At 71.4% G+C, this 56416-nt stretch carries 49 protein-coding genes and 2 pseudogenes (2 of these 51 cut by a window edge); 32 read left to right on the top strand and 19 right to left on the bottom strand.

The features are described from left to right. The 4 genes from ACIRB1_RS19395 to ACIRB1_RS19380 all read right to left on the bottom strand — a co-directional run. Positions 1 to 647: the 5' portion of a pseudouridine synthase gene (locus tag ACIRB1_RS19395; RefSeq protein WP_403466350.1), read on the bottom strand. It extends 349 nt beyond the left edge of the window; only the first 647 of its 996 coding nucleotides appear in the window; its start codon is at positions 645 to 647; its stop codon lies beyond the left edge, outside the window. Between the two features lie 24 nt (positions 648 to 671). Next, positions 672 to 2222: an amino acid permease gene (locus ACIRB1_RS19390; RefSeq protein WP_403466349.1), complete on the bottom strand. Its 1551-nt coding sequence runs from the start codon at positions 2220 to 2222 to the stop codon at positions 672 to 674. Positions 2223 to 2468: 246 nt separating this feature from the next. Beyond that, positions 2469 to 3314: a siderophore-interacting protein gene (locus ACIRB1_RS19385; protein WP_403466348.1), complete on the bottom strand. Its 846-nt coding sequence runs from the start codon at positions 3312 to 3314 to the stop codon at positions 2469 to 2471. Between the two features lie 89 nt (positions 3315 to 3403). Next, positions 3404 to 4333, bottom strand: coding sequence for a 5'-3' exonuclease H3TH domain-containing protein (locus ACIRB1_RS19380; RefSeq protein WP_403466499.1), 930 nt, complete (start codon positions 4331 to 4333; stop codon positions 3404 to 3406). A gap of 234 nt (positions 4334 to 4567) precedes the next feature. On the opposite strand from ACIRB1_RS19380, the gene ACIRB1_RS19375 reads away from it, so the two are divergent. From ACIRB1_RS19375 to ACIRB1_RS19360, 4 genes are all read left to right on the top strand, one after another. Further along, on the top strand, positions 4568 to 5617 hold the full coding sequence (locus tag ACIRB1_RS19375) for a glycine betaine/L-proline ABC transporter ATP-binding protein (RefSeq protein WP_352180309.1): 1050 nt from the start codon (positions 4568 to 4570) through the stop codon (positions 5615 to 5617). Next, on the top strand, positions 5610 to 7421 hold the full coding sequence (locus tag ACIRB1_RS19370) for an ABC transporter permease/substrate binding protein (RefSeq protein ID WP_403466347.1): 1812 nt from the start codon (positions 5610 to 5612) through the stop codon (positions 7419 to 7421). Before ACIRB1_RS19375 ends, ACIRB1_RS19370 begins: the two co-directional genes overlap by 8 nt. A gap of 411 nt (positions 7422 to 7832) precedes the next feature. Next, complete coding sequence (locus ACIRB1_RS19365) at positions 7833 to 8396, top strand: XRE family transcriptional regulator (protein WP_352180311.1); 564 nt, start codon at positions 7833 to 7835, stop codon at positions 8394 to 8396. Next, positions 8396 to 9115 (top strand): helical backbone metal receptor, encoded by a 720-nt coding sequence (locus tag ACIRB1_RS19360; RefSeq protein ID WP_403466346.1) that lies wholly within the window; start codon positions 8396 to 8398, stop codon positions 9113 to 9115. Before ACIRB1_RS19365 ends, ACIRB1_RS19360 begins: the two co-directional genes overlap by 1 nt. Here the strand turns inward: ACIRB1_RS19360 and ACIRB1_RS19355 are convergent. Continuing rightward, a complete protein-coding gene (locus tag ACIRB1_RS19355; protein WP_403466345.1) occupies positions 9042 to 10151 on the bottom strand; it encodes a TDT family transporter in 1110 nt (369 codons plus the stop codon). The genes ACIRB1_RS19360 and ACIRB1_RS19355 overlap by 74 nt on opposite strands. Before the next feature lie 70 nt (positions 10152 to 10221). Between ACIRB1_RS19355 and ACIRB1_RS19350 the strand changes: the two genes are divergently transcribed. After that, positions 10222 to 11145 carry a LysR family transcriptional regulator gene (locus ACIRB1_RS19350; RefSeq protein WP_403466344.1) on the top strand — a complete coding sequence of 308 codons (924 nt, stop codon included), beginning with the start codon at positions 10222 to 10224 and terminating at the stop codon, positions 11143 to 11145. On the opposite strand, the gene ACIRB1_RS19345 is transcribed toward ACIRB1_RS19350, so the two are convergent. Then, positions 11054 to 11845, bottom strand: coding sequence for a gamma-glutamyl-gamma-aminobutyrate hydrolase family protein (locus ACIRB1_RS19345; RefSeq protein WP_352180315.1), 792 nt, complete (start codon positions 11843 to 11845; stop codon positions 11054 to 11056). The genes ACIRB1_RS19350 and ACIRB1_RS19345 overlap by 92 nt on opposite strands. Positions 11846 to 11916: 71 nt before the next feature. Next, on the bottom strand, positions 11917 to 12651 hold the full coding sequence (locus ACIRB1_RS19340) for an FCD domain-containing protein (RefSeq protein WP_352180316.1): 735 nt from the start codon (positions 12649 to 12651) through the stop codon (positions 11917 to 11919). Between the two features lie 85 nt (positions 12652 to 12736). On the opposite strand from ACIRB1_RS19340, the gene ACIRB1_RS19335 reads away from it, so the two are divergent. The 4 genes from ACIRB1_RS19335 to ACIRB1_RS19320 are packed head-to-tail and all read left to right on the top strand — an operon-like array spanning position 12737 to position 17562. Beyond that, on the top strand, positions 12737 to 14101 hold the full coding sequence (locus ACIRB1_RS19335; RefSeq protein ID WP_352180317.1) for a glutamine synthetase family protein: 1365 nt from the start codon (positions 12737 to 12739) through the stop codon (positions 14099 to 14101). Between the two features lie 40 nt (positions 14102 to 14141). Further along, positions 14142 to 15521, top strand: a complete 1380-nt coding sequence (locus ACIRB1_RS19330; protein ID WP_403466343.1) for an aldehyde dehydrogenase family protein — start codon at positions 14142 to 14144, stop codon at positions 15519 to 15521. Then, complete coding sequence (locus tag ACIRB1_RS19325) at positions 15518 to 16303, top strand: 3-oxoacyl-ACP reductase (protein WP_266767065.1); 786 nt, start codon at positions 15518 to 15520, stop codon at positions 16301 to 16303. The genes ACIRB1_RS19330 and ACIRB1_RS19325 overlap by 4 nt, the downstream gene beginning before the upstream one ends. A gap of 26 nt (positions 16304 to 16329) precedes the next feature. After that, a complete protein-coding gene (locus ACIRB1_RS19320; RefSeq protein WP_403466342.1) occupies positions 16330 to 17562 on the top strand; it encodes a haloacid dehalogenase-like hydrolase in 1233 nt (410 codons plus the stop codon). Between the two features lie 31 nt (positions 17563 to 17593). Here the strand turns inward: ACIRB1_RS19320 and ACIRB1_RS19315 are convergent, their stop codons facing one another. Further along, a complete protein-coding gene (locus ACIRB1_RS19315; RefSeq protein WP_352180320.1) occupies positions 17594 to 18796 on the bottom strand; it encodes an amino acid deaminase/aldolase in 1203 nt (400 codons plus the stop codon). Between the two features lie 2995 nt (positions 18797 to 21791). Here ACIRB1_RS19315 and ACIRB1_RS19310 point away from each other — a divergent pair. Together ACIRB1_RS19310 and mycP are read left to right on the top strand one after the other, a co-directional pair. After that, the gene (locus ACIRB1_RS19310; RefSeq protein WP_352180321.1) at positions 21792 to 23204 is read left to right on the top strand and encodes a hypothetical protein; all 1413 of its coding nucleotides are present in this window, start codon (positions 21792 to 21794) and stop codon (positions 23202 to 23204) included. Continuing rightward, the gene (mycP, locus tag ACIRB1_RS19305; protein WP_403466341.1) at positions 23201 to 24373 is read left to right on the top strand and encodes a type VII secretion-associated serine protease mycosin; all 1173 of its coding nucleotides are present in this window, start codon (positions 23201 to 23203) and stop codon (positions 24371 to 24373) included. Before ACIRB1_RS19310 ends, mycP begins: the two co-directional genes overlap by 4 nt. A gap of 45 nt (positions 24374 to 24418) precedes the next feature. Here mycP and ACIRB1_RS19300 read toward each other — a convergent pair whose 3' ends face one another. After that, complete coding sequence (locus ACIRB1_RS19300) at positions 24419 to 25426, bottom strand: serine hydrolase (protein WP_403466340.1); 1008 nt, start codon at positions 25424 to 25426, stop codon at positions 24419 to 24421. A gap of 150 nt (positions 25427 to 25576) precedes the next feature. On the opposite strand from ACIRB1_RS19300, the gene ACIRB1_RS19295 reads away from it, so the two are divergent. Further along, entirely contained in the window at positions 25577 to 26311 is a 735-nt protein-coding gene (locus ACIRB1_RS19295; RefSeq protein WP_352180324.1) for an SseB family protein, read from the top strand. A gap of 50 nt (positions 26312 to 26361) precedes the next feature. Here ACIRB1_RS19295 and ACIRB1_RS19290 read toward each other — a convergent pair whose 3' ends face one another. After that, positions 26362 to 26733: a DUF1844 domain-containing protein gene (locus ACIRB1_RS19290; protein ID WP_352180325.1), complete on the bottom strand. Its 372-nt coding sequence runs from the start codon at positions 26731 to 26733 to the stop codon at positions 26362 to 26364. Between the two features lie 338 nt (positions 26734 to 27071). Between ACIRB1_RS19290 and infC the strand changes: the two are divergent. The 10 genes and pseudogenes from infC to ACIRB1_RS19240 form a co-directional block, all read left to right on the top strand. After that, positions 27072 to 27789, top strand: a pseudogene (gene infC, locus ACIRB1_RS19285) (translation initiation factor IF-3). 107 nt (positions 27790 to 27896) lie between these two features. Further along, positions 27897 to 28091 (top strand): 50S ribosomal protein L35, encoded by a 195-nt coding sequence (rpmI, locus tag ACIRB1_RS19280; RefSeq protein ID WP_019065473.1) that lies wholly within the window; start codon positions 27897 to 27899, stop codon positions 28089 to 28091. A gap of 102 nt (positions 28092 to 28193) precedes the next feature. After that, a complete protein-coding gene (gene rplT / locus ACIRB1_RS19275; RefSeq protein WP_019066261.1) occupies positions 28194 to 28577 on the top strand; it encodes a 50S ribosomal protein L20 in 384 nt (127 codons plus the stop codon). 175 nt (positions 28578 to 28752) lie between these two features. Further along, positions 28753 to 29601: an RNA methyltransferase gene (locus ACIRB1_RS19270; RefSeq protein ID WP_352180326.1), complete on the top strand. Its 849-nt coding sequence runs from the start codon at positions 28753 to 28755 to the stop codon at positions 29599 to 29601. A gap of 56 nt (positions 29602 to 29657) precedes the next feature. Next, entirely contained in the window at positions 29658 to 30785 is a 1128-nt protein-coding gene (locus ACIRB1_RS19265; RefSeq protein WP_352180327.1) for an ATP-binding protein, read from the top strand. Between the two features lie 166 nt (positions 30786 to 30951). Then, the gene (gene pheS / locus ACIRB1_RS19260) at positions 30952 to 32079 is read left to right on the top strand and encodes a phenylalanine--tRNA ligase subunit alpha (RefSeq protein WP_352180328.1); all 1128 of its coding nucleotides are present in this window, start codon (positions 30952 to 30954) and stop codon (positions 32077 to 32079) included. Beyond that, entirely contained in the window at positions 32079 to 34583 is a 2505-nt protein-coding gene (pheT, locus tag ACIRB1_RS19255; RefSeq protein ID WP_352180329.1) for a phenylalanine--tRNA ligase subunit beta, read from the top strand. Before pheS ends, pheT begins: the two co-directional genes overlap by 1 nt. A gap of 266 nt (positions 34584 to 34849) precedes the next feature. After that, on the top strand, positions 34850 to 36004 hold the full coding sequence (locus ACIRB1_RS19250) for a PP2C family protein-serine/threonine phosphatase (RefSeq protein ID WP_352180330.1): 1155 nt from the start codon (positions 34850 to 34852) through the stop codon (positions 36002 to 36004). A gap of 212 nt (positions 36005 to 36216) precedes the next feature. Continuing rightward, on the top strand, positions 36217 to 37557 hold the full coding sequence (locus ACIRB1_RS19245; RefSeq protein ID WP_352180331.1) for a transcriptional regulator: 1341 nt from the start codon (positions 36217 to 36219) through the stop codon (positions 37555 to 37557). A gap of 70 nt (positions 37558 to 37627) precedes the next feature. Beyond that, positions 37628 to 38170 (top strand): annotated as a pseudogene (locus ACIRB1_RS19240) (NUDIX hydrolase); the annotation flags it as partial. 83 nt (positions 38171 to 38253) lie between these two features. Here the strand turns inward: ACIRB1_RS19240 and ACIRB1_RS19235 are convergent. Beyond that, on the bottom strand, positions 38254 to 38511 hold the full coding sequence (locus ACIRB1_RS19235) for a hypothetical protein (protein ID WP_266767051.1): 258 nt from the start codon (positions 38509 to 38511) through the stop codon (positions 38254 to 38256). A 220-nt stretch (positions 38512 to 38731) separates the two neighbouring features. Then, a complete protein-coding gene (locus tag ACIRB1_RS19230; RefSeq protein ID WP_352180332.1) occupies positions 38732 to 39607 on the bottom strand; it encodes a 3-hydroxybutyryl-CoA dehydrogenase in 876 nt (291 codons plus the stop codon). Positions 39608 to 39804: 197 nt separating this feature from the next. Here ACIRB1_RS19230 and ACIRB1_RS19225 point away from each other — a divergent pair, with 197 nt between their 5' ends. Continuing rightward, positions 39805 to 41019, top strand: a complete 1215-nt coding sequence (locus tag ACIRB1_RS19225; protein WP_403466498.1) for a glycoside hydrolase family 10 protein — start codon at positions 39805 to 39807, stop codon at positions 41017 to 41019. A 43-nt stretch (positions 41020 to 41062) separates the two neighbouring features. On the opposite strand, the gene ACIRB1_RS19220 is transcribed toward ACIRB1_RS19225, so the two are convergent. Further along, a complete protein-coding gene (locus ACIRB1_RS19220) occupies positions 41063 to 41989 on the bottom strand; it encodes a DMT family transporter (RefSeq protein WP_403466339.1) in 927 nt (308 codons plus the stop codon). Between ACIRB1_RS19220 and ACIRB1_RS19215 the strand changes: the two genes are divergently transcribed. From ACIRB1_RS19215 to ACIRB1_RS19205, 3 genes are all read left to right on the top strand, one after another. Further along, on the top strand, positions 41988 to 43451 hold the full coding sequence (locus tag ACIRB1_RS19215) for a PLP-dependent aminotransferase family protein (protein WP_403466338.1): 1464 nt from the start codon (positions 41988 to 41990) through the stop codon (positions 43449 to 43451). The two genes, ACIRB1_RS19220 and ACIRB1_RS19215, sit on opposite strands and share 2 nt — an antisense overlap. 95 nt (positions 43452 to 43546) lie before the next feature. After that, positions 43547 to 43984, top strand: coding sequence for a GNAT family N-acetyltransferase (locus ACIRB1_RS19210; protein WP_403466337.1), 438 nt, complete (start codon positions 43547 to 43549; stop codon positions 43982 to 43984). Positions 43985 to 44087: 103 nt separating this feature from the next. Continuing rightward, positions 44088 to 44681, top strand: coding sequence for a histidine phosphatase family protein (locus ACIRB1_RS19205; protein WP_352180337.1), 594 nt, complete (start codon positions 44088 to 44090; stop codon positions 44679 to 44681). A 27-nt stretch (positions 44682 to 44708) separates the two neighbouring features. On the opposite strand, the gene ACIRB1_RS19200 is transcribed toward ACIRB1_RS19205, so the two are convergent. After that, positions 44709 to 45152, bottom strand: coding sequence for a DUF6314 family protein (locus ACIRB1_RS19200; RefSeq protein ID WP_403466336.1), 444 nt, complete (start codon positions 45150 to 45152; stop codon positions 44709 to 44711). 239 nt (positions 45153 to 45391) lie between these two features. On the opposite strand from ACIRB1_RS19200, the gene ACIRB1_RS19195 reads away from it, so the two are divergent. Next, positions 45392 to 47878: an alpha-L-arabinofuranosidase C-terminal domain-containing protein gene (locus ACIRB1_RS19195; RefSeq protein ID WP_403466335.1), complete on the top strand. Its 2487-nt coding sequence runs from the start codon at positions 45392 to 45394 to the stop codon at positions 47876 to 47878. Positions 47879 to 47892: 14 nt separating this feature from the next. On the opposite strand, the gene ACIRB1_RS19190 is transcribed toward ACIRB1_RS19195, so the two are convergent. After that, positions 47893 to 48339 carry a carboxymuconolactone decarboxylase family protein gene (locus tag ACIRB1_RS19190; RefSeq protein ID WP_352180340.1) on the bottom strand — a complete coding sequence of 149 codons (447 nt, stop codon included), beginning with the start codon at positions 48337 to 48339 and terminating at the stop codon, positions 47893 to 47895. Next, positions 48336 to 48836: a MerR family transcriptional regulator gene (locus tag ACIRB1_RS19185; protein WP_352180341.1), complete on the bottom strand. Its 501-nt coding sequence runs from the start codon at positions 48834 to 48836 to the stop codon at positions 48336 to 48338. Before ACIRB1_RS19185 ends, ACIRB1_RS19190 begins: the two co-directional genes overlap by 4 nt. 165 nt (positions 48837 to 49001) lie before the next feature. Between ACIRB1_RS19185 and argC the strand changes: the two genes are divergently transcribed. From argC to ACIRB1_RS19160, 5 genes are read left to right on the top strand one after another with little or no spacing between them, the layout of a single operon-like run. Then, the gene (argC, locus tag ACIRB1_RS19180) at positions 49002 to 50030 is read left to right on the top strand and encodes an N-acetyl-gamma-glutamyl-phosphate reductase (RefSeq protein WP_352180342.1); all 1029 of its coding nucleotides are present in this window, start codon (positions 49002 to 49004) and stop codon (positions 50028 to 50030) included. Next, on the top strand, positions 50027 to 51181 hold the full coding sequence (gene argJ, locus ACIRB1_RS19175) for a bifunctional glutamate N-acetyltransferase/amino-acid acetyltransferase ArgJ (RefSeq protein WP_403466334.1): 1155 nt from the start codon (positions 50027 to 50029) through the stop codon (positions 51179 to 51181). The genes argC and argJ overlap by 4 nt, the downstream gene beginning before the upstream one ends. Further along, positions 51178 to 52137, top strand: a complete 960-nt coding sequence (gene argB, locus ACIRB1_RS19170) for an acetylglutamate kinase (RefSeq protein ID WP_352180344.1) — start codon at positions 51178 to 51180, stop codon at positions 52135 to 52137. The genes argJ and argB overlap by 4 nt, the downstream gene beginning before the upstream one ends. Continuing rightward, positions 52134 to 53330, top strand: coding sequence for an acetylornithine transaminase (locus ACIRB1_RS19165; RefSeq protein ID WP_403466333.1), 1197 nt, complete (start codon positions 52134 to 52136; stop codon positions 53328 to 53330). Before argB ends, ACIRB1_RS19165 begins: the two co-directional genes overlap by 4 nt. A 19-nt stretch (positions 53331 to 53349) precedes the next feature. After that, on the top strand, positions 53350 to 53889 hold the full coding sequence (locus ACIRB1_RS19160) for an arginine repressor (protein ID WP_352180346.1): 540 nt from the start codon (positions 53350 to 53352) through the stop codon (positions 53887 to 53889). 196 nt (positions 53890 to 54085) lie between these two features. Here the strand turns inward: ACIRB1_RS19160 and ACIRB1_RS19155 are convergent, their stop codons facing one another. The 3 genes in view from ACIRB1_RS19155 to ACIRB1_RS19145 are tightly spaced (at most 55 nt apart) and all read right to left on the bottom strand, a layout consistent with a single transcriptional unit that may run on beyond the window. Beyond that, the gene (locus ACIRB1_RS19155; RefSeq protein WP_403466497.1) at positions 54086 to 54823 is read right to left on the bottom strand and encodes an FAD:protein FMN transferase; all 738 of its coding nucleotides are present in this window, start codon (positions 54821 to 54823) and stop codon (positions 54086 to 54088) included. Positions 54824 to 54878: 55 nt separating this feature from the next. Continuing rightward, positions 54879 to 55664, bottom strand: a complete 786-nt coding sequence (locus ACIRB1_RS19150) for an FMN-binding protein (protein ID WP_403466332.1) — start codon at positions 55662 to 55664, stop codon at positions 54879 to 54881. Positions 55665 to 55683: 19 nt separating this feature from the next. Further along, positions 55684 to 56416, bottom strand: partial view of a ferredoxin reductase family protein gene (locus ACIRB1_RS19145; protein ID WP_352180349.1) — the 3' portion only. Its footprint extends 650 nt past the window's final position; 733 of the gene's 1383 nt are visible here — the last part of the coding sequence; its start codon lies beyond the right edge, outside the window — the gene reads right to left on this strand; its stop codon occupies positions 55684 to 55686.

Below are 56416 nucleotides of genomic sequence, written 5' to 3'. Positions count from 1 at the left end.
ACGGCATTGACCTCACCGTCGACCTGCCGGGCGGCCATCACCCCGCGCTCCTTGAGGATGCGGCTGCGCACGGTCGTGGGAAGGGCGAGTCCGGGATCGTACGACGCGACCGCCTCGTACTCCTTCCGCACCCGCTTCTCCCTGAACAGCGCCTGATACGCGCCCCGTTCACCGGGCCGCACGGTGAACAGCACCAGCCCGGCGGTGAGCCGGTCGAGCCGGTGCGCGGCCCCGAGTTCCGGGATCTCCAGCTCCCGCCGCAGCCGCGCCAACGCCGTCTCGACGACATGACTCCCGCGCGGGGTGGTCGCCAGGAAGTGCGGCTTGTCGGCGACGACGATGTGCTCGTCCCGGTACACCACGTCCACGGGGAACGGCACCGGCACTTCCACCGGCAACTCGCGGTGGAACCAGACGAACATCCCGGGTTCGTAGGCCCGCCCGGCCACGCTCTCCCCGTCCACCCCGACGAACAGCCCGTCGTCCATCATCCGCTCGACGACCCCGTCACCCGCCCCGGAGAGCCGGTCCACCAGGTACTCGCGGACGGTGGCCCAGGAATCCTCCGGGGGCAGGCGGACCCGCACCGGGTCGACTCCGGCGCGTTGCGGGAGAGGGGAGGGCGGGATACGGCGTTTCCGGGTCATTGCGATCAAGGGTAGGCGGTCGGGTCAGGCGGGGACTCCCTCGGGAGCCCCGGCCGTCGCCGTACGGGTGCGGTAGACCCGGTACCCGAAGCCGGCCGCCAGCGTGACCACCAGGAACAGCACCGTGAACCACTGGAAGTACCAGTGCCCGCCCGCCGGGTCGTACACGGCGGCCCGCGGCCACGCCAGGTTGACCGTCATGACGAGGCCGTAGAGGAGAGCCAGGGCGTTGACCGGCACTCCCCATCGGCCCAGCGAGAACAGGCGTGCGCCCGTCTCGTCCGTGCCCTGCACCGAGAACTCGCCCCGCACGCGGCGGAGCAGCAGGGGGCCCGTCACCATCGCGTAGGCCAGGTAGAGCATCACGATGCAGGTGGTGCCGATGGCGAGGAAGGCGTCCGGGGAGGCGAAGTTGAGGAGGAGCAGGGCGGCGGCGAGGATGCCCACGACGAGGGCGGGGGCGGTGGGCATGCCGGTGCGGGGGTTGACCTTGGACAGGCGGGCGGAGAAGGGGAGTTGGGAGTCCCGGGCCATCGAGAAGAGCATGCGGCAGGCCGCTGTCTGGATGGCCAGCGTCGCCACCGCTATCGCGACCACCACGTCCGCCAGCAGGGCCTTGCCGACGCCGTCGCCGAGGCTGCTGGTAAGGACGTAGCTGAGGCCGTCCACGCCCAGGTGGCCGTCGGTCAGGCTCGGGGCGGCGAGGAGGCCGCCGAGGATGATCAGGCCGCCGAGCAGACCCGCGGCGGTGAGGGCGGTGAGGATCGTGCGGGGCGCGGTGCGGCGGGGGTTGTGGGTCTCCTCGCTCATCTCGCCCGCGCTGTCGAAGCCGATCATCACGTAGGCCGCCGTGAACGAGCCGACCAGCAGGGCGCCGAGGAGTCCGCCCTCCAGGCTGCCGGTCGTGTGGAAGGTGATGCCCGGTGTGCGGTTCGAGTGGGTCAGCAGGAGGACGACGATCAGGATCGCGCCGATGATCTCCGCCGTCACGCCGACCCGGTTGATCACCGACATCACGCGGTTGTCGAGGATGTTCACCAGGGTCGTCAGGACCAGCAGGATCACGCCCAGGACCGCCGCGTTGGCCGCGCCGTCCGGTGACGTGGGTGCCGGGTCGCCGCCCACCAGCTGGAAGCCCGACCAGATCGCCGGCAGGACCATCTGGAGGGCCAGAGCGGCCGCTGCCACCACCACTATCTGGCCTATCACCATGATCCAGCCCGCGAACCAGCCGAAGGCCGCGTTCGAGAGGCGCGACGACCACTGGTAGATCGCGCCCGAGATCGGGTACCGCGCGGCCAGTTCCGCGAAGCACGCCGCCACCAGCAGCTGTCCCGCCAGCACCACCGGCCAGGCCCAGAAGAAGACGGGGCCGCCGAACGCGTACCCGAAGGCGAAGAACTGGAAGACGGTCGTCAGTACGGAGATGAAGGAGAACCCGGCGGCGAAGGACGCGTACCGGCCGAGGCTGCGGTGCAGTTCCTGGCGGTAGCCGAACTCCGCGAGGGAGCCGTCCCCGGACGTGGGGGAGTGCGGCGGATCGGGGCGTAGGTCGGAGGGGGCGGTTGTGGTCACGGCGGCACCTGCCTTCGGCGCAGGAGAGCGGAATCCTGACGGCGACAGCTGAATTCCTGTCGGGTGACAGAAATTAGGGAGCCGCTGTTTCCGCCGCGTCACGCCGCCATGTCTGCGACGGGCCTAAGTCCTCACGCCGGCACACTGCACCCCGCACACCGCCCGGCGCGACCGGCGCCGCCCAGGGCGAAGGGGCGGCGCCCTGAAGCACCGCCCCTTCGCCGAAACCCGGAATCCGCCCAGGCGCTACGCAGCCGCCGAGGCACCCTCCTGCTCCGCCTCGATCTTCGCGTTCCACTCCCGCTTCGACGCCTGCCAGCCGTCCTCGTTGTGGCCGAGGCGCCAGTACCCGGAGATGGACAGATCCTCGCGCGGGATCGCCAGCTCGACCCGCAGCAGGGCGCGCAGGTCCTTCACGAAGGCGGCCTCGCCGTGCACGAAGGCGTGCATGCGGCCCTCGGGGAACTCCAGCGCGCGGACGGCCTCGGTGAGCGCCTCGCCGACGGGGCGGTCGCCGCGGTGCAGCCAGACGACCTCGACGGCGGAGTCGATCTTCTGCTCCTCCTCGGGGCCGGAGATCTCCACGAACGCGTGGGCCGTGGCGCCCTCGGGCAGCGACTCCAGGGCGCGGGCGATCGCGGGCAGCGCGCTCTCGTCACCGGCGAGCAGATGCCAGTCGGCGTCCGCGTCGGGGGCGTAGGCGCCACCGGGGCCCATGAAATGGACCGTCTCGCCCGGCTGGACCCGGGTCGCCCAGGGGCCGGCGAGGCCCTCGTCGCCGTGGATGACGAAGTCGAGGGTCATCTCGCGGTGCTCGGGGTCCCAGGCACGCACGGTGTAGGTGCGGGTCACCGGCCACTGCTCGCGCGGGAACTCGGCGCGGATGCGCTCCACGTCGAAGGGCTCGGGGTAGACCGCGCCCCCGGCCGGGAACAGCAGTTTCACGTAATGGTCGGTGCAGGTGTCCGCCGCGAAGTCGGCCAGACCTTCGCCACCGAGCACCACGCGCTGCATGTGGGGAGTCAGCCGTTCGGTGCGGACGACCTGCGCGGAGTGGGGCTTACGCGGCTTCCGTGCCGGACGTTCTGCCATGACGGCCTCCCAGATCTACATGCTTAGGCTTACCTAAGTTAGCACTACGTTCTCTGTGAAAGGCAAGAAAGAAAGGGCAATAACAATGCTTACGCGCCCAGCGTGGTGAGCAGCCGCTGCAATGATCCGCCCAGCCCCCAGCGCTCCGCCAGGGCGCCCACCAGCTCCGGATCGCGCGGCGCGTGCGGCAGCGCCGGGTCGACGTCCGGCAGCGGTACGTCGTCGGCGACCTTGACGACCTTGGGCGCGACCGCGACATACGGCCGCGACTCGTCGAGCCGCTTGCGCTGCGAGGGCGTGAGTCTGGACTTGGGGTCGTCGATCGCGGCCATGATCCCCGGCACGTCACCGAACTCGGCGAGCAGCTTCGCCGCCGTCTTCTCGCCGATCCCGGGCACGCCCGGCAGACCGTCGCTCGGGTCGCCGCGCAGCAGTGCCAGATCCGCGTACCCGCGGCCGTCGACACCGTACTTCTCGCGCAGCAGCGCCTCGTCGGTGAGCTGGAGCGAGCCGACGCCCTTGAGGGGATACAGGACGCGGATGCCGCGGGCGTCGTCGACGAGCTGGTACAGGTCGCGGTCGCCGGTGACGATGTCGACCGGGCCCTTCGCGTGCGCCGTGAACGTGCCGATCACGTCGTCGGCCTCGTACGGCTCGACGCCCACGCGCGCGATGCCGACCGCGTCGAGGACGGCCTCGATGATCGGCACCTGCGGGGAGAGCGTGTCCGGCACCTCCTCCGCGTCCGGGCCGCTCTCGCGGACCTCGGCGACGCGGTGCGCCTTGTAAGTGGGGATGAGGTCGACCCGCCACTGAGGGCGCCAGTCCGCGTCCATGCAGGCGACCAGCTGGTCGGGGCGGTGGTCCTTGACCAGGCGGTCGATGAACTCCAGCAGCCCGCGCACGGCGTTCACCGGCGTGCCGTCCGGGGCCTTCACGGACTCCGGGACGCCGAAGTAGGCGCGGAAGTAGAGCGAGGCGGTGTCGAGGAGCATCAGTCGTCCGGTCACGCCACGCATCATGCCGCACGACGGCGCGACGGCCACCCCTCGCCGTCACCCGGAGGGACCAGCGCCGCGTCACCCGGAGGGGCGGTCACCGGCTGTCCGTGACCTGGGCCACTCCTGTGTTTGCCCCTGGAAAGCCTGGGAAGGCGCGGCGTCGGAGCGATGCCGGTTGCACGTTCAACTGTCGAGGAGCCCGCGGGCCCCTCCTCGTCGCCTCCACGTCCTGCCCCCGACCGAGAGGTACGCGTGTCAGCCAGGCTAGAAGCCGAACACCTGCACAAGGTGTTCGGCAGACGACCCGACCAGGCAGTCGAACGGCTCCGTGAAGGAGCCGACCGGGAGGAGCTGCGCGCCGACGGCACCACCGCCGCCGTGATCGACGCCTCCTTCTCCGTCGCGCCAGGGGAGATCTTCGTCGTCATGGGCCTGTCCGGCTCCGGCAAGTCCACCCTCCTGCGCATGCTCAACGGACTCCTGGAGCCCACCGCGGGCCGCGTCCTCTTCGACGGCCAGGACCTCACCGCGCTCAGCGACCGCGAACTCCGCGAGGTCCGCGCCCGCAAGATCAGCATGGTCTTCCAGCACTTCGCGCTCTTCCCGCACCGCAGCGTCCGCGAGAACGCCGCCTACGGTCTCGAAGTGCAGGGCGTGCCCCGCGCCGAGCGCGAGCGCCGCGCCGGCGAGGCGCTCGCCCTGTGCGGCCTGGCCGGCTGGGAGGACTCGTGGCCCGACGAGCTGTCCGGCGGCATGCAGCAGCGCGTCGGCCTGGCCCGCGCGCTCGCCACCGACGCCGATCTGCTCCTCATGGACGAGTCGTTCAGCGCGCTCGACCCGCTGATCCGCCGTGACATGCAGGACCAACTCCTCGAACTCCAGAAGTCGTTGAAGAAGACCATCGTCTTCATCACCCACGACCTCAACGAGGCCATGCGCCTGGGCGACCGCATCGCCGTCATGCGCGACGGCCGCATCGTCCAGACCGGCACCGCCGAGGACATCCTGCTGCGCCCCGCCAACGACTACGTCGCCTCCTTCATCCAGGACGTCGACCGCTCCCGGGTGCTGACCGCGAACTCCGTCATGGACACCGGTGTCGACGGCCACGAGGCCGACTGCGACTGCGCGACCGCCACCCCGGACACCCCCTTCACCGACCTGTGCGCCATCAGCGCCCGCCTCACCCACCCGGTCGCGGTGGTCGACGCGGCGGACGAGGTCGTGGGAGTCGTACCGCAGGAACGTCTCGTCGCGTTCCTCGGCGGGGACGTCGCGGAAGAGGTGACCGCCGGTGCCTAGGCTCCCGCTCGGCGACTGGGTCGACTCCGGTGTCGACTGGCTCCTCGCCCACATGTCCTGGCTCTTCGACGCGATCAAGACGGTCGTCGAGGGCATGTACGACGGCATCAACGCGGTCCTCACCGCCCCCCAGCCCCTTCTCCTCGCGGGCATCCTGGCCGTGATCGCCTGGTGGCTGCGCGGACTGGTCGCGGGTGTCCTGGCCTTCGCCGGGTTCCTGCTCATCGACTCGCTCGACCTCTGGGACCGGGCCATGTCGACCCTGGCCCTGGTGCTCGTCGCGACCGTCATCGCGCTGGTGATCTCGATCCCGCTGGGCATCTGGGCGGCCCGCTCCAAGACGGTCAGCGCGATCGTACGGCCCGCTCTCGACCTGCTCCAGACGATGCCGTCGATGGTCCTGCTGATCCCGGCGATCCTCTTCTTCGGCCTCGGCACCTCCGCCGGCGTGATCGCCACGCTGATCTTCGCGCTCGCCCCCGGCGTCCGCATGACCGAGCTGGGCATCCGCCAGGTCGACGCCGAACTCGTCGAGGCGGCCGAGGCGTTCGGCACCTCACCGCGCGACACCCTGCTCCGGGTCCAGCTGCCGCTGGCGCTCCCGACGATCATGGCGGGCATCAACCAGGTCATCATGCTGGGCCTGTCGATGGTCGTCATCGCCGGCATGGTCGGCACCGGCGGCCTCGGTGGCGCCGTGAACGAGGCCATCGGCCAGCTCGACATCGGCTTCGGCTTCGAGGCGGGCGTCGGCATCGTCGTCCTCGCCATCTACCTCGACCGCATGACCAGCGCGCTCGGCACCCAGATCTCCCCGCTCGGCCGCAGGGCCGCCGCCAAGGCCCGCGCGTCCGACGGCGCCAAGCTCTGGAACTACCGCCCGCGCCCCGCGTTCGCCGTGATCGGCGTGGTGGTCCTCGCCCTGGTGGCGAGCGGCATCGGCGTCTTCGGCTCGTCCTCCGACTCGACGGCGACCGCCGCCGACGACATCGGCAAGGGCAAGAACATCACCATCGGCTACATCCCCTGGGACGAGGGCATCGCCTCCACCTTCCTCTGGAAGGAGATCCTGGAGGAGCGCGGCTACAAGGTGACCACCACCCAGTACGCGGCGGGCCCGCTCTACACCGGCCTCGCCACCGGCCAGGTCGACTTCCAGACCGACTCCTGGCTGCCCACCACGCACGCCGAGTACTGGAAGAAGTACGGCAAGCAGCTCGACGACCTCGGCAGCTGGTACGGCTCGACGTCCCTGGAGCTGACCGTCCCGTCGTACGTGAAGGACGTCAACACCCTCGCGGACCTCAAGACCCACGCCTCCGAGTTCGGCGGCAAGATCACCGGCATCGAACCGAGCGCCGGAATGATGGGCCTCCTGAAGGACAAGGTCCTCAAGGAGTACGGCCTCCAGGGCTCCTACGACGTCGTCGACGGCTCCACCCCGGCGATGCTGGCCGAACTGAAGCGGGCGTACGCCAAGCAGCAGCCGATCCTCGTCACGCTCTGGTCGCCGCACTGGGCGTACAGCGACTTCAAGCTGAAGAAGCTCAAGGACCCGAAGGGCGCCTGGGGCAAGGGCGACGGCGTGCACACGCTGACGCGCAAGGGCTTCGCCGACGACAACCCCGACGTCGGCACGTGGCTGAAGGACTTCAGGATGTCCGAGGCCCAGCTCACCGGGCTGGAGGCGCAGATCCAGAAGTCCGGCAAGGGCGGGGAGCAGGACGCCGTCCGCACCTGGCTGAAGGGGCAGCCGGGTCTCGTCGACCGGTTGGCCCCGGTCGCGGAGAACCAGAAGAGCTGACAGAGCCAGGCGGCCGGGTGACCTGACGGCACCGGCCGCCGTCCAGAGGTGGGCCCCACCGCACGTTCCCCCCTTCGTGCGGCGGGGCCCACCTTTTCGTGCCGTCCCGGTACGAAAAGGATCCGGCCAACCACACAGCGCTACGAAGCCCCCTCGTTCAGGCCCTGAGTGGGGGCGGGAACACCGGCGGCGGCGCGCGCATTGAACACTAGAGACGAACTCCCGCGCGGATCGGGGGTCACCGGACCCCCGCGCACTGGCCAGAACTGTGAGGTCCGATCGCACGCTGTGTGACACGGATGTGACAGGCGCATGAAACGGTTTGCCGAACATGCGTAGGGTGCAGAGAACTCATCGGAGCACGCTTCAGAAACCGCATCGGAGCGACGAGCCAAGGAGGGAGCCGGAGCGATGGGCGACCACAAAGAACAGCCCCTTCGGGTAGGCGCGGCCGTACGGCGGCGCCGCCGCGCGCTGTCCCTGACCCTCGCCGCCGTGGCCGAACGCAGCGGTCTCTCGGTGCCTTTTCTGAGCCAGGTGGAGAACGAACGGGCCCGCCCGAGCCGCAGCTCCCTGGAGAAGGTGGCCGACGCCCTGCGCACCACCGCCGTCGAACTCCTCGCCGCCGCCGACCCCGCGTGCAGTGTCGACGTCGTCCGCGCGGAGGAGCCGGAGCCGGCCGAACCCCGGATGCGTTCCCTGGTACGGGGTCACCACCAGCTGCACGCCTCGGAGTTCACCGGCGACCATGACGCGGGGCGTGAATTCCAGCACCGCAACGACGAGTTGATGTACGTCGCGGACGGCGCCGTCGAGATCGAGGCGGAGGGCCGCGCGTACCGCCTCGTACGCGGCGACACCATGTACCTCACCGGAGGCGTCCGCCACCGCTGGCGCGCGACCGTGCCGGACACCCGGGTGGTCGTCGTCGCGGTGGCCGAACACATCGAGGCGGTCCAGGACCGCCAGCGCTGATGCGCGTCGTCTCCCTCGTCCCGTCGCTCACCGAGGCGATCGCCGTGTCCCTGCCGGGAGTCGTGGTCGGCGCGACGGACTGGTGCAGCCATCCGCCGGACCTCGACGTCACCCGCGTCGGCGGCACCAAGAACCCGAAACTCGACCCGATCCTCGCGCTGGCACCCGATGTGGTGATCGCCAACGAGGAGGAGAACCGCGCACCGGACCTGACCGCCCTGCGCGAGGCGGGAGTTGAGGTCCTCGTCACCGAGGTGCGGGACGTCCCGCAGGCCTTCGCGGAACTCGCCCGGGTCCTCGACGCCTGCGGAGCGCCGTCCCGCCCGCGCTGGCTGGACCGGGCGGAGCAGGCGTGGGTCCACCTGCCGGAGCCGGAACGCCGTACCACCGCCGTCGTCCCGGTCTGGCGCCGTCCCTGGATGGTCCTGGGCCGGGACACCTTCGCGGGCGACGTGCTCTCCCGGCTGGGCGTGGACCACGCGTACGCGACCCACGCCGAGCGCTATCCGCGCGCCACGCTCGACGAACTGCGCTCCACGGCACCGGACGTGGTGGTCCTCCCGGACGAGCCCTACCGCTTCACGGCGGACGACGGGCCGGAGGCCTTCACCGGCCTGCCCTGCGCGCTCGTCAGCGGCAGGCACCTCACGTGGTACGGGCCGTCGCTGGGCGAAGCGCCACGGGTGCTGGGCGCGGCCCTGCGAGCAGCGCGCCGCTGAGCAGGCCCCGGGCCGTCTGTACGGCGGCGGTGGCCCAGGCGGCGACCAGGACGCCGTAGAGGACCAGTGCGAGCCCGTCGTAGACGGCCAGGCCGGTGTGGCGGGCCAGGGACTCGGCGCCGGTGACGCAGGTGCCGACCGGGAAGGTGAACGCCCACCAGGTCATCGTGAAGCGCATGCCGTGGCGGCGGGCGCGGACGACGTGGGCGGTGGCGAGGCCGAGCCAGAGCAGGGCGAAGCCCATGACGGGGACGCCGTAGAGGACGGCGAGGAGGCTGAAGCCCTGGGCGACGGCGGGTGGTACGACACCGGGGGCGAAGTCCGCGAACTTGCCCACGGCGGTGGTGGATTGGCCCAGCGGGCCCAGGACCAGGAACAGCGTCGGGGTGAGCGCGAGGGGCAGCGGGCCGCCGGTGACGAGCCGGGCGAAGACCAGCGGCAGCATCAGCAGGGTCGCCAGCAGGCTCAGCCCGAACATCGCGAAGCACGCCAGCAGCAGGGTCTCCCGTGTCTGCCCGGCCGGGAGGTGCGGCACCAGCAGCGGGCCGAGGGCCGCGGACACCATGGGCGCGACGACGGGCAGCAGCCACACCGGGGTCGCCTGCGCCGGGTGCACGTGATGCCGGGCGGCCATCAGGTACGGGACGGCGACGGCCGCCGTGAGCCCGATGAGCGTCCCGGCGCCGAAGAGCACGGCGTCGAGCGCGACCGCCGCCCCGACCCCGATCCAGTCCTGGCCGACGACCAGGGTGCCGCCGCCCACCGCCAGCAGGGCCATCGCGAGGCAGCCGTAGAAGGGGGCCATCGTCGGGTCGAGGAGGTGGGCGCGGGCCTGGTCGCGGTGGCGGGTCCAGTGCAGGGTCCGGGCGGCGAGCAGGGCCGCCAGCATTGCGAGGGAGAGGGCCCAGACGGCGGTGCAGGCCGTGCGCAGTCCCGGGAGGTGTCCGGGGAGCCCGGCACCGGCCGTGGCGACGATGGCGGTGCCCATGACGGAGGCGTACCAGTTGGGTCCGAGATGACGTACGGCGGTGACCATGCGTCCACCGTCTCGCCGATGGGGAGGTGCGACCAGGGAGTATCTGTCTATGGGGACATAAACTGGATTTATGAGCAGCAGTGAGGCGGATGAGCAGCGGGAGGGGTCCATAGCGCACCGGGTGCCGGATCTGGGGGCGCTGGAGCTGTTGCTCGCGGTGGCCCGGCTCGGGAGCCTCGGCGGCGCGGCCCGCGAACTGGGGATCACCCAGCCGGCCGCCAGCAGCCGCATCCGCTCCATGGAACGGCAGCTGGGCGTCGCCCTGGTCGACCGTTCACCGCGCGGCTCCCGACTGACGGACGCCGGTGCCCTGGTCACGGACTGGGCCCGCCGGGTCGTGGAGGCCGCCGCCGCCTTCGACGCGGGCGCCCAGGCGCTACGGCACCGCCGCGACTCCCGGCTCCGGGTCGCCGCCAGCATGACCATCGCCGAGTACCTGCTCCCCGGCTGGCTCCTCGCCCTGCACACCCAACGCCCGGACACCGCGGTCTCGTTGCTGGCCGGGAACTCGACGACGGTCGCGGAACGGCTTTTGTCGGACGAGGCGGACCTCGGCTTCGTGGAGGGGCTGTCCGTGCCCCCGGGACTGGACTCCACGGTGATCGCCCATGACCGGCTGATCGTCGTGACGGCCCCGACCCATCCGTGGGCCCGGCGTCAACGCCCGGTACCGGCCGAGGAGTTGGCATCGACGCCGTTGATCCTGCGGGAGAAGGGATCGGGGACACGGCAGGTGCTGGACGCGGCCCTGGGCGGTCTGGCCCGTCCGCTCATCGAGCTGTCGTCCACCACGGCGGTCAAGGCGTCGGCGGTGAGCGGGGCGGGGCCGGCGGTGCTGAGTGAACTGGCCGTGGGGGAGGAGCTGTCGATGCGGAGGCTGGTGCGCATCCCGGTCGAAGGGGTCACTCTCGCCCGGGACTTGAGAGCGGTGTGGCCCACGGGGCATCGGCCGACGGGCCCGGCGCGGGAACTGCTGTCGCTGACGCGGGGCTAGGACCTGTCCGACGGGCTTGCGCGGCCGCTTCCACGAGCGCCCGCATCACCCGCAGGTCCGTCCCCATCTCGGGATGCCACTGCACCCCCAGCACCCAGTCGGCGGAGGGGAGTTCGACGGCCTCCGGGGTGCCGTCCCCGGCCAAGGCCGACACCGTCAGGCCCGCGCCCAGGCGGTCCACGCACTGGTGGTGGAACGTCGGGACCGAGGTCTCCTCCGGCACCGCCGCCGCGTACAGGGTGCCCGGGACCGGCTTGACCGGGTGGTGGCCGAAGACGCCCGGGGTCTCCGCGTGGCCGTCGATGTGCTGGACGAGGGTGCCGCCCACGGCGACGTTCAGCAGCTGCATCCCCCGGCAGATGCCCAGCAGCGGCACCCCCGCCGTCAACGCGGCCTCGATCAGGGCGAGTTCCCAGGCGTCACGGGCGGCGGCGGGCGGGCCGGTGCGGGGGTCGCGCTCCGCGCCGTAGCGGATCGGTTCGACGTCCGGGCCGCCGGCGATCACCAGGCCGTCGAGGCGGGCGACGGTCGCGGCGGCCTGTTCGGGGGAGTCGGGGGGCAGCATCACGGCGAGGCCGCCCGCGCGCTGGACGAGACGCGGGTAGCCGGCCGGCAGCAGGGCCGCCTCCAGCTCCCAGGTGCCCCATCGTGCCCCGGCCTCCAGATACGTGCTGATGCCGATCAGCGGTCTGCCCGCCATGCACCCCTCCGACGTGACGCGAATTGAATGGACTCCGTGGAAACCATTGAACTACCCCGCTGGTCAGGGGGTCATGCGAGGAACCCCCGCAGCAGCGCCGCCGTCCCCGCGCAGTGCTCCCGCATCATCTCCCGCGCCCCGTCCGCGTCCCCGTCGAGGACCGCCTCGACCAGCGCGATGTGCTGGCGCTGCGAGTGCTCCAGGTTGCGCACGAGGAGGGGGATGCAGTCGAGGAGGTCGTTCACCGTGGCCCGGACCGCCGCGTACTGCGCGGTCAGGGTCGGCGAACCGCACAGCTCGGCCAGGGTCAGGTGCAGCAGGGTGTCCAGGCGGCGGTAGTCGGCGAGCGGGGCGTCGTGCGTGCGGGCCAGGGCGTCGCGCAGCCGTCCCGCCTGGTCGCCGTCCAGGCCGTGGGTCGCGCACAGGCCGGTCGCGCCGACCTCCAGCACCTCGCGGAAGCGCAGCACGTCCTCGATGTCGACGGCGCTGATCCGCCGCCGCAGTTCGTCCTCGCCGCCCGCGTCCGACTTCGGCAGCACGAACGTTCCGCCGTAGCGTCCGCGCCGCGACTCCACGAGCCCCTGGTCCTGAAGTACCTTCAGAACCTCGCGCAGCGTCACCCGACTGATCCCGAGCCGCTCGGCCAGTTCCCGCTCGGCCGGCAGCCGCTCGCCCCCCGGCACCAGCCCGAGCCGCACCACCTGGAGGATCTGTTCCAGCGCCTCCTCGAATCCGTTGCCCGCCCGCACCGGCCGCAGTACCGGGGTCAACCGGTCCTCAAGGCCGTCCTCCGCTTCCAGCGACATAGGGCGGCACCCCCTTCCCAAGCAATGGTTCTCCGCAATACCTTATGGCTTCCGGCTGACCGTAGAAGCCGAAGGAGGCTTTCCCGTGGCAGACCGCACACCCCCACTGAGCGTCGAGGACCTGCGACGCCTCGTCAGCAGTGGTGAGATCGACACTGTCGTCCTCGCCTTCCCCGACATGCAAGGGCGGTTGCAGGGCAAGCGGTTCGCCGCCCGCTTCTTTCTCGACGACGTCCTCGCGCACGGCACCGAGGGCTGCAACTACCTCCTCGCCGTCGACACCGAGATGAACACGGTCGACGGCTACGCCATGTCCTCCTGGGAACGTGGTTACGGCGACTTCGCCATGCACCCGGACCTGTCCACCCTCCGCCGTGTGCCCTGGAACGCCGGCACCGCCCTGCTGATCGCCGACCTCGCCTGGAACGACGGGTCGCCGGTGGTCGCCGCACCCCGCCAGATCCTGCGCCGCCAGCTGGAGCGCCTCGCCGAGCACGGTTTCACCGCGCAGGTCGGTACGGAGCTGGAGTTCATCGTGTTCAAGGACACGTACGAACAGGCCTGGGACGCCAACTACCGCGGGCTCACTCCGGCCAACCAGTACAACATCGACTACTCCGTCCTGGGCACCGGCCGCATCGAGCCGCTGCTGCGCCGGATCCGCAACGAAATGGCCGTCGCCGGACTCACCGTCGAGTCCGCCAAGGGCGAGTGCAACCCCGGCCAGCACGAGATCGCCTTCCGCTACGACGACGCCCTCGTCACCTGCGACCAGCACGCCGTCTACAAGACCGGCGCCAAGGAGATCGCCTCCCAGGAGGGCGTCTCGCTGACCTTCATGGCGAAGTACAACGAACGCGAGGGCAACTCCTGCCACATCCACCTCTCGCTCGCCGACGCCGACGGCGGCAACGCCATGGCCGGGGACGGCGAGGGCGGCATGTCGGAGGTCATGCGGTACTTCCTCGCCGGACAACTCGCCGCGCTCCGCGACTTCTCGCTGCTCTACGCCCCGAACATCAACTCCTACAAGCGGTTCCAGCCGGGCTCGTTCGCGCCCACCGCCGTCGCCTGGGGCTACGACAACCGCACCTGTGCCCTCCGCGTCGTCGGCCACGGCCGCTCGATGCGTTTCGAGAACCGGCTGCCCGGCGGGGACGTGAACCCCCACCTGGCGGTGGCGGGCCTGGTCGCGGCCGGGCTCTACGGCATCGAGCGGAAGCTGGAGCTGCCGGAGGGCTGCGCGGGCAACGCCTACAGCGCCGAGTACGCGCACGTCCCCACCAACCTCCGCGAGGCCGCCGAGCTGTGGGAGAACAGCCCGATCGCCAAGGCCGCCTTCGGCGACGAGGTCGTCGCGCACTACCGCAACATGGCCCGCGTCGAACTGGAGGCCTTCGACGCAGCCGTCACCGACTGGGAGCTGCGCCGCTCCTTCGAACGTCTGTGACGACCGCTCCGCCCGCCGACGACCGTCTGTGAGGACACCCTTGCCTGCCGAGCACCCGCTGCACGTACTCAACCCCGCCACCGAGGAGGTCGTCGCCACCGTCCCCGCCGCCACCGCGGCCGACGTGGACACCGCCGTCGTCCGCGCCGCGCGGGCCCAGGCGAAGTGGGCCGCGCTGCCGCCCGCCGACCGGGCCCGGCTGCTGCGCCGCTTCGCGACCGCCGTCGACGAACACCTGGAAGAACTGGCCCAGTTGGAGGTGCGCGAGGCCGGTCATACGGTCGGCAACGCCCGCTGGGAGGCCGGCAACGTCCGAGATCTCCTCGACTACGCGGCCGGGGGAGTAGAGCGGCTGACGGGTCGTCAGATCCCGGTCGCGGGCGGCCTCGACCTCACGATCCTCGAACCGCTGGGCGTGGTGGGCGTGATCGCGCCCTGGAACTTCCCGATGCCGATCGCCGCCTGGGGCACCGCCCCCGCCCTCGCGGCCGGCAACGCGGTCATCCTCAAACCGGCCGAGACGACCCCGCTGACCGCGCTCCGGCTGGCCGAACTCGCCCTGGAGGCGGGCCTTCCCGAGGATCTCTTCCAGGTCCTCCCCGGCCATGGCCCGGTCACGGGCAGCGCGCTCGTCGAACACCCCGGCGTCGCGAAGATCGTGTTCACCGGGTCGACGACCGTGGGCAAGCAGGTGCTGGCGAAGGGCTCGGCGCTCCTCAAGCGCGTCACCCTCGAACTCGGCGGCAAGAGCCCCAACATCGTCTTCGCCGACGCCGACATCGAGGCCGCCGCGGCAGCCGCCCCCATGTCGTTCCTCGACAACTCCGGCCAGGACTGCTGCGCCCGCACCCGCATCCTCGTCCAACGCACCGCGTACGACCGCTTCCTGGAGCTGCTCGCCCCCGCGATCGAGGCGGTCACGGTCGGCGACCCGGCCGACGAGACCACCGACATGGGCCCGCTGATCTCCAAGTCCCAGCTGGAGCGCGTCCGTTCGTACGTCACGGACGACCTGGGCGGCATCCGGGGCAAGGCGCCCGAGGGCCCCGGCTTCTGGTTCCCGCCGACCGTCCTCACGGGCGTCGACCCGCACGCACGCGTGGCTGTCGAGGAGGTCTTCGGCCCCGTCGCCGTGGTCCTCCCCTTCGAGGACGAGGCGGAGGCGGTCGCGCTCGCCAACGCCACCGACTACGGCCTCTCCGGCTCCATCTGGACCCGGGACGTCGGCCGCGCGCTGCGCGTCTCGCAGGCGGTCCGGGCGGGCAACCTGTCCGTCAACTCCCATTCCAGCGTCCGGTACTGGACCCCGTTCGGCGGCTTCAAGCAGTCCGGCATCGGCCGCGAACTGGGCCCGGACGCGCTCACCGCCTTCACCGAAACCAAGAACGTCTTCATCAGCACGGAGGGCCCCGCACAGTGACTGCTCAGGAGAACATCTGCCGCCGGCTCGTCGGCCGGACGGCCGTCATCACCGGCGCCGGCAGCGGCATCGGTCTCGCCACCGCGCGCCGGCTCGCCTCCGAGGGCGCCCACGTCGTCTGCGGCGACATCGACGAGACCCACGGCAAGGCGGCGGCCGACGAGGTCGGCGGGCTGTTCGTGAAGGTCGACGTCACCGACCCCGAGCAGGTCGAGGCGCTCTTCAAGGCGGCCTACGACACCTACGGCAGCGTCGACATCGCCTTCAACAACGCGGGCATCTCACCGCCCGACGACGACTCCATCCTCGACACCGGCCTGGAGGCCTGGAAGCGCGTCCAGGACGTCAACCTCACCTCCGTGTACCTGTGCTGCAAGGCCGCCATCCCGTACATGCGCCGCCAGGGCAGGGGCTCCATCATCAACACCGCGTCCTTCGTGGCCCGGATGGGCGCGGCGACCTCCCAGATCTCGTACACGGCGTCCAAGGGCGGTGTCCTCGCCATGTCCCGTGAACTGGGCGTGCAGTTCGCCCGCGAGGGCATCCGCGTCAACGCGCTGTGCCCGGGCCCCGTCAACACCCCTCTCCTTCAGGAGCTGTTCGCGAAGGACCCCGAGCGGGCCGCGCGCCGCCTGGTGCACATCCCGGTCGGCCGCTTCGCCGAGGCGACCGAGATCGCCGCCGCCGTCGCCTTCCTGGCCAGCGACGACTCGTCCTTCGTCAACGCCGCCGACTTCCTGGTGGACGGCGGCATCTCGGGCGCGTACGTCACGCCTCTGTAGGGACAAACCGGTACGGTCCACGTCGTATGCGACACCTTCTCGTGTGGACCCTGGCAGCGGTCGCCGCCCTGGCGACCGCGCCGACCGCCCCCGCCCCGACCACGATCCACCCGGACTGCCCACAGCTGACGACGAGTTGGTACGGCGACGACCGCGTCCGCCTCCAGCGGGTGATCTGTACGGCGAGGGGCGGCCACCCGGTCGCCGTCTTCGACTGGGACAACACGGTCACCAAGAACGACGTCACCGACGCCACCCTCGCCTGGGCCCTGAGACACGACAAACTGCTCCGCCCCGCCCACTGGACCGACACCAGCGAGTGGCTGACGCCCGCGGCGGACCGGGCGCTGACCGAGGCGTGCGGCACCGCTGTACCGCCCGGCACGCCCCTCCCCACCGCCACCCACCCGCGCTGCACGGACGAGATCGCCGGAATCCGCGAGACCGGCACCACGACCAGCGGCGCCCCCGCCTTCGCCGGCACCTGGAACCACCGCCGCACGGTCCCGCAGTACGCCTGGGTCCCCCAGCTCTTCACCGGCCGCACCCCGGCAGAGCTCGCGTCCTACGCCGGAGCGGCCCGCGGCGAGGCACTGGCGGCCCCGGTGGGCGCGACCCAGCTCCTCGGCACCCACCAGGTCCCGGCCTACGTCCGCTACTACGACCAGCAACGCGACCTGATCCACACCCTCCGACGCGCCGGATTCGACGTCTACATCGTCTCGGCCGGCGCCGAACCCATCACGGAGGTCTGGTCGAAGGGCCTCGGCATCGACGCACACCACACCATCGCGATCCGCTCCCTCCTCGACACCCGAGGCCGCATCACCCCGTGGAACACGGGCTGCGGCGACACCCCGCCCACCCGCGGCGAGGCGATCCCGTACATCGACGGCAAACGCTGCTGGATCAACCAGGAGATCTACGGCATCCAGGGCAACACGGCCTGGCAGCGGGCGAGTTGGCGGCACCGACCGGTGATCGCGGGCGGCGACGCCGACACCGACGTGACGTTCGTCGGGGACGCGACCGGCGCGCATCTCGTCGTCAACCGGAACAGGAGCGAGCTGATGTGCCGGGCGTACGACGACGCCGACGGCCGCTGGGTGGTCACCCCGATGTTCATCGACCCGCTCCCGCGCAGACGGGACCCCTACCCGTGCTCGACGACGGCGTACACCGCCCCGGACGGGACGGCGAAACCCCTTCTGCGGAGGGACGGTTCACCGGTGCCGGACCAACTGGACAGGGTCTACTGACAGTTGGCGGCACCGGTCGGCCTCCCGGCCGCTACAGGAAGGTGTGGCCCTCGCCCCGGTAGGTCGGGACGGCCGACGTCACCGTGTCGCCCTCGATCAGGTGCAACGTGTCGAACCGCTCGCACAGTTCACCGGCCTTGGCGTGCCGGAACCACACCTTGTCGCCGATGAGCAGATCGTCGGCGGGCGACCCGAGCAGCGGCGTCTGGACCTCGCCGGGCCCCTCCTGGGGGTCGTAGCGCAGGCCCTCCGGGAGGTAGGGCACCGGGAGGCGGTCGGGGCCGGGGGCGCCGGAGGCGGGGTAGCCCCCGCCGAGGACGGTGACGACGCCGACACCGGGGCGTCGTACGACGGGCATGGCGAAGAGGGCGGCCGGACGGCCGGTGAACGACGTGTAGTTGTCGAACAGGCGCGGCACGTACAGCCCGGAACCGGCCGCGATCTCGGTGACGGCGTCCTCGGCGGCGGTGTGCTGGACACTGCCGGTGCCGCCGCCGTTGACGAACTCCAGGTCGGGCACGACCGCCCTGACGGCGCGCACCACTTCGGCCCGGCGCTCGGCGAGTTCGCGCTTCGCGGTGGCCTGCATCAGCCGGATGGCGCGGGAGCGGAAGGGCCGCCCCGCGACGGAGTCGCCGACCCCGGCGATGTGCCCCTCGTAGGCCATGATCCCGACGACCTTGAAGCCGGGGCGGCGGTTCACCGTGCGGGCGATGTCGGCGAGTTGGGCGGGGGAGCGCAGCGGGGAGCGGAGCGCGCCGACGCGGATACGGCCGCCGAGCATCCGCAGCGCGGTGTCCAACTCCAGGCAGACACGTACGACTTCACGTCCGCCGTCGCGGGCGTCGTCGATGAGCTTGAGCTGCGCCGGGTCGTCGATCATCACGGTGACGGCGGCGGCGAGCTTGGGGTCGTTGGCCAGTTCGCCGAAGGCGGCGCGGTCGGCGGAGGGGTAGGCGAGGAGGACGTCGTCGAAACCGGAGCGGGCGAGCCACAGCGACTCGGCGAGCGTGAAGGACATCAGGCCCGCGAAGCCGTCCCTGGCGAGGACGCGTTCCAGGAGCGTTCGACAGCGGACGGACTTGCTCGCGACGCGGACCGGCTTGCCGCCGGCCCGGCGGACGAGATCGTCCGCGTTGGCATCGAAGGCGTCCAGGTCGACGATCGCGACGGGGGCGTCGAGGTGGGCAGTGGCCCGGTCGTAACGGGCCCGGTCGGCGGCGCGCGCAGTCATGGACGCAGCCTGCCAGACAGGATTACCGCAGGGTAGGGGGACGTTCCGGGCAGATGCCCCGGGCGCGTGGACTGGTTCCCGTCCGAGCGGGGGCAACCCGTAGAGTGACGCGCACGCACGGAGGAACGCCGCCGGTCGTTCGACCGCGCCCGGGATGGCGGTCCGCCGAGGCGGGTATGCGTTGCCGGGGACGATTTTCGTGGGCGTGCCGGTGAGAGCGGGGAGGACACCCGTCCGTATACAAGCAGGGGCAGGAGTACGGCGGCCCGCATACGGACGAACGGTGGCCCGGGTATGAGGGAACGGGGGGTGCATGAGCACGGGAGCGCGACGTGCACCTGAATCGCCGGGGGGCATGGCTTGGCGGGGGCCGGTTGATCCGCTGCATCCGACGGTCTCCCCGGACCCGGTGAACTCCCTGGACCCGGCGGCCTCGGTGAACTCGGTGGACTCGGCGGGCGAGATGGATTCGGCGAACGTGACTGATGCGGCGGGGCGGCCCGGGTCCGATGGGGCGATGGCGACGGGCGAGGGCTCGGACCGGCCGGGTTCCGGTTTCGCGGCGACGGCGGGGGTCTCGGGGGCTTCCTGGACCGCGGGGGCTTCGCAGAGTTCGGGCGCTGAGCCCGAGGGGACTTCGGGTTCCGTTTCCGGGGCGGACCTGAGAGCCGGTACGGGTCCGGCTTCCGGGCCGGCCCCGGGCTTCTTTTCGAGGACGGGTTCGAGAGACGTCCCGGGGGCAGTCTCCGGTCCGGCTTCGGCTGCGGCCTCGGGTTCCGCTTCGGGGGCTGTTCCTGGTCCGGTATCGGGTTCAGCCTGGGGGCCGGCGGCGGGCGGTACTCCGGGCTCGGGTGAGTCGGGGACGCCCGCTGCGCAGGGCACGGGGAATCGGTCGGGTGGCTCGAACAGGGCTGCTACGACAGGTACTTCGGGTCGTTCGGGTACTTCGAGCGCGTGGGACGCGTGGAGCGCGCCGGGGATGCCCAGCACATCGACGAACGGTGCGGCGTCGGAGCGGCGGCGTACGGGGGGTGCCCATGCGAGTGGGCGGCGTGGAACGGGGGACGCGCGGCCGGGTGAGGGTGCCGGTGCGGTGGGTCCCGGCGGCTCGGGTTCTGGGCGGGAGCCGTTCGAGACGGGGGCGGGTTCCGGTACGGAGTCGGTGGGGAGTCGCGGCGACGGGTCGGGTTCGGGTTGGTGGGACGGCGGCAACGGGAGGCGTACGGCTCCGCAGAACGGGGGGTCCGATGCGCGGGTGGTGACCCGGGACAACGGTCCTGACGGTCGCGGGGTGTCGCCGGGTGACGGTCCTGACGGTCGCGGTGTGCCGCCACGTGACGGGTCCGATGCGCGAACGGTGTCTCCGGGGCATGGGCCTGATGGGCGCGCTGGATCTCCGGGTGGAGGCTTCGAAGGTCGCCCGGTGTCCTCCAACGACGTTTCCGGGGACCGGAGTTCGCCTCAGAGCAACGGTGCCGATGTTCGCGACGGGGTCGGCTTCGATGCGCGGGGTGGTTCGGGTTCCGGGCAGGGTTCCTCCGACGACCGGCCGCGCTTTCCCGGCCTTCGGCCCTTCTCGCCCCGAGCCATGGACCCCGAGAGCCCGCCCCCGCCTCCGGCCTCGGCACGCTTCCCGGACGCCCCGCCCGCGCCCGGCGGTGCCACGCGCCACGTGAACTCCGGCGTAACCACACCGGGTCCCGTCCCGCCCCGTCCGCGACACCGCCCCATGGCGGCGGCACACGGTGACCAGGCTTCCGGGGAAACGGGTTCGGAAACGGCCACCTCCTACCGCCCGCCCGCGTCGACGAGCCCGGACACCCCGGCCCGCCCTGCGAACGGGGCACCAGGCCAAGCGCCCGACCGCCCGGACCAGGATCCACCCCGTTCGGCGACACCCCCTGGCTCCGAGGGCGAGCCCCCGCGCCGCCCGTCCGAGCCGAGGCGCTACATCCCGACCCGCCCGGGAACATCTCGCGACGCCGCGAACGAGGGGCCACGTCAGGGCCAGGACTCGACTCCCTCGACGCTGCCTCCCGCCCCGACTGCTCCGCCGCGGCCCGCAGGCGAGGCCCCTGGCCAGTCGCCCGACCGGCTTCGCCATGCCCCGGAGCGCCCGGAGACACCTCCCGGGCAGGCCACCCCGCCGCGCCCTGGCGGAGAGGTCCCACGTCAGCCGTCAGACCGGCAGAGCCAGGTCCCCGACCGCCCGGTATCGCCTCCCGGCTCCACCACTCCACCCCGTCCGGAGGCTGATGCTCCCGGCCGTCCCGAGGCGGAGGCCCCGGGCCAGGCATCCGTCCGACCTGGCCAGGACTCGGCCCGCTCATCGATGCCTCCTGGACCGGCCGGCCGGCCGCGCCCGGAGGGAGAGACCGCCTACCAGCCGACCGCCGGGCAGAGCCGTATCCCCGACCGCCCGGTGACGCCTCCCGCCACCCCACCCCTCCCGGAGGGCGAGGCCCCGGGCCAGGTGTCCGATCGGTCGCGGCGGAACGCGGCTGGCGAAGTCGCGTCCCCGCCTTACGCTCCGGCGGTTCCACCGCACTCCGGGGGCGAGGCCCCGGGCCAGGTGTCCGACCGGTTGCGGCGGAACGCGGCTGGCGAAGTCACGTCCCCGCCTTACGCTCCGGCGGTTCCACCGCACTCCGGGGGCGAGGCCCCGGGCCAGGTGTCCGACCGGTCGCGCCAGAACGCGGCTGGCGAAGTCACGCCCCCGCCCCCCGCCCCGGTCGCTCCACCGCACTCCGAGGGTGAAACCCCGAGTCAGTCGTCCGGCTCGCAGCGCTATGTGCCGACCCGGCCGGGGACGTCTCGGGGTGTGGTCGCCCCGGCGCGCCCCGACGGCGAAGCCCCCGGTCAGGCGTCCGACTCGCCACGCTACGTTCCGACCCGTCCGGGGACTTCCCGTGGCCCGGTCACTCCGCCGCGTGTCGACGGCGAAAGTCCCGCCCAGCCGTCCGACGCGCACCACCCCACTGCCACCCGCCCGGCGATGCCCCCCTCCGCCCCCGACTCCCTCTGGCGAGGCGAATCGTTCACGGACCCCACAGGCGGCGCGCCCACGCGTGGTGCGTGGTCGCCCTCCGGTGCCGGTGCGCCCTACCCCGCCGACCCCCGGCCGACCGACGCGCCCCCCGCCACCGGACCCACCGCGTCCGGCCCCGCCACCGCCACGCACGGCTCCACCGTCGAAGACACCCGCGCCTGGTCACCGGCCGCTCCCGGCAAGCCAGTTGGACCTGCCTCCGACCACGCCGACACCCGCGCCTGGTCACCGGCCGCGCCCAGCAAGCCGGTTGGTTCTGCCTCCGACCACGCCGATCCGCCCGCCTGGTCACCGGCCGCGCCCAGCAGCACGGTTGGGTCCACCGTCGACGGCACGGGCGCGCGGTCGTCCTCCACCCCGACCCGGCCCACCGTCGAAGACACCCGCGCCTGGTCACCGGCCGCCCCCGGCAAGCCGGTTGGCCCCGCCTCAACCGACCCCACCCCCACCCCCGACCCCTCCCTCTCCTGGACCGCCCCCGTACCCCCCGACGACGGCCGTCCGCTCGTGTCGTTCGGTGTGCCCGAGGGATACGACGAGCGGGTGCGGCCGCGGCCGCTCGGGGTGCGGATACGGACGCGTACCGCCGTTGTCGCCGCCTGTGTCGTGCTCGGTGTCGGGCTCATCGGCGGTGCGGTGACCGGGAGTTGGCTCACCGGGGAGGACGGGGCGGACAGTGCGGTGAGTGCCTTTGTCACCGCGGGGGAGTTGTGGCACAGCATGCCGGTCGATCAGCTGTTTCCGCCGACCGTGCAGGGGCAGGGGGCCGGCCCCGGCGGTGCCGACCGGACCTGGACCCGGATCGCCGTGGCGCCGGACAGCGGGTGTGCGAACGCCTTCGACCCGCTGCTGAGCAACGTCCTCGCTCCCGTCGGCTGCCAGAGGCTGCTGCGCGCCACCTACACCGACGCCACCCAGAGCTACGTCACCACCGTCGGCATCCTCTTCACCAAGGCCGACATGACGGCGACGACCGCCCTCTCCACCCGCTTCAAGAACGAGAACCTCGCCAACCGCACCGACCTCATGCCCCGCCCGTACGCCGCGAAAGGCACCCTCGCCGCCGGCTTCGGCGACAAGCAGCGCGCCTCGTGGACCGTCTCCGTGCTGACCGACGCCCCCGTCGTCGTCTACGCCGTATCCGGCTGGGCGGACGGCCGCAAGGTCGACGTACCGGAGCCCGCGGACGAAGCGGTCACGTCCGGCGGTACGACCGCGCCCGCCCAGGCCGGTCTCGGCAACGAGGCGCAGGGGCTCGCCGACCGGGTCGAGCGGAGTCTGCGCAGGACCGTCGACTCGCCCTCGGGGACCTCCGAGACCTCGGACACCTCACAGAGCTCGGAGAAGAAGACCTCATGAGCGTCACGTCCCGCCGGGGCGGGCTGGTGAGCGTGGCCCTCGCCGCCTCGCTGGCCCTCGTACCCTCCACCGTCGCGCACGCCGACGGCATACGTGACCAGGAATGGGCCCTGGACGCCATGCACACCCAGGAGGCCTGGCAGACCACCAAGGGCAAGGGCATCACCGTCGCCGTCCTGGACACCGGCGTCGAGGCCGACCACCCCGACCTCACCGGCAACGTCCTCGCGGGCAGGGACATGGTCGGCTTCGGGGCCAGGCCGGGCGACCGCGCCTGGGCCCGGCACGGCACCGCGATGGCCGGCATCATCGCAGGGCACGGCCACGGCCCCGGCGACACCGACGGCATCATCGGCATCGCTCCCGAGGCCAAGATCCTCCCGGTCCGCGTGATCCTGGAGGACGGCGACTCCGCGCGAGGCAAGGCCCGTACCACCCGGGGCAACGCCCTTGCGGACGGCATCCGTTGGGCCGCCGACCACGGCGCCGACGTCATCAACCTCTCCCTCGGCGACGACTCCGCCTCCGCGCACCCCGAGCCCGCCGAGGACGAGGCCGTGCAGTACGCCCTGAAGAAGGGCGTCGCCGTCGTCGCCTCGGCCGGCAACGGCGGCGAGAAGGGCGACCACGTCTCCTACCCGGCCGCCTACCCGGGCGTGATCGCCGCGACCGCCGTGGACCGCTTCGGCACCCGCGCCTCCTTCTCCACCCGCCGCTGGTACGCCACGGTCAGCGCCCCCGGCGTCAACGTCGTCATCGCCGACCCCGACCACAAGTACTACGAGGGGTGGGGGACCAGCGCCGCGTCCGCCTTCGTCTCAGGGGCCGTCGCGCTCATCAAGGCCGCCCACCCGGGGCTGGCCCCGGCCCAGATCAAGAAGGTCCTGGAGGACACGGCGCGCAACCCCCCGGTCGGCGGCCGTGACGACTCCCGCGGCTTCGGCTTCATCGACCCCGCCGCCGCCATCAAGGCCGCAGCCCGTCTCAAGCCGACGAGCCTGCGCTCGGTCGCCTACGGCAAGAAGTACTTCGGCCCGGGCCCGGAGGCCGCCAAGAGCGGCAGCGACACCTCCGACTGGGCGGGACCCCTCGCCGGCAGCGTCGGCGGAGTCCTGCTCGTCGCCGCCGTCGTCCTCTGGCGCGGGCGGCGCCGCCACGAGACCTTCTGAACTCCCGGAGAGCACGAGGTCTTCCGAACTCCCGGGCAGGCGTGGTCAGTCGGTCGCTGTCGTTGTCGCTGTCGCCGAAGCCGACGCGGCAGAATCCGCGCTCTCGGCGAACGCGGCGACCCCCGCCTTCGCCGCGGCCTCGATCAGCGTGATGCCCTTGGCCTGGGTCGTGCTGCCGTTGGACAGCACGGCGACCAGGTACGCGTCGCCGTCCGTCCCCGTCACCCGCCCGATGCTGTTGACGTCCCACAGTCCGGTCGTGCTGCGCGCCAACCACCCGTTCTTCAGCGCCCACTTGGAGCCGTCGGCCGCCGCGGAGACCCCCCACTGCTGATCGGCCTCTATCTCCTTCATCAGACCCTGGATGTACGACTGCGAGGCCGCGCCCAGCTTCGAGTCCTCGCCGAACACCTGCTGGAGCAGGGTGAGTTGATCCGCCGCCGTGGTCTGGGTCAGGCCCCAGAGCGGGCCGGCGCCCCCCGCGGTGCCCGTCAGCCCGAACGTCCTGTTCGCCGCGTCGAGCCCGTCCGCCGTGCCGATGATGTTCCACAGCGCCGTCGCGGAGTCGTTGTCACTGTTCTGGATCATCGCGGTGGCGTACGACTTCTCCGTCGCGGTCAGCGCCCGGCCCGCGTCCTGCGCCTGGAGCAGCAGCGTCGCCAGGATGTCGACCTTGACGATGCTCGCCGTGTCGAAGGCGCCGTCGCCGTACGCGGCGCTCTCGCCCGAGGTCAGGTCGAGCACCGCCACCGACACCTTCTGCTCGCCGGCCGGAGTCACCGACTTCATCGCCTTCGCCAGCAGCGCGTCGTAGTCGACCGTCGGCCGCGTCACAGGTTCCACCGTCGCCTCCCCGCTCCCGGACGCCGAGGCCGAGGCCGACGGCGCCGCCGTCGACGATACGGCGCCGGAGTGCGCGTGTGCCTTCACGTACACGGTCCCCGCCGCCGTGACGCCCACGACCGCCACGGTGGCGAGGGCGAGATAGGGGAGCCGACGGCGCCGGGAGGGACGCGCGCGGTGGGTTCGGCGGGCGACTCTGGAAGACTCCATGCCCGCGATGCTGCTGGCGGTGACTGTGTGAGACGTGAGGCAAAAGTTAGATGTCTGTCAACTGTGTCTGAGAAAGGTGTGAAACCCGTGTCCACCGCGTTTCAGGGCCCGCACAAGCCCTGAAGCATCCCCCCGATAGGGTCGGTGACCGTGGCGAACAAGAACATTCCCGACTCCGGCTACTCCGACGACGACGGCACGGCCGACCCCGGGCTGAGCGCGGCACTCGCCGCCTGGGCCGAGGACCGCACCGCCGTAGGACCCGTCCTGGAGGCTCTGAAGGGCGCCCGGCTGCTGGTGCCCGTGGTCGCCGTGCTCGGTGAGGTCGAGGAGGACGAGAACGGGCTGCGCCGCGAGAAGACCAGCGACATGGCCGTGCCCACGCTCAAGGCCGGCGGCCGCACCGCGCTGCCCGCCTTCACGTCCACCGAGTCGCTGACCCGCTGGGACCCGGCGGCCCGCCCCGTGGCCGTACCGCTGCACCAGGCGTTGCAGGCCGCCGCGCACGAGAAGGCGGACACGGTGGTGCTCGACATGGCGGGGCCGGTGCCCTTCGAGCTGTCGGGGCCCGTGCTGCTGGCCCTCGCCGAGGGACGCACCAGCGCCGACCCGCTCACCGACCCGGAGGTCGTGGCGGCCGTACGTTCCGTGGTCGCCGGTGTGGGCGCGGTCCAGCGGGCCTACCTCGGCCCCGGCCGCGCCGACGGCACCCTCGCGCTGGTCTTCGAGCCCGCCGTGCCGCACGACGCCGGCCTGCACGCGGTCGCCCGCCGCCTGGTCGCCGACGAGACGCTGAGGGCCCGCCTGGTGCACGGCCTCGACCTGGCGGTACTGCCGGCCGGGACGACGCCTCCGGGCGAGCCCTTGTTCGTACGTACGGGGTGAGCCACCGGTCGTGAACCGGTGTACGGGGAGGACCGGTGTACGGGGAGGGACTAGCCGTAGATCGGGCCCGTGTACTTCTCGCCCGGGCCCTGGCCCGGCTCGTCGCGGACGAGGGACGCCTCGCGGAAGGCGAGCTGGAGGGACTTCAGGCCGTCGCGCAGCGGGGCCGCGTGGAACGAGCTGATCTCGGTCGCGCTCGCGTCGAGCAGCCCGGCCAGGGCGGTGACCAGCTTGCGGGCCTCGTCCAGGTCCTTGTACTTGTCGCCCTCGTCGGTCAGACCGAGCTTCACGGCGGCGGCGCTCATCAGATTGACGGCGACCGTCACGATCACCTCGACCGCCGGGACCTCCGCGATGTCGCGGGCCATGGCGTCGAAGTCGGGGGAGTCGGCGTTGACGGACTCGGGAGGCGTGTCACTCATGCCCACACGATAGGCCCCGGTGTACGGCGGTTAGCACCACCCCCGGGGAGCTGCTAACCTTGTGTGATGACCGGCCAGGCACTGTGGTGCCCGGCCAACAAGTGGAGGCTCCGATCTCCCACCTGACCGTCCTCACGGACGGCGGGTCACCCCGGTCAGGCGGTCACCATCGTTCCGTACGGACGATGGAGTCGCCCGAAAGCGCGCCCCGCGATCATCGCGGCGGTGCTCCGGCAGTGTTTTGGAGCCCCGTCTTGTGATCGTCCGGGGCATTTTTTGTGTTCCGGCGCGGTTAGGTCTGTCTACCAAAGACAAACGCGGCCGTCCGCCAGATGGCCGTGTGGTGCTAACCGAGGAGGATCCATCAGCACCGAGCCCCGTATCAACGACCGGATTCGCGTTCCCGAAGTGCGACTTGTCGGTCCGAGCGGCGAGCAGGTCGGAATTGTTCCGCTTGCCAAGGCCCTTGAGCTTGCGCAGGAGTACGACCTGGACCTGGTCGAGGTTGCGGCGAGTGCACGTCCGCCGGTCTGCAAGCTCATGGACTACGGGAAGTTCAAGTACGAGTCGGCCATGAAGGCCCGTGAGGCGCGCAAGAACCAGGCGCACACGGTCATCAAGGAAATGAAGCTCCGGCCGAAGATCGACCCGCACGACTATGACACCAAGAAGGGTCACGTCGTCCGGTTCCTGAAGCAGGGCGACAAGGTCAAGATCACGATCATGTTCCGTGGTCGCGAGCAGTCCAGGCCGGAACTCGGCTACCGACTGCTTCAGCGTCTCGCGGAGGACGTGGCCGACCTCGGGTTCGTCGAGTCGAACCCGAAGCAGGACGGCCGGAACATGATCATGGTGCTCGGCCCGCACAAGAAGAAGACCGAGGCGATGGCCGAGGCCCGTGAGGCCCAGGCCGCCCGCAAGGCGGAAGCGAAGGCCAACCCAGGCAAGTCGCAGAACGCCGCGGAGTCCGACTTCGACGACGAGAACCTCGCCGAGGGAGACGTCGAAGAGGCCGAGACCGCCGAGGCCCCGGCCGAGGCTCGCGCCGACGCCTGATCCCAGGACGCCAGTCCGGGGAAGTAACCGATACAAGAGCGACGCTCCACCTGTGCCCGGTTTCACGACCGGGCACCGGAGCGCCACCGACGAGGAGATACGGCGCTATGCCGAAGAACAAGTCGCACAGCGGTGCCAGCAAGCGCTTCAAGATCACCGGCTCCGGCAAGGTGCTCCGCGAGCGTGCCGGCAAGCGCCACCTGCTCGAGCACAAGTCGTCCCGTGTGACGCGTCGCCTCACCGGCAACGCCGAGATGGCCCCGGGCGACGCCAAGAAGATCAAGAAGCTTCTCGGCAAGTGACGTACGCGGCGCTCCCGTCGAGCGCCGTACGTCTGGACCGGGACCCCATCGATTCCGGGCCGTGTGAGTCCAACCACGGCCCCGCTACAAGGAGTTAAACAAGTGGCACGCGTCAAGCGGGCAGTCAACGCCCACAAGAAGCGCCGGGCGATCCTCGAAGCCGCCTCCGGCTACCGCGGTCAGCGTTCGCGCCTGTACCGCAAGGCCAAGGAGCAGGTCACCCACTCGCTGGTCTACAACTACAACGACCGCAAGAAGCGCAAGGGCGACTTCCGTCGGCTGTGGATCCAGCGCATCAACGCCGCTGCCCGCGCCAACGGCATCACGTACAACCGCTTCATCCAGGGTCTGAACGCGGCCAACATCGAGGTCGACCGCAAGATCCTCGCCGAGCTGGCCGTCAACGACGCCGGTGCGTTCGCCGCGCTGGTCGAGGTCGCGCAGAAGGCTCTGCCCAGCGATGTGAACGCGCCCAAGGCCGCGTGACGCTGCGCCGGCTTGAGCGGTGACTTGAAGGACCCGCAGGTTTTTAGCCTGCGGGTCCTTTGTTGCTGGGGTGGCCCGGTTCGTTGTCGGGTGCGGGTCGTATGTGGCCGGTCGCGCAGTTCCTCGCGCCCCTGAAAGGAACACGGTCGGCCTGAGATGGAAGGTGAAGCGGAGTATGTCCCCGAACGGTCCCGAGCTGATCTCCCCTCGCTCCCCCCGCGTCGCCGCTGCCCGGCGGCTCGAGCGGCGGAACTTCCGGAGCAAGGAGCGGCTGTTCCTGGCCGAGGGGCCGCAGGCCGTGCGGGAGGCGGCGGGGTACAAGGACACGCTCGTCGAGCTGTTCGCGACGGTCGAGGCCGCGGAGCGGTACGCCGACATCGTCGGTGAGGCCCGTGCCGCCGGTGCCCGGGTGCATCTCGCGGACGAGCAGGTCATCGCCGACATCTCCACGACGGTCACTCCGCAGGGGCTGGTCGGGGTCTGCCGGTTCCTCGACACTCCGTTCGAGGAGATCATCGAGGGGCGGCCCAAGCTCGTGGCCGTGCTGGCGAACGTGCGGGACCCCGGGAACGCCGGGACCGTGCTGCGGTGTGCGGACGCCGCCGGCGCCGAGGCCGTCGTACTGACCGACGCTTCCGTGGATCTGTACAACCCGAAGGCCGTCCGGGCCTCCGTGGGGTCGCTCTTCCATCTGCCCGTCGCCGTGGGGGTGCCGGTGGAGCAGGCCGTGGCCGGGCTCAAGGGGATCGGGGTACGGATTCTCGCCGCCGACGGGGCCGGGACGGACGATCTCGACGACGAGCTGGACCAGGGGACGATGGGCGGGCCCACCGCCTGGGTGTTCGGGAACGAGGCGTGGGGGCTTCCGGAGGAGACCCGGGCGCTCGCGGACGCCGTTGTGCGGGTTCCGATCCACGGGAAGGCCGAAAGCCTGAACCTGGCCACCGCCGCCGCCGTATGTCTCTATGCGTCGGCGCGTGCACAGCGCGCCTCCGGAGGGTGCCGCTCTGTCACCGACAGCTAGTAGGGTGACCAGCTCGGGGGCCACCTGCGCCGTATGAGAAGAGGTGGGGTACGGGGATGACTGTCGGCACGAGCAGCGCGCCGGGAGCTCGGGGCGTGCCCCAGCCGTCCGAGGGCCGTCACGACGACCTCGGCATCGACCCCGACGAACTGGCCGACGGCCTGGTCATCGCCGACGAGCACGGGCATGTCGTCTGCTTCAACGCCGCCGCCGAGCGCATCACCTCCGTCGCAGCCGCCGACGCCCTCGGGCAGCGGCTGGAGAAGGCCCTCCCGTTAGAGGACCTGGAGGGGCGTCGCTGGTGGCAACTGACCGATCCCTACGGCGGGTTGGCCATCCGGGTGCGGCAGCCCGAGCGGAACCTGCTGTTGCCGGGCGGGCATGAGGTTCTCGTCACGGCACGGTACGTCCGTGCGGAACCCCTCGGTCCGGTCCGCCGTGTCGTCGTCTCGCTGCGTGACACCGAGGCCCGCCGCCGTACCGAGCGCAGCCACGCCGAACTGATCGCCACCGTCGCCCACGAACTGCGCTCGCCGCTGACCTCCGTCAAGGGCTTCACCGCGACCCTGCTCGCCAAGTGGGAGCGTTTCACCGACGACCAGAAGCGGCTGATGCTGGAGACGGTCGACGCCGACGCCAACCGCGTCACCCGGCTCATCGCCGAGCTGCTCGACATCTCCCGCATCGACTCAGGGCGGCTGGAGCTGCGCCGCCAGCCCGTCGACATGGGCGCCGCCGTCGGCCGCCACATCCAGGCGTACGTCGCCGCGGGCCAGACCGCCGACCGGTTCCTGCTCCGCGTCGAGCAGCCGCTGCCCGACCTGTGGGCCGACCCCGACAAGGTCGACCAGGTGCTGAGCAACCTGCTGGAAAATGCGGTGCGCCACGGCGAGGGAACCGTCACCATCGACGTCACGGCCTCCGCGTCCCCGCGCGAGGGCGAGGAGACCGGCACATCCGTGACGGTGAGCGACGAGGGCCCAGGCATCCCGGAGGAGTCCATGAACCGCGTGTTCACCCGCTTCTGGCGGGGCAGCAAGCGCGGCGGCACCGGCCTCGGGCTGTACATCGTCAAGGGCATCGTCGAAGCCCACGGCGGCACCATCACGGTCGGCCGCGCCCCCGGCGGCGGCGCCGAGTTCCGATTTACGTTGCCCGTGGGCACCCCGGCGTATCTGCAGTAGCCCTGCCGCAGCCGCCGACGAGGCCCCACGGGCGCGGTCACCTGCCTCACCCCCGTTAGACTCGGCCTTTGGCACCTTTGCGTCCCCGTTTCAGGGACGCCGACGCGTCCCCCGAGCCGAGTCGGGACGGGGACCATCCGCCAGCCAACCGGAAGCACGGGAAGAGATGTCGGCACCGAATAAGTCGTACGACCCTGTAGAGGTCGAGGCCTTGAAACCGGAAGAGATCGAGCGCATGCGGGACGAGGCGCTCGCCGCCTTCGCCGCCGCCGGTGACCTCGACGCGCTCCAGGAGGCCAAGGTCGCGCACACCGGCGGCACCTCCCCGCTGGCCCTCGCCAACCGCGAGATCGGCGCGCTGCCCCCGCAGGCCAAGGCCGCGGCCGGCAAGCTCGTCGGCCAGGCCCGGGGCGCCGTCAACAAGGCCCTCGCCACTCGCCTCGGCGAGCTGGAGGCCGAGCGTGACGCCCGTGTCCTGGTCGAGGAGGCGGTGGACGTCACCCTGCCGTACGACCGCGTCCCGCCCGGCGCCCGGCACCCGCTCACCACGTTCATGGAGCGCGTCGCCGACGTCTTCGTGTCCATGGGGTACGAGATCGCCGAGGGGCCCGAGGTCGAGGCGGAGTGGTTCAACTTCGACGCCCTGAACTTCACCCCGGACCACCCGGCCCGGCAGATGCAGGACACCTTCTTCGTGCAGGGCCCCGAGGGCGCGGAGGGCGACGAGTCCGGTGTCGTGCTGCGCACCCACACCTCTCCGGTGCAGGCCCGCGCCATGCTGGACCGCGAGCCGCCCGTCTACATCGTGTGCCCCGGCCGCGTGTACCGCACGGACGAGCTGGACGCCACGCACACCCCGGTCTTCCACCAGATCGAGCTCCTCGCCATCGACGAGGGCCTCACCATGGCCGACCTCAAGGGCACCCTCGACCACATGGTCCAGTCGCTCTTCGGCTCGGAGATGAAGACCCGGCTGCGGCCGAACTACTTCCCCTTCACCGAGCCGTCCGCCGAGATGGACATGCTCTGCTACGTCTGCAAGGGCGAGTCCGTCGGCAACCCCGACCGCCCCTGCCGCACCTGCTCCTCCGAGGGCTGGATCGAGCTGGGCGGCTGCGGCATGGTCAACCCGCGCGTCCTCGTGGCCTGCGGGGTGGACCCCGAGAAGTACAGCGGATTCGCCTTCGGGTTCGGCATCGAGCGGATGCTGATGTTCCGCCACAACGTCGAAGACATGCGAGACATGGTCGAGGGTGACGTCCGGTTCACCCGGCCGTTCGGGATGGAGATCTGATGCGCGTCCCGCTTTCTTGGCTGCGGGAGTACGTCGACCTGCCGGCGACGGAGACCGGCCGCGACGTCCAGGCCAAGCTCATTTCCGTCGGCCTCGAGGTGGAGACCGTCGAGCAGCTCGGCGAAGGCCTCAAGGGCCCCCTCGTGGTCGGCAAGGTCCTCACGATCGAGGAGCTGGAGGGCTTCAAGAAGCCCATCCGCTTCTGCACGGTCGACGTCGGCCAGGCCAACGGCACCGGTGAGCCCCAGGAGATCGTCTGCGGCGCCCGCAACTTCGCCGTCGGCGACAAGGTCGTCGTGGTCCTCCCCGGCGCGGTCCTGCCGGGCGACTTCGCGATCGCCGCCCGCAAGACGTACGGCAAGACCTCGCACGGCATGATCTGCTCCGGCGACGAGCTGGGCATGGGCGACGACGGCTCGCACGGCATCATCGTGCTGCCGCCCGAGCACGAGGTCGGCACCGACGCGATCGAGCTGCTCCAGCTCGTCGACGAGGTCCTCGACATCGCCGTCACGCCCGACCGTGGCTACGCCCTGTCGATCCGCGGCGTGGCCCGCGAGACCGCCACCGCCTACGGCCTCCCGCTGCGCGACCCGGCCCTGCTGGACGTCCCGCAGCCGAACGCCTTCGGCTACCCGGTCCAGGTCTCCGACCCGATGGGCTGCGACCGCTTCACCGCCCGCACGGTGACGGGCCTCGACCCCGAGGCCCGCTCCCCGCTCTGGCTCACGCGCCGCCTCCAGAAGGCGGGCATGCGCCCGATCTCGCTCGCCGTCGACATCACCAACTACGTGATGCTCGAGATCGGCCAGCCCCTGCACGCCTACGACCGCTCCCGCGTCCAGGGTCCGATCGGTGTGCGCCGGGCCACGCAGGGCGAGAAGCTCACCACCCTCGACGGCGTCACGCGCACGCTGGACGCCGAGGACCTGGTGATCACCGACGACCGGGGCCCCATCGGCCTCGCGGGTGTCATGGGCGGCGCCAACACCGAGATCGACGACGCCGAGGGCACCACCACCGAGGTCGTCGTGGAGGCCGCGCACTTCGACGCGCTCTCCATCTCGCGTACGGCCCGCCGCCACAAGCTGGCCTCCGAGGCGTCCAAGCGCTTCGAGCGCGGAGTCGACCCGCAGGCCGCGTCCGCCGCCGCCCAGCGCACGGTCGACCTCCTGGTCCTCCTCGCCGGCGGCACCGCGGACGCGGGCGTCACCGAGGTCATCGCTCCCTCGGCCCCGCACACCATCACGATCCCGGCGGACCACCCGGACAAGGTCGCGGGTGTCACCTACGGCCGCGAGACCGTCGTACGGCGTCTCCAGGAGGTCGGCTGCGACGTGTACGGGCAGGACGAGCTGATCGTCACCGTCCCGTCCTGGCGCCCCGACCTCACCGACCCGAACGACCTGGCCGAAGAGGTCATCCGCCTGGAGGGCTACGAGAACCTGCCCTCCACGCTCCCCAAGCCCCCCGCGGGCCGGGGCCTCACCGACCGCCAGCGGCTGCACCGGCGGGTCGGCCGCGCGCTGGCCGGCGCGGGGTATGTCGAGGCGCCGAACTACCCCTTCGTCAGCGAGCAGGTCTTCGACCAGTTCGGCCTGGCCGCCGACGACCCGGACCGCAAGGTCGTCAAGCTGGTCAACCCGCTCTCGGACGAGGAGCCCGCGCTTCGTACGACGCTGCTGCCGGGCCTGCTCGGTGCGCTGCGCCGGAACGACGGCCGGGGTTCGCATGATCTCGCGCTGTTCGAGACGGGGCTGGTCTTCCACCCGCGCGAAGAGCTGAAGATCGCGGTCCGGCTGCCGGTCGACCGGCGTCCCACCGACGAGGAGATCGCGTCCCTCACCGAGGCGCTTCCCGTCCAGCCCCGGCATGCCGCCGTCGTCCTCGCGGGCGCGCGTGAGCAGGCCGGCTGGTGGGGCAAGGGGCGTCCGGCGGAGTGGGCCGACGCGGTCGAGGCGGCTCGCGCTCTCGCGCGTGAGGCCGGGACCGAACTCGTCGTGCGCGGTGGACAGCACGCGCCCTGGCATCCGGGGCGTTGCGCGGAGCTGGTCGTCTCCGTCGACGGGGCCGAGCAAGTCATCGGGTACGCCGGGGAGTTGCACCCGGGTGTGCTGAAGACGCTGGGGCTGCCCGCGCGGACCAGCGCGATGGAACTGGACCTGGATGTCCTTGAGTCGGCGTCTTCGGGGGTTCCCAAGGGGCCGAAGATCTCGACCTTCCCCGTCGCCACGCAGGATGTCGCGCTCGTCGTCGATGTGGCCGTGCCGCACGCGGACGTCGAGGCGGTGCTGCGTGAGGGAGCGGGTGAACTGCTGGAGTCCATCCGGCTGTTCGACGTGTACGAGAACGCCGCGCAGCTGGGCGAGGGCAAGAAGTCGCTGGCGTACGCGTTGCGGTTCCGGGCGGCCGACCGGACATTGACCGTGGACGAGGCGTCCGCTGCTCGGGACGCGGCGGTCGCGCTGGCCGGGGAGCGGGTCGGGGCGGTGCTTCGCGGCTGAGACGGCTCAGAGGTGGGGAACTGCTTTGTGCCGGGTGCGCGTTCGTCGTGGCTGGTCGCGCGGTTCCCCGCACCTCTTGAGGCATCCGTCTGAGCCCACGTCTCAAGGCCCACCTGCATAAATGCAGGCAACTCGGGGTGTCTCACTCGTTCGGGTGAGAAGTCCGGGTGATCCGGCCCGACCGGGTCATGTGGTCGACAGAATCGGACCGGCCTTTCGGGGTCGGTCCGATTGCGCTGTCGGGGCCTATTTGGGGGGCCACAGGCATGATCCGCATCAAGGCTGGGGTACCCCGCAGGGCGCGCCCGAGGACGCGTTTCCGCCGTCCGCTGCGCCGGGCGCTCGCCCTGGGGCTGCCCACGGTCTGGGGCGCCATAGCCATCACCTACAAACTCACCTGCCCGCTCGCCCAGCAGAACGGCCTGGGCGCCCGCATCGTCACCAGCGCCGTGTTCTTCGCGGTCGGCACCGGTCTCGTCGTCCAGGTCCGCCGCTCCCTGCTGCGTGAACTCCGCCAGATCCGGCAGATCGCCGGCGCCGCCCAGAACGCCCTGCTGCGCCCGCTGCCGCCCCGCCTCGACGGCCTGAACATCGCCGCCGCCCAACTGTCCGCGGAGCGCGGTGCGGTGGTCGGGGGCGACCTGTACGAGGTGATCGCCACCGAGCACGGCGTCCGCGTCGTGATGGGTGACGTACGCGGCCACGGCATCGCGGCGATCGGCACGGTCGCCGCCGTCCTCGGCAGCTTCCGGGAGGCCGCCCACGACGAACCCGAACTCCCGGGCGTGCTACGGCGGTTGGACCGCGCCCTCGCCCGCCACCTCCGCGAACGCGCCCGCGCGGAACACCCCGCGTCCGGCGCCCTCGACCCCGAGAGCCCGGTCGCCGAGGAGTTCGTCACCATCCTGCTCCTGGAGATCGGCAGGGACGGGGAGATGAGGGGGCTGAACTGCGGCCATCCGTGGCCGTATCTGCTGACCGGCTCAGCCGTGGAGCCCCTTGCCCGCGTGGACCCGCTCCCGCCCCTGGGGCCGTTCCCGCTGCCGACGGAGCTGCCCCTCGTCCGCTGCGGCCAACTCCTACCAGGTGACGCCCTGTTCCTCTATACCGACGGAGCGGAGGACGCCCGCGACACGAAGGGCACCTTCTTCCCGCTGACGGATGTCCTGGCAGAGCTGGCGGCCCAACACCCGCTTCCAGCACCGCGGTCGATACTCGGCTCGGTTTTCACGGCCCTGCTCCGGCACGCGGGCGGCACACCCACGGATGACGTCGCCCTACTCATCCTGGCCAACGACCGCAGGCCCGCGTGGCCGGCCTCAGGGGCGCGGGGCTGTGACATCGGCGGCTCCGCCGCGGGGGCGCGACCAGCCACCGCGGCGCAGCACCCGGCCAACCACCCCCAGCACAACGGTGTTTAGCCGCACCGAACCTCACCTCCCGCAAAGCCAGGCCGCCGCACTTACGAGGGGGAGCCGGCGGCCCGGCCGGCCTCTTGCGAGGCAATCCAGTCAACCGGTTCGGAACTCTCCGCAACAGCGCGCACACGCCGCGGATTCACGCACTCCGTTCACACCCGGTGTGAACCGAACCGCACTACTCTGTCCGCACCGAGTCACCCGGGGGGCCTCCCATGCAGCCCAACACACTCCTCGACGCGATCCTGGACGAGGCGGGAATCTCGCACGCGGGACTCGCCGCCCACGTGAACCAGGCGGGACGGGCCCGGGGTCTCGCACTCCGGTACGAACACACCGCCGTGGCACGGTGGTTGAAGGGCCAGCGGCCCCGGGGCCAGGTCCCCGACCTGATCTGCGAGGTGCTCGCGACCCGCCTGCACAGACCCGTCACCCTGGACGACATCGGCCTGGGCGTCCCCGGCGAACCGTCCACCCCGCACGGCACCTCGCTGTCCGGCTTCGTCGAGCGGGCCACCGCCCTGTGGCGCTCCGACGAACAGCAGCGCCCGCACATCCTCGGCGCCCCCGCGGTCACCGGCACGCCCGCGGTGATGCCCGTGTGGGAGTGGGAGAACCCGCCGGACGACGTGGACGTCTCGCGCGGCGGCCGGCACCGGGTGAGCATGGCCGACATCGAGATGCTGCGCGCGGCCCGCGCCCACTACGAGCAGATGTACCGCAAGGCCGGCGGCGTGGCGACCCGCACCCGCATCGTCGGCTTCCTCAACTCCGAGACCGCACCCTTGCTGCGCGGCAGCTACACCGACGCCACCGGCCGCCAACTGCACCGCGCCACCGGCGGATTGGTGGCCATCGCGGGCATCTGCGCCTACGACTCCGACGCGCACGGACTCGCCCAGCGCTACTTCCACCAGGCGCTGCGGCTCGCAAAGGCCAGCAACGACAGGGGACTCGGCGCGTACGTCATCGCGCTGCTGGTCAACCAGTCGCTGTTCATGCGGGAGTTCCGCCAGGCCGTCGCCTTCGCGGAGGCCGCGCTGCGGGCCGCCGGCCGGCAGATCACCCCGGCGCTCGCCTCCGACCTGTACGCGATGCAGGCGAAGGCGTACGCACACCTCGGCGACGGCACGAGTGCCCTGTCCTGCATCCGGCGTGCCGAGCAGGCCGCCGAACGCATCCGGCGCGGATACGAACCCGACGAGACCGGCTATGTCCAGCCGGGCCTGGTCAACGTCCAGGTGGCGGAGGCGCTGCTCAGCCTCGGCGATCTGACGGCGGCGGGGGAGCACGCCATGGCGGCCGTGGACACTCCGGCGCACGACCGGGGCCGGGTGCACCGGCTGGCCATGCTCAGCCAGATCGAACTGCGTCAGGGAAACGCGGACAAAGCAGTGGCCACGGCCGTGCGGATGGCCGAACAGGCGAGGGGGATGGAGTCCCAGCGGCTGCGTGACAGACTCCGCGCGGTCCGCGAGTACCTGGTGCGCAGCGACTGCGCGGGTACGTCCGAGGCGGCCGAACTCATCGACGGGGCACTGCGCGTACCGCTGTAGACAGCGCTGTCGTCCACAACACAGTTCCTGCTGCGATATTGCCACTTACTCGACGGAAGGTGGCAGAACCGTGCAGTGGACGAAACAGAACGAACAAACTGTGTACTCAAATCGCTGGTTCAGCGTCAATCTCGCCGATGTCGAACTGCCCGACGGCCAGCATCTCGACCACTTCCTGATCCGGCTGCGGCCGGTCGCCGTGGCGACGGTGGTCAACGAGGCCAACGAGGTGCTCCTGCTGTGGCGGCACCGCTTCATCACCGACAGCTGGGGGTGGGAGCTCGCGGCCGGTGTCGTCGAGGACGGCGAGGACATCGCGTGCGCCGCCGCCAGGGAACTGGAGGAAGAGACCGGCTGGCGGCCGGGGCCCCTGCACCACCTGATGAGCGTGGAACCGTCCAACGGGCTCACGGACGCCCGGCACCACATCTACTGGGCCGACGAGGGCGAGTACACCGGACACCCCGTGGACGACTTCGAGTCGGACCGCCGGGAGTGGGTGCCGCTCAAACTCGTACCCGACATGGTCGCCCGCGGGGAGGTCCCGGCCGCCAACATGGCGGCCGCGTTACTGCTGTTGCACCACCTGAGGCTGGGGCAGGACACAGTCCCCAGGTCGGCAGCGCCCCAAGGGGGCGCGAGGAACGGCGCGACCAGCCACGACGTAGCCGCAGCCAATCCACCGGCCTTCGAACGCTAACGTCCCAGCACCTGCCAGACAGTCACGACAAGCGCACCCACGGCGGTCAGCGCGGCAATAGCCGGCAGCGGCCACCTGGTGTGCTCAAGTGCGACGATGCGCGCGCTCAGATCGTCCAGTTCCTTGTCCGTCTCCTCGGTGCGATGACTGAGCAGGGCCAGCCCTCCCTCGACCCGCGCGTACGCGACATCGAGGCGGCGGCGTAACTCTGCGAGTTCTCCATGGACCACGGGATGCTCGGGGTCGGCGGTCACGGGTCCGCTCCTTTCCGTAGTCGGAACATCCCTTGCATGCGCATGAAGAGTCAACTCCCCTGGTGGACACCAGGGGAGAGTGTGCGAGAGGCATATGCGGGCCCGGCGCGCACACGGTGTGTGAATGCGGCGGGCCCGGCGCTCCGAAGAGTGCCGGGCCCGCAACCGCCGACGTATTACGGTGAGTTGCCGCGCGAACGTGCGAAAGCGCGGAATCCGCTCAGCCGTAGGTGTAGAACCCCGAGCCGGACTTACGGCCGAGGCGTCCCGCGTCCACCATGCGCTGGAGCAGCGGGGGAGCGGCGTACAGCGGCTCCTTGTACTCGTCATACATCGAGTGGGCGATCGCGGCGACCGTGTCCAGGCCGACCAGGTCGGTCAGCTTGAGCGGGCCCATCGGGTGGGCGCAGCCCATCTCCATGCCGTTGTCGATGTCCTCGCGGCTGGCGATGCCCGACTCGAACATCCGGATCGCGGAGAGGAGATAGGGGATCAGCAGCGCGTTGACCACGAACCCCGAGCGGTCCTGAGCGCGGATCGCGTGCTTGCCGAGCACCTTCTCGGCGAACAGCTGGGCGCGGCTGAGCGTGCCCTCGGACGTGGTCAGCGCGGGGATCAGCTCGACGAGCTGCTGCACCGGGGCCGGGTTGAAGAAGTGGATGCCGATGACCTGGTCGGGGCGCGAGGTGGCGACCGCGAGCTTCACCAGCGGGATCGAGGAGGTGTTGGACGCCAGGATCGCGTCGGGCCGGGTCACGACCTGGTCGAGAACCTGGAAGATCTCGGTCTTGACCTGCTCGTTCTCGACGACGGCCTCGATCACGAGGTCACGGTCGGCGAACTCGCCGAGATCGGTGGTGAAGCTGAGCCGCGCCTGGGTGTCCGCGAGTTCCTCGGCGGAGATCTTGCCGCGCTCGGCCGCCTTCGTCAGCGAGTTGAACAGCCGGGTCCGGCCGATCTCCAGGGCCTCACCGGTGGTCTCGGCGACCTTCACGTCCAGGCCGGAGCGGGCGCACACCTCGGCGATACCGGCGCCCATCTGGCCGCAGCCGACCACTCCGACGCGCGCAATGTCTCCCGCTGGGATGCCCGTCACATCGTCCCCTTCGCCGCTCTGTCACTGTCGCAGGATCTCGTTGTCCGACGCCTGCTCCGATCGTGCACGTTACCCGCAAGTATCGATGATCGATCGCCTGGGTCGGGCATCCTGGGGCGCGGAGACGATCCGTGACGGCACGGATCCACAGCGTATGGGGTGTGCAGATGGGGCGATTGTCACGTCGGGCGTTCGCGATGGCCGCGCTGTCGACACTGGCGACGACGGGCAGCGCGGCGGCGGACACCGGGCGCGCACCGGCGCCGGCGGACCGTCCGCGCGCGGTCACCGAGATGCGCGGCGTGTGGCTGGCGACGGTCGCCAACCGCGACTGGCCCTCCCGGCCGGGCCTGACCCCGGCACAGCAGCGCACCGAACTGATCGCCCACCTCGACACGGCCGTCCGCAACCGCCTCAACACGGTGATGTTCCAAGTACGGCCCACCGCCGACGCGTTCTGGCCCTCACCGTACGAGCCGTGGTCCCAGTACCTCACCGGCACCCAGGGCAAGGCCCCCGGCTGGGACCCGCTGAAGACGGCCGTGGAGGAAGCGCATGCGCGGGGGCTCCAGCTGCACGCCTGGTTCAACCCGTACCGCATCGCCAACCACACCGACCTGACGAGACTCGTCGCCTCGCACCTCGCGCGCAAGCACCCCGACTGGGTCGTCGCGTACGGCGGGAAGCTCTACTACAACCCCGGACTGCCCCAGGTCCGCGCGTTCGTCGAGGACGCGATCCTCGACGCGGTGAGGAAGTACCCCGTGGACGGCGTCCACTTCGACGACTACTTCTACCCGTACCCGGTGGCCGGGCAGACCTTCGACGACGACGCGGCCTACGACGCGTACGGCGGCGCCTTCGGCGACCGGGCCGCGTGGCGGCGCGACAACATCGACAAGCTGATCCGTGAGACCGCCGCCCGCATCGAGCAGATCCGCCCGGGCACGCGCTTCGGGATCAGCCCCTTCGGAGTGTGGCGCAACAGCGCGACCGACCCGCGCGGCTCCGACACCCGGGCGGGGGTGCAGACGTACGACGACCTCTGCGCGGACACCCGCAGGTGGGTGCGCGAGAACTGGATCGACTACATCGTCCCGCAGCTCTACTGGAACATCGGCCTCGCCGTCGCCGACTACGCCAAGCTGGTGCCCTGGTGGGCGGAGGTCGCGCGCGGCACGAAGACGCGGCTGTACGCGGGGGAGGCGCTGTACAAGGCGGGCGACCCGGCGCAGCCCGCGGCCTGGCAGGACCCGGCCGAACTGTCCCGGCACCTCACCCTCGCCGCCACGTACCCCGAGGTCGGCGGGCATGTGTTCTTCGCGGCGCGGGACGTGGCCGTGGATTCGTTCGGGGCGATGGCGCGTGTGGTCGCCGATCACTACCAGAAGCCCGCGAAGGCCCCGCGCTGAACTCCCTTGCGGACAACGGGATGTGAGTGGCACTCACCTCCCGTCAGCTCCGCGTCCGTTGCGTGACGGCGATGCACACCAGCACCGCCGCCGCGGTCAACGGAGCGGCCACGGGCAGGTGTTCGCCGAGCAGCAGCACCGACCACACCAGGGTCAGCAGCGGCTGGGCCAGCTGGAGTTGGCTCGCCTTCGGGACGCCGATGGCGGCCATGCCCCGGTACCAGACGACCAGCCCGAGGAACTGCGAACCGGCGGCGACCCACAGCACTCCGGCCACGCTGTGCGCGGTGAGGTGAGGGGTGTCGTACGACAGCGCGAGCGCGGCGGCGGGCACGGTCAGCGGCAGGCACAGGACCAGCGCCCAGGCGATGACGTGCCAGCCGGGCATGACCCGGGCCAGCCGGCCGCCCTCGGTGTAGCCCGCCGCGCAGACCAGGAGCGCGGCGAGGAGATACAGGTCGGCGGTGCTCACGGCGCCGCCGCTCTGCTGGACGGTGAAGGCGAGCACCGCGCCGGCGCCCGCGAGCGCGGCCGTCCAGAAGGTGCGCGAGGGGCGGATGCCGGTGCGCAGCGCGGACAGGGCGGCCGTGGTCAGCGGCAGCAGACCGACCACCACCGCCGCGTGGGCGGTGGTCGAGGTCTCCAGGGCGAGGGTGGTGAGCAGCGGGAATCCGACCACCACTCCGGCGGCCACGACGGCCAGCCCGGCCCGGTGCCCGCGGCCGGGCACGGGGACACGCAGCGCCAGCAGACAGCCGCCCGCGATGACCGCGGCGAGGACGCTGCGCACGGCCACCAGCGACCAGGCGCCGAAGCCTTCGAGCCCCCAGGCGGTGGCGGGGAAGGTGAGGGAGAAGGCGATCACTCCGAGCGCGGCCTGGACCGTGCCCGCGCGGGCCGTCGCTGCCGTCGTCGAGGAGGTGCTGACCGCTATCGGGTTCCGGACAGTAGCGCTATCGTGTGCTCTCATGCACGAGCGTAGCAGCGTCGGTGAACTGGCGGATCGTCTGCGGCAGGATCTCAACCGCTACTCTCCCGGTGGAAAGCTGCCGTCGAGTCGGGTCCTCGTCGAGCGGTTCCGGGTGAGTCCCGTGACCGTCTCGCGCGCCCTCGCGCAGCTGGCCGCCGAGGGGCTGGTGGTCACCCGGCCCGGCGCTGGAGCATTCCGGGCCGCGGCCAGGAGCGTGGCCGCCGCAGCGGGGGACACCTCCTGGCAGGAGGTCGCGCTCAGCGCGGACGGCGCCGCCGATGTCGTCCCGCGCACGGTGGACGCGTCCGGCGTCCTCACCACGCTGGCCGCCCCGCCGCCGGGCGTGATCGAGTTCAACGGCGGCTATCTGCACCCCTCCCTTCAGCCCGAGCGCGCGATGGCCGCGGCCCTGTCCCGGGCCGGCCGCCGCCCCGGCGCCTGGGGCCGGCCGCCGATCGAGGGCCTGCCGGAGCTGCGCGAGTGGTTCGCGCGCGGCATCGGCGGCGCGATGACGGCCGCCGACGTGCTGATCAGCGCGGGCGGCCAGACCGCGCTCACCACCGCACTGCGCGCCCTCGCGCCCCCCGGCGCGCCGGTCCTCGTCGAATCCCCCACCTACCCGGGCATGCTGGCGATCGCGAGGGCGGCGGGCCTGCGCCCGGTGCCGGTCCCGGTGGACGCGGACGGCGTGAAACCGCCCCTGCTGGCGGACGCGTTCCGTGCGACCGGCGCCCGGGTCCTCGTCTGCCAGCCCCTGTTCCAGAACCCGACCGGCGCCGTCCTCGCCCCGGCCCGCCGCCCGGAGGTCCTGCGCATCGCCCGTGACGCGGGCGCGTTCATCATCGAGGACGACTTCGTACGACGGCTGGTGCACGAGGACGCGGGCCCGCTGCCGCGTCCGCTCGCCGCCGACGACCCCGACGGCGTCGTCGTCCACGTCGGCTCGCTGACCAAGGCGACCTCGCCCAGCTTCCGGGTCAGCGCCCTCGCCGCCCACGGCCCGGTGCTGGAACGGCTGCGCGCCATCCAGGTCGTCGACACCTTCTTCGTCCCCCGCCCGCTCCAGGAGGCGGCCCTCGAACTCGTCGGCTCACCGGCCTGGCCCCGCCATCTCCGGGCGATCTCAACGGAGTTGAAAACCCGCCGGGACGCGATGACGACCGCCCTGCGCCTCGAACTCCCCGCCTTCGCCCTCCCGCACATCCCCTCCGGCGGCTACCACCTCTGGCTCCGCCTCCCCGACGGCACCGGGGGCACCGCCCAGGCCTTCGGCTCCGGGGGAGAGCAGTCGCTGACAGCCGCGGCCCTCCGCGCGGGCGTCGCCATCACCCCGGGCCGCCCCTACTTCAGCGCCGAACCCCCGGCCGCCCACATCCGGCTGAGCTTCGCGGCTGTCGCGGGGACGGGGGAGATCGCGGAGGGCGTACGGCGGCTCCGGGCGGCCTGGGAGGAGCTGGTCTGACACGGAGGAATGCGCGGGCCCCGCCCGGCGGCAGCGCCCGCGCCCCCGGCCAAAACCGCTCGACACCCCCACGCCTGGCCTGCGATTCTCCCGCCATGAACGACATCCCGAGCCTCCCCGACGGCTACGAGTTCTCCGCCGACTCCGCCCGCGTCGACATCGCCCGCACCTATCACTGGCTGTCCACCGACGCCTACTGGGCGAAGGACCGGCCCCGCGAGCAGCATGAGCGCGCGGTCGCGTCCTCCCTCAACTACGGGGTCTACGAAGCCACTTCGGGCGAGCAGGTGGCGTACGCGCGGGTGGTGACCGACCAGGCGCTGTTCGCCTGGCTGTGCGATGTGTACGTCGACCCGTCGGTGCGGGGCAAGGGCATCGGCACGGCGTTCGTCGGCGCCGTACGCGAGGAGCTGCGGCCGCTCGGGCTGCGCCGCATCCTGCTCGCCACGCACGACGCCCACGGGGTGTACGAGAAGCTCGGATTCAAGCCATTGGCGCGGCCCGACCAGTGGATGGCCCTGTATTTCGAGTGAGTTGTCCGCCTGGTCCCGACCTCGACGTGAAGTTTCGCCCACCGTGGGTAACTCTCATCCGGCCCCTCTTGACCTGCGTACTTCGGCGGATCACGATCGCCGCATGCTACTTCGGGTCACGTTCGTCGCGGCCGCGCGCAGCTCCCCGTTGCTCGCGGAGCGCTTCGAGGACGATCGCCCGCTGGACCAGGCGGGATGGGACGAGGTGCAGCGCGCGGCGCCGGTCCTGCTGCCGCTGGCGGCGGCGGAGCTGCGCTACTGTTCGCCGACCCCGCGCAGCCGGACCACCGGGGACGGGCTCGGTTACACCCCGCTGGTGCAACTGGCCCTGCGGGACTGCGACATGGGCCGCTGGCGCGGGCTGACCCTGGGCGAGGCGATGGCCCGGGAACCGGCCCTGGTCGACGCGTGGCTGGCCGACCCGCGCTCCACCCCGCACGGCGGTGAGTCGCTGCTGTCCTTCATCTCCCGGGTCGGCAGCTGGCTGGACACGCGTCCCGACGACGACGGCGGCCGTATCGTCGCCGTGGCCGAACCCTCCGTCATACGGGCCGCGTTGGTCTACGCCCTGAAGGCACCGCCGTCGATCTACTGGAACCTCGACGTGCGCCCTCTGTCGACCACCACGGTCACCGGCCACGCGGGCCGCTGGAACCTGCGCTTCGACGGGGCGGCGGTGCAGCCGAGACGGGTGTAGGGGTAGGCGGGGCCAGGCCGAATCCGCTCAACTCCCGCGTGTGTACTCCGTGTTGAGCACCAAATCCTTCGCCGGTCCGCCCACCCGCCACACCGTCCGCCAGTGGTCGGCGTCCAGTACGGCGAACTCGCCCCGGTAGAGGTCCGCCGAGCAGGGGTGGTCGGTGACGTGGTGCCCCGAGGTCAGGTCCAGGTCGTGGAAGGGGCGCCCGTCGGCGAAGCGCACATCGGCCCGGCCGGGCTCGCCGCCCGGCAGGAACCGAAGCGTCCGCTCGGCGGGACGGGGCACGCCCCGCCAGGTGAAGGTGCCGGCCTCCGCGTGCAGCAGGCCGCCTTCCGGCAGCGCGCTGAAGACGGTCGCACCGGAGAAGTCGCCCTCGTCGCCGCTCGCCAGGTCCCGCACCGACCGCCGCACCCGCCAGCTCCCGGACAGATACGCCAGCACGTCCGGTACCGGCCAGAACTCGCCCATCGTCATCCCTTCCCGCGCCACCGCCCGCGGAAGGCATCCGGTCCGGTGAAGAACCCGGGGACCACGGCCGGGAAGCCGGGCACGACCAGGCAGGGGAGCGGCGCACGCATGCCCTCGACCCTACGTCCCCGTTCGGCCGGTCCCATTGACGTGCTCACGACCCTTCCCTATCTTGCCGTTCGAAGTACTGACCGACGTCTGATATTTCGAACGACCACTTCACGAGCCGCGGAGCATCCATGTCACGCACCAGCCGCACCCGCCTGAGACTCGCCTTAGGGGCGAGCGCGTTCCTGCTGGCGACGGCCGTCGTCCCCGTCCCCGCCCATGCCGAGGACGTCACCGACTACGCGATCACCGTCGATCCGGGCGCGCGGGGCGCGACGATCGACAAGACGATGTACGGCGTCTTCTTCGAGGACATCAACCGCGCGGCCGACGGCGGCCTGTACGCCGAACTCGTCCAGAACCGGTCCTTCGAGTACTCCACCGACGACAACACGGCGTACACCCCGCTCACCGCCTGGACGGTGGAGGGCCGGGCGCAGGTGGTGAACGACGCCGGCCGCCTCAACGGAACCAACCGCAACTACCTCTCCCTGGACGCGAGTTCATCCGTCACGAACGCCGGCTACAACACCGGCATCGCGGTCGCGGACGGCAAGAAGTACGACTTCTCGGTGTGGGCCCGCGCCGACAGCGGCACCACCCTCACCGTGAGCCTCCAGGACACCGGCGGCACGCTGGCGACCGCACGCCGGGTCGCCGTGAGGAAGCACGGCTGGGCCCGGTACACGGCCACGTTCACCGCGACCCGCACCAGCACCACCGGCCGCCTCACCGTCGCCTCCGCCGCCGCGACCGCCCTCGACATGGTCTCCCTCTTCCCCCGCGACACCTACCGGCACGAGCCCAACGGTCTGCGCAAGGACCTCGCCGAGAAGATCGCCGCGCTGCACCCGGGCTTCGTCCGCTTCCCGGGCGGCTGTCTGGTCAACACCGGTTCCATGGACGACTACAGCGCGGCCTCCGGCTACCAGCGCAAGCGCTCCTACCAGTGGAAGGACACCGTCGGCCCGGTCGAGACCCGCGCCACGAACTCCAACTTCTGGGGCTACAACCAGAGTTACGGCCTCGGCTACTACGAGTACTTCCGCCTCGCCGAGGACATCGGCGCGATGCCGCTGCCCGTCGTACCGGCCCTGGTGACCGGCTGCGGCCAGAACAAGGCCGTCGACGACCCCGCGCTGCTCAAGCGGCACATCCAGGACACCCTGGACCTGGTCGAGTTCGCCAACGGCCCGGTGACGTCCGAGTGGGGCAGGCTGCGCGCCGAGATGGGCCACCCCAGGCCCTTCCATCTCACCCACATCGAGGTCGGCAACGAGGAGACCCTGCCCACCGAGTTCTTCGCCCGCTTCACCCGGTTCCGCGCCGCGATCCAGGCCAAGTACCCGTACATGACCGTGATCTCCAACGCGGGCCCGGACGACAGCGGTTCGACCTTCGACACGGCCTGGCAGCTCAACAAGGACGCCAAGGTCGACATGGTCGACGAGCACTACTACAACAGCCCGCAGTGGTTCCTCCAGAACAACGACCGCTACGACTCCTACGACCGCACCGGCCCGAAGGTCTTCCTCGGCGAATACGCCTCCGGAGGCAACGCGTTCAAGAACGGCCTCGCCGAAGCGGCCTACATGACCGGCCTGGAACGCAACGCGGACGTCGTCGAACTCGCCTCCTACGCCCCGCTGTTCGCCAACGAGGACTACGTCCAGTGGAGCCCGGACATGGTGTGGTTCAACAACCACGCCTCCTGGGGCTCCGCCAACTACGAGGTCCAGAAACTGTTCATGAACAACGTCGGGAGCCGGGTGGTGCCGTCGACGGCCACCGGCACACCGTCACTTGCCGCCCCGATCTCCGGCGCGGTCGGCCTGTCGACCTGGGCGACGAGCGCGGCGTACGACGACGTGAAGGTGACCGGCGCCGACGGGACGTCACTGCTGAGCGACGACTTCTCCGGTGACGCGTCCCGCTGGACCCATACGGGCAGCGGGAGCTGGAGCGTCGAGGACGGACAGTACGTCCAGACCGACACCGCCGCCGAGAACACCATGGTGTCGGCGGGCGACCCGGCCTGGCACGACTACGACCTGCATGTGAAGGCCACCAAGAAGGCCGGGAAAGAAGGCTTCTTGGTCGCGTTCGGGGTCAAGGACACCGGCACCTACTACTGGTGGAACCTGGGCGGCTGGAACAACACCCAGACCGCCGTCGAACAGGCCGTGGACGGCGGCAAGTCCACGCTCATCGCCAAACCCGGGACCATCGAGACGGGCCGCGCCTACGACGTCGACATCAAGGTGAGAGGCCGTCAGGTCACCCTGTACCTCGACGGGCAGGAGTGGGGAAGCTTCGCCGACGACAAGCCGGCCGAGCCGTTCCGTCAGGTCGTCACCCAGGACGCGAGGACCGGTGACCTGATCGTCAAGGTCGTCAACGACCAGTCCTCCGCTGTCCGTACGGCGATCGACCTGGGCGGCGCCAAGGTCGCGTCCAGGGCGAAGGTGACCACGCTCGCCGCCGCGCCCGACGCGGTGAACAGCGAGACGGCCACGGCGGTCGCGCCGGTCGTATCCACCTTCAAGGGGGTTGCCGACAGGTTCGGTTACACCTTCCCGCCGAACTCCGTCACGTTCCTGAGGATCAGGCAGAAGTAGCAACTGCCCCTTGATCAGACGGAGGGCGTATCGGCCCGAGTGCCCGGCGTGGGCTGCTGTCCCAGCGGCAGCAGTCCACGCTCGGCGAAGACCTTCTTCGCGGCGAAGGTCGCGTTCAGCGCCTTCGGGATGCCGCAGTACACGGCGGAGTGCGTCAGGGCCTCGACGATCTCCTCCGGGGTGAGGCCCACGTTCAGTGCCGCGTTCACATGCACGTCGAGCTGCGCCTCGCAGCCGCCGAGTGCGGTGAGCATGCCCAGCGTCACCAACTGCCGCTCGCGCGGGGCGAGTCCGGGACGGTCGTAGATCTCGCCGAAGGCCCAGGCGACGACCTGGTGACCCAGTTCGGGGCTGATGTCGGCGAGCGAGTCGACGACCCTCTGCCCGGCCTCGCCGTCGACCCGCTTCAGGACCTCCAGGCCGTGGGCGAAACGCTCTTCACGGGTGGTGCTCGCGCTCATGTCAGCTCGTCCGATCCCTGCCGCTCGTGCCCGACCTCGTCGAGGAGCAGCTGTTCGTAGTGGTCGATCTTGTGGTCCAGCACGGTCGCGTTGCGGCGCAACGTCCTTATGCGGTCGGCCAGTTCGGCACGGTGTGCGCGGAGCATCGCCAGCCGGTCGGCGACCGAGACGTTCCCCGCCGCCCGCAGCGCCGCGAACCGCTGCATGTCGGCGATCGACATGCCCGTCTCGCGCAACCGCAGCAGGAACTCCAGCCAGGCCAAGTCCGCTGCCTGGTAACGCCGTTGGTTCCCGGTGCTCCGGCCGACCCGCTCGATGAGGCCGGCTTTCTCGTAGTAGCGCAACGTGTCGTGCGAGAGGCCGGTGCGCTCGGAGACCTGGGCGATGGTGAGGGTGGGTTCCCGGCCCTGCTCCCGGGCCTGCTCCTGCTCCCGGCCCTGGTCCCCGTCCCGGTCTCGGTTCCGGGGGAGGGGCTTCAGGGGCTGTCCGCTGGTCATGAACACAACGGTAAAACCTGGAGCGCGCTCCAGGTCAAGCCCTCCAGGGGCGGCGAGTGGTCAGCGGCCGGTGCGGCTCGGCGCGGCCTCTGTGCATACCCACTCACCCGGATTGCATAAACGTGCGGAGAAACGTATAGTCATGCCATCGAAGAGGAGGGTTCCATGGCGGTACGTGCGGCGGTGGCCGGAGCGAGTGGGTACGCGGGCGGGGAACTGCTGCGTCTGCTCCTGGCTCACCCCGAGGTCGAGATCGGTGCTCTGACCGGCAACTCCAACGCCGGACAGAAACTCGGCGCATTGCAGCCGCACCTGCTGCCGCTCGCTGGTCGCGTCCTCCAGGAAACCACCCCCGAAGTCCTCGCCGGACACGACGTCGTCTTCCTCGCGCTGCCGCACGGGCAGTCCGCCGCCGTCGCCGAGCAGCTCGGCCCGGACGTCCTCGTCGTCGACATGGGCGCCGACTTCCGGCTGAAGCAGGCCGCCGACTGGGAGCGTTTCTACGGCTCCGCGCACGCCGGCACCTGGCCCTACGGCCTGCCCGAACTCCCGGGCGCCCGCTCCGAGTTGGCCGGGACCAAGCGCATCGCGGTGCCCGGGTGCTACCCGACCGCCGTCTCCCTCGCGCTCTTCCCCGCCTACGCCGCCGGACTCGCCGAGAACGAGGCCGTGATCGTCGCCGCGTCCGGGACCTCGGGAGCCGGCAAGGCGCCCAAGGCCCACCTCCTGGGCTCCGAGGTCATGGGTTCCATGTCGCCCTACGGCGTCGGCGGCGGCCACCGGCACACCCCCGAGATCATCCAGAACCTCGGCGCGGCGGCCGGCGAGCCCGTCACCGTGTCCTTCACACCGACCCTCGCGCCGATGCCCCGCGGCATCCTCGCCACGTGCAGCGCCAAGGCGAAGCCCGGCGTCACCGGCGAGTCCGTGCGCGCCGTCTACGAGAAGGCCTTCGCCGACGAGCCGTTCGTCCACCTGCTCCCCGAGGGGCAGTGGCCGGCGACGGCGTCCGTCTACGGTTCCAACGCCGTTCAGGTGCAGGTCGCGTACGACGAGGCCGCGGGCCGCATCATCGCGATCAGCGCCATCGACAACCTGACCAAGGGCACCGCGGGCGGTGCCGTCCAGAGCATGAACCTCGCCCTCGGGCTCGACGAGTCCACGGGGCTGACGACGATCGGAGTCGCGCCGTGAGTGTGACGGCAGCACAGGGATTCACGGCCGCGGGCATCGCCGCCGGGATCAAGGAGAACGGCAACCCGGACCTGGCCCTCGTGGTCAACACCGGGCCCCGCCTCGCCGCCGCGGGCGTCTTCACCTCCAACCGCGTCAAAGCCGCGCCGGTGCTCTGGTCCGAGCAGGTGCTGAAGGGCGGCACGGTCTCCGCCGTCGTCCTCAACTCCGGTGGTGCCAACGCCTGTACGGGTCCAAAGGGCTTCCAGGACACGCACGCCACCGCCGAGAAGGTCGCCGACACGCTGGGCCTGAACGCCGCCGAGGTCGCCGTCGCCTCCACCGGGCTCATCGGCCTGCTGCTCCCGATGGACAAGCTGCTGCCGGGGGTCGAGGCCGCCGCCGGTCAGCTCTCCCCGCACGGCGGCGAGAAGGCGGCCATCGCCATCAAGACCACCGACTCCGTCCACAAGACGGCCGTCGTGACCACCAAGGACGGCTGGACCGTCGGCGGTATGGCCAAGGGCGCGGGCATGCTCGCCCCCGGTCTCGCCACCATGCTCGTCGTCCTCACCACCGACGCCGACGTCGAAAGCGCCGTACTGGACACGGCACTTCGGGCCGCCACCCGCACCACCTTCGACCGCGTCGACTCCGACGGCTGCATGTCCACCAACGACACCGTGCTGCTGCTCGCCTCCGGCGCCTCCCACGTCACCCCGGACCAGGCGGAGTTCGCCGAGGCCGTGCGTGCCGTCTGTGACGACCTGGGCCAGCAGCTCATCCGGGACGCCGAGGGCGCCAGCAAGGACATCAAGGTCGAGGTCATCAACGCCGCCAGCGAGGACGAGGCCGTGGAGGTGGGCCGTTCCATCGCCCGGAACAACCTCCTCAAGTGCGCCATCCACGGCGAAGACCCCAACTGGGGACGGGTGTTGTCCGCGATCGGCACCACCAGGGCCGCCTTCGAGCCGGACCGGCTCAACGTCGCCATCAACGGCGTCTGGGTCTGCAAGAACGGCGGTGTCGGCGAGGACCGCGACAAGGTCGACATGCGCTACCGCGAGGTGCACATCGTCGCCGACCTGGCCGCCGGGTCCGAGACCGCGACGATCTGGACCAACGACCTCACCGCGGACTACGTCCACGAGAACAGCGCGTACTCGTCATGAGCATTACCCGCAAGCACACCGCGCTGCCCAAGGCGCAGATCCTCATCGAGGCGCTGCCCTGGCTGACCCGGCACAACGGCAAGACCGTCGTCATCAAGTTCGGCGGCAACGCCATGATCGACGAGGACCTGAAGGCCGCGTTCGCCCAGGACGTCGTGTTCCTGCACCACGCCGGACTCAAGCCCGTCGTCGTGCACGGCGGCGGCCCGCAGATCAGCGCCGCCCTCGACCGGCACGGCATCGTCAGCGAGTTCAAGGCCGGCCTGCGCGTCACCACCGAGGACGCCATGGACGTCGTACGGATGGTCCTCGCGGGGCAGGTGCAGCGCGAGCTGGTCGGGCTGCTCAACCAGCACGGGCCGCTCGCCGTCGGGTTGACCGGCGAGGACGCGCACACCATCACCGCCACCAGACATCTGCCGGAGATCGACGGGGAGTTGGTCGACATCGGGCGGGTGGGTGAGATCACCGCCATCGACACGGGCGCGATCGAGGCACTGCTCGCCGACGGCCGTATCCCGGTCGTCTCGTCGATCGCGAGGAGCGAGGACGACGGACATGTCTACAACGTCAATGCTGACACGGCTGCTGCGGCTCTCGCTGCTGCGCTGGGGGCCGAGACTCTCATGGTCCTCACGGACGTCGAGGGTCTCTACGAGGACTGGCCCCACAGCGACGAGGTGATCAGCCGCCTCACCGCCACCCAACTGGAGAAGCTGCTCCCGGAGTTGAGCTCCGGGATGGTGCCGAAGATGGAGGGCTGCCTGCACGCCGTGCGCAACGGCGTGACCACCGCCCGCGTCATCGACGGCCGGGTCCAGCACTCGATCCTGCTGGAGATCTTCACCGACGAAGGCATCGGCACGATGGTCGTGCCGGACGAACTGCCCGACGCCAAGCCCGCCAAGAAGAAGTCCGCCAAGAAGGCCGGCAAGAAGCAGGGGGATGCCGTATGACCGGGACCGTGACGAACGCGGAGCTGACCCAGCGCTGGCAGGGGTCGCTCATGAACAACTACGGCACCCCCAAGCTCCCCCTCGTCCGCGGCGCGGGCGCCAAGCTGTGGGACGCCGACGGCAACGAGTACACCGACTTCGTCGGCGGAATCGCGGTCAACGCCCTCGGGCACGCGCACCCGGCGATCGTCGAGGCCGTCAGCAAGCAGATCGCCGAACTCGGCCATGTCTCCAACCTGTTCATCGCCGAGCCGCCCGTCGCACTCGCCGAACGGCTGCTTGAGCGGTTCGGCCGGGACGGCAAGGTGTTCTTCTGCAACTCGGGCGCCGAGGCCAACGAAGGCGCCTTCAAGATCGGCCGGTTGACGGGCCGTCAGCACATGGTCGCCACCCAGGGCGCCTTCCACGGACGGACGATGGGCTCCCTCGCCCTCACCGGCCAGCCCGGCAAGCAGGAGCCGTTCCTGCCGCTGCCCGGCGATGTCACGCATGTGCCCTACGGCGACGCGCAGGCGCTGGCCGCCGCCGTCACCGAGGACACCGCGCTCGTCATCATCGAGCCGATCCAGGGCGAGAACGGGGTCGTCGTACCGCCGGCCGGTTACCTGAAGGCGGCCCGCGCGATCACCGCGGCGCACGGGGCGCTCCTCGTGCTCGATGAGGTGCAGACCGGGGTCGGCCGTACCGGGCACTGGTTCGAGTACCAGGCCCACGAGGGCGTGCTCCCCGATGTCGTGACCCTCGCCAAGGGGCTCGGCGGCGGGCTGCCGCTCGGCGCCACCGTCGCCTTCGGACGCGCCGCCGACCTGCTCCAGCCGGGCCACCACGGCACGACCTTCGGCGGCAACCCGGTCGCGTGCGCCGCAGGACTCGCCGTCCTCGACACCATCGCGAACGAGGGGTTGCTGGAGAACGTCAAGCGGCAGAGCGAGACATTGCGGGACGGGATCGAGTCGCTGGGCCACCCGTTGATCGATTATGTCCGGGGCGCGGGCCTCCTCCTGGGTATCGTGCTCACCGAGCCGCTCGCGCCCCAGGCGCAACAGGCGGCTCAGGACGCCGGCTTCCTGGTCAACGCGCCCGCCCCCGATGTCGTACGGGTGATGCCACCGCTGAACCTCGGCGACGACGAGGCGGACGCGTTCCTCCGGGCGCTGCCCGGTGTCCTGGACGTGGCCAAGGGGGACGGATGATCCGGAGAATGAGTCGACGATGAGTCAGGCGCAGGAGCACGAGCACACAGCGGGACCGGCCGTGCCGCAGACCCGCACCGCCCGCCACCGCCGGATCGTGGACATCCTCAACCGGCAACCGGTGCGCTCCCAGAGCCAGTTGGCGAAGCTGCTGTCCGACGACGGGCTGAGCGTCACCCAGGCGACGCTCTCCCGGGACCTGGACGAGCTGAACGCGGTGAAGATCCGCAACAACGACGGCGACCTCATCTACGCGGTACCGAGCGAGGGCGGCTTCCGCACCCCCCGCGCGCCGCTGGGGGAGTCGGCGAAGGAGGAGCGGATGCGGCGGCTCTCCTCCGAGCTGCTGATCTCCGCGGAGGCCTCCGCCAACCTCGTGGTCCTGCGCACCCCGCCGGGCGCCGCCCAGTTCCTCGCCTCGGCGATCGACCAGGCCGAACTCCAGGACATCCTCGGCACCATCGCGGGCGACGACACCCTCCTGCTGATCAGCCGGGACCCGGTGGGCGGACAGGCCCTCGCGGACCATCTGCTGCGACTGGCGCAGAACGACCACTGACGTACCCGTAGGGGCAACGAGTCGGGGGGGGGGGGGGCCGCCCCCCGGGCCCCCCCCCCCCCCCGGGGGGCCCCCCCCCCCCCCCCCCCCCCCGCCCCCCCCGCCCCCCCCCCCCCCCCCCCCCCCCGGGGGGGGCCCCCCGGGGGGGGGCCCCCCCCCCCCCCGCGGGCCCCCCCCCGACTCGCATGGGGGACCCCTACCCCAGGCGGGCCGCCAGTCCGCCCGTGCAGCGCACCTCGTCGCCCGCCGTGATGAGCAGCGCCTCGACGTCCGGCAGGGACTCCAGCCAGGCCAGACCCTCGCGCGAGCCCATCGCGAACGCGGCCGTGGCCCAGCAGTCGGCCCAGGTCAGACGGGGTGCCACGACGGTGACCGCGACCAGGTCGGTGACCGCGGACTTGCCGGTGGACGGGTCCACGATGTGCGCCCCGCGCTCCGCCGTGCCGGAGGTGGCCACGGCCAGTTCGTCGGCGCCCGCCGCCGAGATCACGGCCGCGAGACCACCCGGGCGCAGCGGATCGGAGACGCCGACCCGCCAGGGCCGGTGGGGTCCCGGCGTACCGAACATCTGGACGTCACCGCCGCCGTTGACGCTGACCCCGCTCACCCCGGCCGCCGTGAACAGCCCGGCCGCGCGCTCGGCGGCCCAGCCCTTCACGATGCCCGTCGGGTCGAGCCTGCCTTCGTACCTCGTGCTGAACCAGCCCGCGCTGACCCGCTCCGCCTCGGCGCCCAGTTCCAGCACCTCGGCGACCTCGGCGTCGCACTCCGCGAGGGTCAGCTCGCCGCGGGCCAGCCGGGAGACCTGGCTGTCGTCGCGGTAGGTGCTGAACACCTCGTTCACGCGGTGGAGTTGGGCGATCGCCTGCTCCAGCGCGGCGTGCACGGCGTCGGGCTCACCGCCGCGGATGTCGAAGGAGAACACCGTCCCCATGACCTCCTCGGCGTGCCGCAGTGTGGCGGGAGCCTCCGCGGGATCGGTCACCGTGTCAGCCACCGGCCTTGTCCAGCGCCGACTGGAGGGACTGCTTGTAGCCGCCGCTCGTGTACGACGCGCCCGACACCGAGTCGATGGTCGCGCTCCCGGCGGCCACGGCCTCCTGGTTGAGCTTGGGGATCGCCAGCGCGGTCTTCTGGTCGCTGGTGCCGCCCTTCGGCGCCTGGATCGCCTCGGCCTTGGTGATCTTGCCGTTCGCGACGGTGATCCGGACCTGGACCGGCCCGTACTCGGTCGTCGCGACATCACCGGTGACGGTCTTGGCCTGGGCGGCCTGACCCGACCCGGCGGCCGCGCTCTTCGACGGGGCGGGTGTCTTGGCGCCGGCCGCCTTCATCTTGTCGATCGCCGACTGGAGCGACTGCTTGTAGCCGCCGCTCGTGTAGGTCGCCCCGGACACGGACGTGATGTCCGCGCTCTGGGTGGCGACGGCCTCCTGGTTGAGTTTGGGCACGGACAGCGCGGTCTTCTGGTTGCTGGTCCCGCCCTTCGGTGCCTGGATCGCCTCGGCCTTGGTGATCTTGCCGCCCGCGACCGTCAGACGTACCTGGACGACCCCGTACTGGGTCTGGGCGACGGCGCCCGTGACCGTCGAGGTCCCGGCCGCCGCGGCACCGCCCTGGGGCGACTCCTGGGCGGCGGCGGTCTCCTGGGCCGACGCACCCTGCGCGGACGCCGTTGGGTCCGACGCCGGCTTCAGGGAGAGCAGCAGCACGATCCCGGACACGGTGGCGGCGCTCGCGAGCAGAACACGCCGGATGGGGTGGCTCTTCTTCATCGCTCCTGGCTCCCGTCGCTCACATCTCGAACGACTCGTGATGGATGCGGCGGGCGGGGACCCCCGCGCCGCGCAGTGCTTCGTAGACCGACTGCGCGAAGCCGGGCGGCCCGCACATGAAGACGTCGTGGTCGTCGATGTCGGAGATCTTCCGCCGCAGGGACTCCGCCGAGATGTCCGGGCGTTCCCCGTCGGGGCTGTTCACCGCGTACATCAGCCGGGCGCCGCGCTCGTCGGCGATCTTCGCCAGCTCGTCCCACAGCGCCAGGTCCTGGGTGGTGTTGGCCCGGTAGAGCAGCGTGATGTCACCGGCCGCGCCGGGCAGCGTCTCGAACAGCGCCCGCATCGGCGTGATGCCGACGCCGCCCGCGACCAGCAGCACCTTGCCGCGGGTGCGCCGCTGCGAGGTCAGCGCGCCGTACGGGCCCTCGGCCCACACCTTGGTGCCGGGCCGCAGCTCGCGCAGCCGGGCGCTGTGGTCGCCGATCGCCTTGACCGTGATCCGCAGCATGTTCGGGCGGGGCGCCGCCGACAGCGAGTACGGGTGCGAGCTGAACCGCATGCCCGGCGCCAGGAACCGCCAGCGGAAGAACTGCCCCGCCTCCGCGCCGATCCGGTGCAGCTTGCGCCCGCTGATCAGCACCGACACGATGCCGGGCGTCTCCTCGATGACCGCCTCGACGCGCATCCGGTGCCGCATGTTGAGGCGGATCGGGGTGAGGATCCGGTACCAGACCACCAGCGCGGTGACC

It is taken from the genome of Streptomyces sp. NPDC096013, assembly GCF_044763565.1.
Taxonomy (GTDB): domain Bacteria; phylum Actinomycetota; class Actinomycetes; order Streptomycetales; family Streptomycetaceae; genus Streptomyces.
This window is presented reverse-complemented; position numbering and strand designations above follow the sequence as displayed.

What these genes read in the sequence shown, in the direction of transcription:
- ACIRB1_RS19345 (WP_352180315.1), bottom strand. Translation starts at nt 11,845, where the DNA reads ATGGCGGGCAGACCGCTGATCGGCATCAGCACGTATCTGGAGGCCGGG.
- ACIRB1_RS19380 (WP_403466499.1), bottom strand. Translation starts at nt 4,333, where the DNA reads ATGCGTGGCGTGACCGGACGACTGATGCTCCTCGACACCGCCTCGCTC.
- ACIRB1_RS19320 (WP_403466342.1), top strand. Translation starts at nt 16,330, where the DNA reads ATGCGACACCTTCTCGTGTGGACCCTGGCAGCGGTCGCCGCCCTGGCG.
- ACIRB1_RS19355 (WP_403466345.1), bottom strand. Translation starts at nt 10,151, where the DNA reads ATGGTCACCGCCGTACGTCATCTCGGACCCAACTGGTACGCCTCCGTC.
- rpmI (WP_019065473.1), top strand. Translation starts at nt 27,897, where the DNA reads ATGCCGAAGAACAAGTCGCACAGCGGTGCCAGCAAGCGCTTCAAGATC.
- ACIRB1_RS19160 (WP_352180346.1), top strand. Translation starts at nt 53,350, where the DNA reads ATGAGTCAGGCGCAGGAGCACGAGCACACAGCGGGACCGGCCGTGCCG.
- argB (WP_352180344.1), top strand. Translation starts at nt 51,178, where the DNA reads ATGAGCATTACCCGCAAGCACACCGCGCTGCCCAAGGCGCAGATCCTC.
- pheT (WP_352180329.1), top strand. Translation starts at nt 32,079, where the DNA reads ATGCGCGTCCCGCTTTCTTGGCTGCGGGAGTACGTCGACCTGCCGGCG.
- ACIRB1_RS19225 (WP_403466498.1), top strand. Translation starts at nt 39,805, where the DNA reads ATGGCCGCGCTGTCGACACTGGCGACGACGGGCAGCGCGGCGGCGGAC.
- ACIRB1_RS19190 (WP_352180340.1), bottom strand. Translation starts at nt 48,339, where the DNA reads ATGAGCGCGAGCACCACCCGTGAAGAGCGTTTCGCCCACGGCCTGGAG.
- ACIRB1_RS19150 (WP_403466332.1), bottom strand. Translation starts at nt 55,664, where the DNA reads ATGAAGAAGAGCCACCCCATCCGGCGTGTTCTGCTCGCGAGCGCCGCC.
- pheS (WP_352180328.1), top strand. Translation starts at nt 30,952, where the DNA reads ATGTCGGCACCGAATAAGTCGTACGACCCTGTAGAGGTCGAGGCCTTG.
- ACIRB1_RS19315 (WP_352180320.1), bottom strand. Translation starts at nt 18,796, where the DNA reads ATGACTGCGCGCGCCGCCGACCGGGCCCGTTACGACCGGGCCACTGCC.
- ACIRB1_RS19250 (WP_352180330.1), top strand. Translation starts at nt 34,850, where the DNA reads ATGATCCGCATCAAGGCTGGGGTACCCCGCAGGGCGCGCCCGAGGACG.
- argC (WP_352180342.1), top strand. Translation starts at nt 49,002, where the DNA reads ATGGCGGTACGTGCGGCGGTGGCCGGAGCGAGTGGGTACGCGGGCGGG.
- ACIRB1_RS19365 (WP_352180311.1), top strand. Translation starts at nt 7,833, where the DNA reads ATGGGCGACCACAAAGAACAGCCCCTTCGGGTAGGCGCGGCCGTACGG.
- ACIRB1_RS19265 (WP_352180327.1), top strand. Translation starts at nt 29,658, where the DNA reads ATGACTGTCGGCACGAGCAGCGCGCCGGGAGCTCGGGGCGTGCCCCAG.
- ACIRB1_RS19200 (WP_403466336.1), bottom strand. Translation starts at nt 45,152, where the DNA reads ATGGGCGAGTTCTGGCCGGTACCGGACGTGCTGGCGTATCTGTCCGGG.
- ACIRB1_RS19270 (WP_352180326.1), top strand. Translation starts at nt 28,753, where the DNA reads ATGTCCCCGAACGGTCCCGAGCTGATCTCCCCTCGCTCCCCCCGCGTC.
- ACIRB1_RS19155 (WP_403466497.1), bottom strand. Translation starts at nt 54,823, where the DNA reads ATGGGGACGGTGTTCTCCTTCGACATCCGCGGCGGTGAGCCCGACGCC.
- ACIRB1_RS19385 (WP_403466348.1), bottom strand. Translation starts at nt 3,314, where the DNA reads ATGGCAGAACGTCCGGCACGGAAGCCGCGTAAGCCCCACTCCGCGCAG.
- ACIRB1_RS19350 (WP_403466344.1), top strand. Translation starts at nt 10,222, where the DNA reads ATGAGCAGCAGTGAGGCGGATGAGCAGCGGGAGGGGTCCATAGCGCAC.
- ACIRB1_RS19340 (WP_352180316.1), bottom strand. Translation starts at nt 12,651, where the DNA reads ATGTCGCTGGAAGCGGAGGACGGCCTTGAGGACCGGTTGACCCCGGTA.
- ACIRB1_RS19185 (WP_352180341.1), bottom strand. Translation starts at nt 48,836, where the DNA reads ATGACCAGCGGACAGCCCCTGAAGCCCCTCCCCCGGAACCGAGACCGG.
- ACIRB1_RS19165 (WP_403466333.1), top strand. Translation starts at nt 52,134, where the DNA reads ATGACCGGGACCGTGACGAACGCGGAGCTGACCCAGCGCTGGCAGGGG.
- ACIRB1_RS19310 (WP_352180321.1), top strand. Translation starts at nt 21,792, where the DNA reads ATGCCCCCCTCCGCCCCCGACTCCCTCTGGCGAGGCGAATCGTTCACG.
- ACIRB1_RS19195 (WP_403466335.1), top strand. Translation starts at nt 45,392, where the DNA reads ATGTCACGCACCAGCCGCACCCGCCTGAGACTCGCCTTAGGGGCGAGC.
- ACIRB1_RS19205 (WP_352180337.1), top strand. Translation starts at nt 44,088, where the DNA reads ATGCTACTTCGGGTCACGTTCGTCGCGGCCGCGCGCAGCTCCCCGTTG.
- ACIRB1_RS19210 (WP_403466337.1), top strand. Translation starts at nt 43,547, where the DNA reads ATGAACGACATCCCGAGCCTCCCCGACGGCTACGAGTTCTCCGCCGAC.
- ACIRB1_RS19215 (WP_403466338.1), top strand. Translation starts at nt 41,988, where the DNA reads ATGCACGAGCGTAGCAGCGTCGGTGAACTGGCGGATCGTCTGCGGCAG.
- ACIRB1_RS19220 (WP_403466339.1), bottom strand. Translation starts at nt 41,989, where the DNA reads ATGAGAGCACACGATAGCGCTACTGTCCGGAACCCGATAGCGGTCAGC.
- ACIRB1_RS19360 (WP_403466346.1), top strand. Translation starts at nt 8,396, where the DNA reads ATGCGCGTCGTCTCCCTCGTCCCGTCGCTCACCGAGGCGATCGCCGTG.
- ACIRB1_RS19290 (WP_352180325.1), bottom strand. Translation starts at nt 26,733, where the DNA reads ATGAGTGACACGCCTCCCGAGTCCGTCAACGCCGACTCCCCCGACTTC.
- ACIRB1_RS19245 (WP_352180331.1), top strand. Translation starts at nt 36,217, where the DNA reads ATGCAGCCCAACACACTCCTCGACGCGATCCTGGACGAGGCGGGAATC.
- mycP (WP_403466341.1), top strand. Translation starts at nt 23,201, where the DNA reads ATGAGCGTCACGTCCCGCCGGGGCGGGCTGGTGAGCGTGGCCCTCGCC.
- ACIRB1_RS19300 (WP_403466340.1), bottom strand. Translation starts at nt 25,426, where the DNA reads ATGGAGTCTTCCAGAGTCGCCCGCCGAACCCACCGCGCGCGTCCCTCC.